Below are 57,671 nucleotides of genomic sequence, written 5' to 3' on the forward strand. Positions count from 1 at the left end.
CGCGTTTCCGCCCGCCGCACTGGTGGGGCAAGCCGTGCTGTGGGGCTGGCTGACTTACCGCGTGATGGCATATGACGCCATGGCCGATTACGCCAGCGTGGAAGAGCGCCACGCCATCATGCGCACGCAGCGCTGGCCGCTGCTGGCCATCGGCATGGTTTCCGGCGCAGCCGGCGCCGTGCCGGGCATGCTGTGGATGGGCGGCGTGATGTCGGTGGTGTTCTTCCCCTTCCTGGCGGCGTTTGCCATCTGGCTATATGTACTGATCTTTATCTTCACGGGTCTGTGGTTCCAGTATTACTGCCTGGAAGCACTATCGCGTTTGCGGGGCGTACGCGGCATGACCGACGTGGCGCCGGCGGACGCCTGACCTGCATTAATTCTGACCTTTAATCGAATCGAACGAGGAAGTTCCATGGCTATCGGATTGATCATCATCGGCGACGAAATCCTGTCGGGCAAGCGCACGGACCAGCATTTCCCGAAAGTAGTGAGCATGCTCAAAGCACGCGGCTTGCAGCTGAGCTGGGCGGAATACGTGGGCGACGAGCCTGCCCGCCTGGTCGCCTTGCTCAAGCGCAGCTTTGCCAGCGGCGACATCGTTTTCAGCTTTGGCGGCATCGGCGCCACGCCGGACGATCATACGCGCCAGGCGGCGGCCGATGCGCTTGGTTTGCCACTGGTGCTGCATCCGCAGGGCAAGCTCAATATCGAGCAGCGCATCACGGAAATGGGCGCAGAGGCGGGCGTGCCGGCGGACTTGAACACGCCGGAAAACCTGCATCGCCTGAAAATGGCGGAATTTGTCGAAGGCGCCGCGCTGATTCCGAATCCGTACAACAAGATTGCCGGCTTTGCCGTGCGCGAACATTATTTCGTGCCGGGCTTTCCCGTCATGTCGTGGCCCATGATCGAATGGGTGCTCGACACGCATTACAGCCACTTGTTCAACCAGGTGCCGCACGCAGAACATGCCTTGCTCGTGTATGAAACGGCAGAATCGTTGCTGACGCCGCTGATGGTGCGCCTGGAAGCGGCGTATCCCTTGATCAAGGTGTTCAGCCTGCCCAGTGTGGGCGATGCGCAGACGCGCCGGCATATCGAACTGGGCGTCAAGGGCGAACCGGCGCAAGCGGCGGCCGCCTTCGCGGACATGTGCGCCGCGCTCGATGCCCTGCATGCGGAATACGCCACCCTCTGACAGCTTGCCAGCCCGGCGCCGGCGGTTTTTCGCCGGTGTCCGGCCTGCCTTGCATCTATGTACGCTAGCGTACGTTCCCAGGCGTTGTTTTTTTGCGAAAATCTTCAATGAAGCAAGGTTTTTGTGCGCGCTCGTCGGTCGTTTTCATGCCGATGTGGTGGAATGGTGAACAGGAAGCTGGCGTGTCTAAAGCGGGGTTGCCTGCCTGTGCAGCAGTGTGTTTTTTTGATTCACCGGTATGGACATCATGTTAAGCAAGTTTTGTTGTGACCGGCTCTGGCTGGCCCTCGTCTTATCCTGTGCGGAGCGGTATCGCTACCGTATTTTCCGCGCCGTCCAAACCCAACCTTACCCTAGCATCCCATGAACGACACAGGCGTTAATCTGGCCGCGCAAGAGCGGCCCCCTTCTGATCCAGCCGCCGAGGCGCCGCCCCCGGCGAGTCCGCCGAAGAAGCGCCGTTCGCGCATCTGGCCGATCTTCGCCATCATTGTGCTGGCGCTGATCGCCGGCGTGGCGTGGTTCGTCATGCGCGAAGTGCGCACCTCGGCCCTGCAGGCCGAGTTTTTCACGCGCCTGGACCGCCAGCTGGCGTTCAAGGTCGAGCCTGGCCCCGCACCGGCAGGCGCCATCCGCTATCCGCAGCACGGGCCCTACGACGAGCGGCTCGGCTATGCCAGCCTGCCAGATTTTATTACCAAGCTGAACGCGCGCGACTATGCCGTCACGGCGCAGGCGCGCATGTCGCCGAAGATGGTGCAACTGGTCGACCGGGGCATCTTTGCCACCTATCACGAGAAAAACCGCGCGGGACTGAGCATTCTCGATTGCCGCGCCGCGCCCCTGTTCGCTGCCAGCTATCCCGAGCGCATGTTCGACGGCTTTGCCGAAGCGCCACCCGCGCTGGTACAAAGCCTGCTGTTCATCGAAAACCGTGAATTGCTCGACCCGGGCACGCCCGCGCGCAATCCCGCCGTGGAATGGGACCGCCTGAGCAAGGCCATCCTCGACAAGGCGCTGAACCTGTTCGGCGGCCACCGCGGCGGCGGCGGCAGCACCCTGGCCACGCAGATCGAGAAATACCGCCATTCGGAAGACGGGCTTACCAGTTCCATGCAGGACAAGCTGCTGCAGATGATCTCGGCCAGCCTGCGTTCGTACCAGGATGGCGAGAACACCATGGCAGCGCGGCGCAAGATCGTCGTCAATTACCTCAATACCGTGCCGTTGTCGGCAAAAAGCGGCTTTGGCGAAGTCAACGGCATCGGCGACGGCATGTGGGTCTGGTATGGCCGTCCGTTTGCCGAAGTGAAGACTTTGCTCAAGGGTAATATGGACCAGCCGGGCAGTGCGCTGGCCTACAAGCAGGCGCTGAGCCTGTTGATCGCGCAGCGCCGTCCCTCGCATTACCTGGTGGCCGGCGGCGCTGACCTGGAAGAATTGACCAACAGCCATCTGCGTCTGCTGGCGCAGGCGGGCGTGATTTCGCCGCAGCTGCGCAATGCGGCCATCGCCGAGAAGCTGCGCCCGTCGACGGCCTCGGGCGTACAATCGGAAGCGTCGACCTCGTTCGTCACGCGCAAGGCCTCGAATGCCGTGCGCAACCACCTGGCCAGCATGCTCGGCGATCCGCGCCTGTACAACCTCGACCGCCTGGACCTGAAAGTGGTCAGCACGCTCGATGCGCAGGCGCAAAACGCCGTCACCAAGGTCTTGCGCGAGTTGCGTGACCCGGAGGTGGCGAAAGCGGCCGGCCTGACGGGCAAGGGCATGCTGGGCAATGGCGACCCTGCCAACGTGGTCTACAGTTTTACTTTGCTGCAAAAAGGCGAGCAAGCCAACTTGCTGCGCGTGCAAACGGATAACTACGATCAGCCGCTCGATATCAACGAAGGCGCCAAGCTGGACCTGGGTTCCACGGCCAAGCTGCGCACCCTGGTCACCTACCTGGACATCATCGACCAGTTGCACCAGCGCTACAGCGGCATGGGCGCGGCCGAGCTGGGCAAGATCACCGTCGATCCCAAGGACTTGCTGTCGCAGTGGGCGATTGCCTACTTGAAACCATTGCCTGCCGGCGAGGCGCGCAACTTGCCGGCCATGCTGGCCGCCGCCATGGAGCGCAAGTATTCGGGCAACCCCGCTGAAGGTTTCTTCACGGGCGGCGGCTTGCACCATTTCGGCAACTTTTCCAGGCTTGACGACAGCCGCATCATGACGGTGCAGCAGGCGCTGCGCCAGTCGACCAACTTGGTATTCGTGCGCCTGATGCGCGACGTGGCCCGTTACTACATGTTTTCGCGCCCCGATTCCTCGGCCTCGCTGCTGGCCGACGCGGACGATCCGCGCCGGGCCCAATACCTGAGCCGTTTTGCCGACAAGGAAGGGCGCGAATTCCTGCACCGCTTCTATCAGAAGTATCGCGGCAAGAGCGTCGACGAGCAGGAAAAGATCTTGCTGGCCAGCATACGCCCGACCCCAGTGCGCCTGGCCAATATCTTCCGCACCGTCAATCCCAAGGGCACGGTGGCGGAATTCGGCGATTTCCTTAACGCCAACCTGCCGTCGCAAAATGAAGTGCCGTCCGAGCGCGTCGCCAGGATGTACCAGCAGTATGCGATGGAAAACTGGTCGCTGGCCGACCGCGGTTATCTGGCCAATGTGCATCCGCTGGAACTGTGGATGGTGGCGTATCTGCGCCAGCACGAAGGTTCCACCCTGTCGCAGATGGTGGCGGCCAGCGAAAAGGAACGCCAGGAAGTCTACAAATGGCTGTTCAATACGCACCGCAAGCATGCGCAGGATCGGCGCATCGCCAATTTGCTGGAGGTGGAAGGCTTTTTGGAAATCCACCGCCAGTGGAAGAAGATGGGCTATCCGTTTGATTCGCTGGTGCCGTCCTACGCGACCACCCTGGGCGCCTCGGCCGACCGTCCTGCCGCGCTGGCCGAGTTGATGGGCATCATCATCAACGATGGCGTGCGCAAGCCCAGCGTGCGTATCGATTCCATGCATTTCGCCGCCAATACGCCGTACGACACCATGGTCAAGCGGGGCAGCAAGGTGGAGGCGGAGCAAGTGCTGTCGCCGGACGTGGCCAAGGCCGTCGCCAAGGCCATCCGCGAAGTGGTGTCTGACGGTACTGCCAAGCGGGCCAAGACGGCGTTTGTCGGCGCCGACGGCGTGCCGATTCCCATGGGCGGCAAGACGGGCACGGGCGACCAGCGCTTCGACGTGTATGGCGCCGGCGGCCGCCTGATCGAGTCGCGCTATGTGAACCGTTCGGCCACGTTCGTCTTCAATATCGGCGAGCGCTTCTACGGCAGCATGACGGCGTATGTGCGCGGGCCGGAATCGAAAAACTACGATTTCACCAGCGCCTTGCCCGTGCAATTGCTGGTGTCGCTGGCGCCAAGCCTGATGCCGCTGATCGAGCCGCCCGCGCCGGCCGAGGGCGTGGCCAAGCAGTGCACGAATTAAGGTATTGTTGCAGCTGAAAGCCGGCCTTCACGGGCCGGTTTTTTTTTGAGGGAGTGCAATTGGACAAAACGCAGCAGATTTTTCAGCAATATCACCGCTTTGACGATGGCGCGCTCGTGTCCATCGAGCAGCAGTATCAGCCCGGGGGCGTGCAAGCCGTGCGCATCGTCTTGTATGCAAGAAATCATGCGCTGGATGGCAATGTCTGGCGCCAGGTCGCCATCACGGTGGGCGCGGTGCGCGAAGTGCTGCTCAGGACGCCGGGCAACTTCATCAACCGCATCTGCTGCGGCGTGAAGTTGCTGCGTTTCGGCGACGACTGGTGCGTCGATGTCGACGGCACCTACACGCACGACGATCCCGCGACACTGGACGAAGTGCGCCGCGATGGCGATTGCTACGTCATCGGCGGCACGGTCGAGGCAATCGAACTCGATTAGCCGGCAAACACGGCCGTTTTATCTTCCAGGCGCGCGTGATACGCGGCAATGGCGGGAGTCTCGGGACGCTGCATGGGCGCCATCAGCCAGCGCTTGACGGACAGGCCCAGCACGATATCGGCCAGGGTGAACGCTGCGCCGCAGACGTAGGCGCCCGTGTGCTGCAGCTGCTGCTCCAGGATATCCATCATCTTGTTCCAGCCGGCAATGCCGGCCGCCAGTTGCGCCGCATCCTGGTGTGCCGGGCTGTGGCGCACCAGTGACATGAAGGCGTAGCGCCAGCTGTTGTTGAGGTCGCCCATTTGCCAATCCATCCATTTTTCCACCTCCGCGCGGGCGCGGGGATAGCCTGGCAGCAAGTCTTCACGGCCGGCCTGGGCGCACAGGTAGCGGCAGATCGTGTTCGATTCCCATAGCACCAGCTCGCCGTCAACCAGCACGGGCACCATGGCGTTCGGGTTCAAGGCCAGGAAGGCGGGGTCGTCGGTACTGCGAAAGCCGCTGCCCCAGTCTTCGCGTTCATACGGCAGGTCGAGTTCCTCGCACGTCCACAAGACTTTGCGGACATTGATCGAGGCGGCTTTTCCAAGAATTTTCAGCATGCGGGGCTCCGGGGGCAGGTGATCGATCTGCCACTGTAGCCGAAATGACTATGCCGCGCATGAGAGATGCCTTGCATAGTTGCACTTTTCTTGGCATCGTAGCCACCCATGAAACCTATGCGCCATCACATGTCCAAAATCCTCGCGTTCAGCCGCTTTTCCGTGCGCGATTTTCTCGCCACCGCCGGCCCCACCCTGTTGCTGGTCGGCGCGTTTTGCGCGCTCGCTTACTGGCTGGTCGATCCGGCGCCGCCGCGCCAGGTGAGCCTGTCGACGGGGCAGGACAATAGCGCTTATGAAGAGTTCGGCAAGAAATATGCGGCCACCCTGGCCAAGCACGGCATCAAGGTGACCTTGCAGCCATCGCTGGGCTCGCAGGAAAACCTGCAGCGCTTGAATAGCGGCAAGACCGATATCGCTTTCGTGCAAAGCGGTTCGACGGAACACGCCGATGCCGAGCGGCGGGGCTTGATTTCCCTCGGCAGCCTGTTTACGGAACCCGTCTGGCTGTTCCTGCGCGAAGACAAGGCAGTGACGGAACTGACGCAGCTGAGGGGCATGAAAATCAACCTGGGACCGGAAGGCACGGGCGTGCCCAGCCTGTTCCGGCAGTTGCTGTCCGTGAATGGCGTGGAAGCGAATGAACTGACCGTCAGCGACTTGCAGAACACGCCCGCCACGGTGGAGCTGCTGGAAGGGCGCATCGATGGCCTTGTGTTCAGCTCGGCGCCGGAAGCGCCGCTGATCCAGATGCTGCTGCAAACGCCGGGCATCAAACTGTTTAATTTTTCGCAAGCGGAGGCGTACACGCGGCGCCTGCCTTTCCTCACGCATGTCGTCTTGCCACGCGGTATCGTCGACCTGGGGCGCAATATCCCCGCACAGGATTACCACCTGATCGCGCCGACCGCCACTTTAGTCGCGCGCGAAGACTTGCATCCAGCCCTGGTGGACCTGTTCGTGCAGGCGGCGGCACGCATCCACGGCGGCACGGGCTGGTTCCAGCAGCAGGGGCAATTTCCGTCCGCGCGCTATACGGAAATTCCTGTGGCACCCGAAGCGCTGAAGTTCTACAAGGATGGCGCGCCCGTGCTGCAGCGCTATATGAGTTTCTGGCTGGCCAATTTCTTTGACCGCATGTGGGTACTGGTGGTGGCCTTGGGCGCCCTGATCCTGCCCCTGTCGCGCGTGGTGCCGCCCCTGTACGTGTGGCGCATCCGTTCGCGCGTGTACCGTTGGTACGGCCAGCTGCGCACGGTGGAGCAGGCGCTGGAAGACGTGCCACAAGAGCAGCGCGCGCAAGTGTATGCGGCGCAATTGCAACGGCTGGACCAGATCGAGGAAATGGTCAACCAGATATCGATTCCCCTGTCGTTTGCCGATGGCCTGTATGGCTTGCGCAGCCACATCAATTTCGTGCGCAAGCGCATCCTCACCCTGATGGGTGAACATCCGACGTTCGAAGCGGGCGAGCCGGCCTGAAGCGTCAGTCCACGGCTGGCACGGCATCTGGCTGACGCGTCGCCGTCATGGACAGCTGTTCAGTTGTTCCTGGCTTCAGGCGCCCAGCCACGGCAAGCCCGCCTTGCACCAGCCGCCGATCTGCTTGCGGTGGCCGTCGGCATCCTTGTCGCCTTCGAAGCCTTCGAGGATATCGAAGCAGTGCCTATAACCGTGCTCGGTCGCCAGTTTGGCCGCATGGCGCGACCGCACGCCGGAGCGGCACAGCATTAGCAGCACCTCGTCCTTGCCGGCTTGGGCCGCCAGTTGCTGCATAAAATCGGGATTCGGCGCGCCGCCCGGATACGTGGCCCACTGCACCGCGCCATGCTGGGTATCGGCGATGTCAACCCGGCCCACCCAGTCGCGCTCGGCATTCGTGCGGACATCGATGAGCTTGACGGCGGCATCGCCCTGCAGCAGCGCATACGCTTCCTGCGGCGTGACGGCGCCAGCATACGGCGTACCTTCATTGGCCCGGCTGCGGGCGGTGGTCAGGATGTCGGCGGCGGTAGTCATGGCGTCCTCGATGAAAGTGGAATGGTGTGAATGATTATAGTGCGCCGCCCGCGCCCCGCAAACGGGAAGTCGCAGTGTACGGCGCATGCACCACGGGAAGGCATTTTTCAGAAACGGGCGGAAATTGCACGATAATGGTGCGTTAGTCGTTTTTTGCACTTACATAGTGCATTCTTAATGTGGTGCAAACGCACTTGAAAAGCACGTGCGGGAAAACTTTCACTGGGATGGCCGGGTTTTGATCTAGGTCCTCACATCCGTCCAGAAGCTGGCATGGAATCTGCTATGATCCTTATGAGTTTTGGTGGCACGCAATGTTTGCTTCGCTTCATCAGCCCAGACGCATTAAGGTCGGCTCACCCCACATTCATTTAGGAGATACGCATGGCAATGACAGCCGCAGAAGTCTTGAAGATGGTAGAAGAAAACGAAGTCAAATTCGTTGATTTCCGCTTTGCCGATACCCGTGGTAAAGAGCAGCACGTGACGGTTCCCGTGTCGCACTTCGACATGGACAAATTCGAGTCGGGCCACGCCTTTGACGGTTCTTCGATCGCTGGCTGGAAAGGCATTGAAGCATCCGACATGATCTTGCTGCCAGATCCAAACACGGCCAATATCGACCCGTTCATGGAAGAAACGACCCTGTTCATGCAGTGCGACGTGATCGAACCGTCGGACGGCAAGGGCTACGACCGCGACCCGCGCTCGATCGCGAAACGCGCCGAAGCCTACCTGAAATCGTCGGGCATGGGCGACACCGCCTACTTCGGCCCTGAGCCGGAATTCTTCATCTTCGACAGCGTGCGCTGGAAGATCGACATGTCGGGCTGCTTCGTCAAGATCGGTTCGGACGAAGGTTCGTGGTCGACCGGCAAGGACATCGAAGGCGGCAACAGCGGCCACCGTCCTACCGTCAAGGGCGGCTACTTCCCCGTGCCACCAGTCGACAGCTTCCAGGACATGCGTTCGGAAATGTGTCTGATCCTGGAGTCCTTGGGCATCCCGGTTGAGGTACATCATCACGAAGTGGCCGGCGCCGGCCAGAATGAAATCGGCACCAAGTTCTCGACCCTGGTCGAGCGCGCCGACTGGACGCAAAACCTGAAATACGTGGTGTGGAACGTGGCGCACAGCTATGGCAAGACCGCTACCTTCATGCCGAAACCTATCGTTGGCGACAACGGTTCGGGCATGCACGTGCATCAATCCGTATGGAAAGATGGCAAAAACCTGTTCGCTGGCGACGGCTATGCCGGCCTGTCCGATTTCGCCCTGTACTACATCGGCGGCATCATCAAGCACGCCAAGGCACTGAACGCGATCACCAACCCGGGCACCAACTCGTACAAGCGTCTGGTGCCAGGCTACGAAGCCCCGGTGAAATTGGCGTACTCGGCGAAAAACCGTTCCGCCTCGATCCGTATCCCGCACGTGGCCAATCCAAAAGGCCGCCGCGTGGAAGCGCGCTTCCCGGATCCACTGGCGAACCCGTACCTGTGCTTCGCCGCACTGCTGATGGCCGGCCTGGACGGCGTTGCCAACAAGATCCACCCGGGTGAAGCCGCCTCGAAAGATCTGTACCATCTGCCGCCGGAAGAAGACGCACTGATCCCTACCGTGTGCGCTTCGCTGGAAGAAGCACTCGACGCGCTGGACAAGGACCGCGAGTTCCTGACCCGTGGCGGCGTGTTCAGCGATTCCATGATCGATGCTTACCTGGAACTGAAAATGCAGGACGTGCAGCGCATGCGCATGACCACGCATCCTGCCGAGTTCGACATGTACTACTCGCTGTAATGGCGCCATGCCGGCAATTTGCCGGTAGTGAATAAAAAACGCGGGTGAGGCGATCGGTCTTGCCCGCGTTTTTTTATGCAGTACGCCAAGGCGGTGAGAGTATGGTGTTGTATAGTCGGCCCAGGAACGATGCGGCATGCGCCGACAGGAGTGGAGATTGAGCAAGCATTACAGAATGGCGCTGATGGCAGGATTGCTGGGCGCGGCGGCACAGGCGCACGGACAGTTGTATGTCTGCGCCGATGCACAAGGACACAAGACGTACACGGACAAGCGGGTTGGCGCGCATTGCCAGCAGCTCGATTTGCCCGGCGCCATGACGGAGCCGCCACGCAAGACGGTGCCGCTGGCCGGCGCACCGGCCCGGCCCGCCACGCAGGCGGCGGCCACGGCGGTGCCTGCCGTCGGCGCGTTTCCCAGGGTCGATGGCGCCGAGCAGCGCGCGCGCGACCTGGACCGGCGCCAGATATTGCAGGATGAATTGCGCAGCGAAGAGCAGAAACTGGCTGCGCAGCGCCTGGAGTTTAACGCCGGCCAGCCCGAGCGCCAGGGCAATGAGCGTAACGATGCGAAATACCAGGAACGGGTGGCGCAAATGAAGGACAACATTGGCCGGACACAGCAGAACGTCGAGGCACTGAAACGCGAAATCGCCAATATCCGATGACGAGACCATGACAATAGATACCCACTCCAGCCGTCCGGCCCACCTGGCCGGCCTTGATTTGCTGGCGTCGGCCGTGATCCTGCTCGATGGCGACGGCCGCATCAGCTATGCCAACGCGGCGGCGGAAAACCTGCTGGAAAGCTCGCTGAAAGCCCTGTCGCGGCAAAAACTGACGGCGCTATTCTTGAATCCCGACGAACTGGCCGGCATTTGCGCGCAGGCGCTCGAACATAAATTTTCCGACTTGCGCCAGGACCTGAGCCTGGAACGCCTGGGGCGCGAGCCGCTGCGCGTGCACAGCATCGTCAGCGCGCTCGACGCGCCGCGCGACGGCGTGCTGATCGAGCTGCGCGAAAACGTGCAGCAGTTAAAACTCGACCGCGAGGAGCGCATCCTCGACCAGAGCCAGGTCAACAAGGAGTTGATCCGCAACCTGGCGCATGAAATCAAGAACCCGCTGGGCGGTATCCGCGGCGCGGCCCAGCTGCTGGAGCTGGAATTGCCGGCCCTGCACCTGAGCGAGCTGCGCGAATACACGCAAGTCATCATCAAGGAAGCGGACCGCCTGCAAACCCTGGTCGACCGCCTGCTGGCACCGCACCGCCGCCCGCATATCGTGGGTGACGTGAATATCCACGAAGTGTGCGAACGCGTGCGCAGCCTGATCCTGGCCGAGTTTCCCAGCGGCCTGACTATTTCGCGCGATTACGACGCCTCGATCCCCGAGTTTCGCGGCGACAAGGAGCAGTTGATACAAACCGTGCTCAACATTGCGCATAACGCGGCGCAAGCCCTGGCCGAACGCATCGAAGCGGGCGATGCGGAGCTGATTTTCAAGACGCGCGTGGCGCGCCAGGTGACCCTGGCCAAGGTCCGTTACGGCCTGGCATTAGACTTGCATATCATCGACAATGGACCGGGCATCGCACCCCAGATCCGCGACCGGATTTTCTACCCGCTGGTGTCGGGCAGGGAAGGCGGCAGCGGGCTGGGACTGACCTTGGCGCAAACCTTCGTGCAACAGCACCTGGGCGTGATCGAGTGCGAAAGCCGGCCTGGATACACCGATTTCAGGATCGTTCTACCCTTGCCATAAGCGAGGAGGTATCCCACCCATGAAATCCATTGCGGGACACACACACTAATGAAGCCAATCTGGATAGTTGACGACGACGAATCAATCCGCTGGGTGCTGGAAAAAGCCCTGGCGCGGGAAAATCTCGCCACCAAGAGTTTTGCCAATGCGCGCGACGCCATCGCCGCACTGGAATTTGACACGCCGCAAGTGCTCGTGTCCGACATCCGCATGCCGGGCGCGTCCGGCCTGGAGCTGTTGCAGACGGTCAAGTCGCGCTTTCCCGGCTTGCCGGTCATCATCATCACGGCGTTTTCCGACCTCGATTCGGCCGTCGCATCCTTCCAGGGCGGGGCCTTCGAATACCTGGCCAAGCCCTTCGACATCGACAAGGCTGTCGAGCTGATCCGCCGCGCGCTGGAAGAGAGCCTGCGCGAGACCAGTGTCGAGTCCGGCCCGTCGGAAACGCCGGAAATCCTCGGCCAGGCACCGGCCATGCAGGAAGTGTTCCGCGCCATCGGCCGCCTGTCGCAGTCGAATGTGACGGTGCTCATCACGGGCGAATCCGGTTCCGGCAAGGAATTGGTGGCGCGCGCACTGCACAAGCACAGTCCGCGCGCGGCGCAGCCTTTCATTGCCCTGAACACGGCGGCGATACCCAAGGATTTGCTGGAATCGGAACTGTTCGGCCATGAACGCGGTGCATTTACCGGCGCCCAGACGACGCGCCGGGGCCGCTTCGAGCAAGCCGAGAACGGCACCCTGTTCCTCGATGAAATCGGCGACATGCCGTTCGACCTGCAGACGCGCTTGCTGCGCGTGCTGTCCGACGGCCATTTCTATCGCGTCGGCGGCCACCAGCCCATGAAGGCGAATGTGCGCGTCATTACGGCCACGCACCAAAACCTCGAGCAGCGCGTGCGTGACGGCCTGTTCCGCGAAGACTTGTATCACCGCCTGAACGTGATCCGCCTGCGCCTGCCCAGTTTGCGGGAGCGGCGCGAGGATATCCCCATTCTGGTGCGCCACTTCCTGGTGCAAAGCGCGCGTCAGCTGGGCGTGGAAGCCAAGCGCATGAGCGAACCGACGATGCAATTCCTCAGCAGCCTCGACTTGCCCGGCAATGTGCGCCAGCTGGAAAACCTGTGCAACTGGATTACGGTCATGGCGCCGGGCCAGACGGTGGAAATCAAGGACTTGCCGCTGGAATTGACGCAGGGGCAGGGCGATGGCGCGGCGGGCGAGGCGGCGCCGGCGGCCGTTGCCCAGCCGCACGGCGGCCAGGTCTTCGAAGGTCCCGCGCCCGCCAACGGCGCGCCGCCAGGCTGGATCGGCTTGCTGGAATTGCAGGCGGCCGGCATGCTGGGCGCAGGACAGCAGGAAGTCATGGCCGTGCTGGGGCGGCAATTCGAGTCGGCCCTGATCAAGACGGCGCTCAAGCATACGCACGGACGCAAGAACGATGCCGCCGTGCGCCTGGGCATCGGCCGCAACACCATCACCCGCAAGATATCCGAACTGGGCATCGACGGCGCCAAGGACGATTGACGCATGGCCGGACGGGGACTCCCCCGTCCGCTTTTCCCCGCAGCTTGCATCACACGTCACAACACCCACAGCAGGCGATAAGGTAAGCTGGCGCCTGCCGGACTGTTTCGTCCGGTGTTAACTTGAACTGTGGAATAGCATGCTCATAAATTGCGTGGCCTACCAGGATGGCAAAAAACTGGCCGACTTGCCGATTGACGATATCAGCGATTACGTCGAGCGGCCCGACTGCTTTGTCTGGGTCGCCCTGCTCGACGCCACGCCGGACGAGCTGAAACAGATGCAGCACGAGTTTTGCCTGCATGAACTGGCGGTGGAAGACGCGCAGCGGGGGCATCAGCGGCCGAAGATCGAGGAATATGGCGATTCCCTGTTTGCCGTCGTGAAAACCGTGGAAATGGTCGAGAATGAACTGGTGCTGGGCGAAGTCGATATTTTCGTTGGCGCCAATTACGTACTCTCGTCGCGCAGCAACAGTTCGCAAGGTTTCCTCGGCGTGCGCGCGCGCGCCGAGCGCGAACCGCATTTGCTGCGCCAGGGCTCGGCCTTCGTGCTGTATGCGCTGATGGATGCCGTCGTCGACCGTTACTTTCCCGTGCTCGATGCGCTCGAATCGGAACTGGAACTGATCGAGGACCGCATCTTCGACCGTGGCACCGAGCGCGACAATATCGAACGGCTGTACCAGTTGAAGCGCAAGGTCATGGTCTTGCGCCACGTGGTGGCGCCCCTGATGGAAGCGGTGGGCAAGCTGCACGGCGGGCGGGTGCCGCCGCTGTGCCACGATACGCAAGAGTATTTCCGCGACGTGCACGACCACCTGGCGCGCATCAATGGCACGCTCGACACCATCCGCGACACCATCAGCACGGCGATCCAGGTGAATCTGTCGATGGTGGCCATCGATGAGAGCGAAGTGAACAAGCAGTTGGCGGCCTGGGCGGCCATCTTTGCCGTGTTCACGGCGTTTGCCGGCATCTGGGGCATGAACTTCAAGTTCATGCCGGAGCTGGACTGGCATTATGGCTATCCGGCCGCCGTGGCGGTGATGAGCTGTGTCTGCGGCTATATGTATTACTTGTTCAAGCGTTCCGGCTGGCTATAAAAAATTCCCCTTATCTGTATTATTAAGCAATAGTCAGGGGTACAATCGCGGCAGGTCTGCTCGCGCGGGCCATGGCTGAGGGTTGCCACGCCGGCAGGTTTGCTGGTGCTTCCAGTGTTGCGCAGGAGCATTCATGAGTATTCCGTTGTTTGATGTGAATTCGCAAGAACCCCTGTTCGATGCCGAGCAGCGGCGCACCCTGGCCGAGGCGGCCCTGCGCTCGATTACCGCCTCGACGGCACGCGCCCGTGGCGACGACTTTCTGCGCATCCTCGTCAAGGAGCTGGCCGAAGCGCTGGACGTGCACTATGTGATCGCCGGTCGCCTGGTGCGCCTGGACGATGGCAGCGAAGGCATCCGCACGCTCGCCCTGTGGGGCGGCAATGGCTACCAGCCGAATGTCGAATACAGCCTGCAGCATACGCCGTGCCAGGATGTGACGTGCCAGAGCATGTGTTTTCATGGCAGCGATATCCAGCGTCGCTTTCCATTCGATACCCTCCTCGTCGACATGCAGGCGGAAAGCTATGTCGGCATGCCGCTGATCGACACCGACGGCAAGACCCTGGGCATCCTGTCGGCCATCGACACGCGGCCCATCGATGAAAACAAGCGCTTGCTGGCGCTGCTGTTGCTGTCGATCTTCTCGTCCCGCGGCGCGGCCGAGCTGCAGCACCAGGAACGCACCCAGCAACTGGAAGAAATCGTGCGCCAGCGCACAGAATCGCTGCTGGCGGCGCAGGCCAACCTGATCGAGCAGGAACAGATGGCGGCCCTCGGCTCGCTGGTGGCGGGCGTGTCGCATGAGGTCAATACGCCCATCGGCGTGGCCCTGACGGCGGCCTCGAGCATGGGCAGTTATGCCGACCAGCTGGTGCAGCTGCTCGGTGGCGCCAAGGTCAGCCGTGTCGAACTGGTCGACATTGCCGAATCCCTGAAAGGCGCGGCCGCCCTGATCGAGCGCAACCTGGCGCGCGCGGCCGACCTGATCGGCAACTTCAAGCAACTGGCGGTGGACCAGGTCAGCGAATACGTGGCCGACCTGGCGCTGCATGACTATGTGCACGGTCTGGTGTCGGCGCACAGCCCGGAACTGCGCAAGGCGGCACTGGCCGTGGAGCTCGACATCGCGCCCGATTGCCATGTACGCCTGGCGGCCGGCAAGCTGTCGCAAATCCTCTCGAACTTATTGATGAACAGCGCCCGCCACGGTTATCCGCAGGGCGGGCCGGGGCGCATCACAATACGCGCGCGCATCGAGGCGAACGACACTGACGCGGCCTTGCGCTGGCTGCTGCTGGAGTTTTCCGACGATGGCATCGGCCTGGCGCCCGCCGTGCGCGAGCATATGTTTGAACCGTTTTTCACCACCAAGCGGGGCCAGGGCGGCTCCGGCCTGGGCATGCACATCGTCTACACCATCGTGCAGCAACTGGGCGGCCAGGTGTGCGCCATCGATAGCAGTCCCGGCTGTCATATACAGATCAGGCTGCCACTGGCCGCCTGATCTGCCATACGCGCGTCAGGCGGCGGCCATCGACAGCGCCACCGCTTCGGCCACCTTGATGCCGTCGACGGCCGCCGACAGGATGCCTCCCGCATAGCCGGCGCCTTCGCCGGCGGGGAACAGGCCGCGCGTATTCAGGCTTTGCAGGTCGTCGTCGCGGCGCTTGATGCGGATCGGCGACGAGGTGCGCGTTTCCACTCCCGTCAGCACGGCGTCGGCCTTGTAATAACCCTTGATCTGCTTGTTGAACGCCGGAAACGCTTCACGCAGGGCCGTGATCGCGTATTCGGGCAGCGATGGCGCCAGGTCCGTCAGGTGCACGGCCGGCTTGTAGGACGGTACCACACTGCCAAATTCCGTCGAGGCGCGGCCGGCCACGAAGTCGCCGACCAATTGTCCTGGGGCATCGTAGTTGCCGCCGCCCAGGGCAAAGGCGCGCTCTTCCAGTTCGCGCTGCAGGGCGATGCCGGCCAGCGGGTCACCCGGGTAGTCGGCTGGCGTGATGCCGACGACGATGGCGCTGTTGGCGTTGCGTTCGTTGCGCGAATACTGGCTCATGCCGTTCGTCACCAGGCGGCCCGGTTCCGAGGCGGCTGCCACCACCGTGCCGCCCGGACACATGCAGAAGCTGTAGACGGAGCGGCCATTGCTGGCGTGGTGCACCAGCTTGTAGTCGGCTGCTCCCAGGATCGGGTGGCCGGCGCTGGGGCCGAAGCGGCAGCTGTCGATCAGCGATTGCGGGTGTTCCACGCGGAAACCGATCGAAAACGGTTTCGCTTCGATGTACACGCCGCGGCGATGCAGCATTTCGAAAGTGTCGCGCGCGCTGTGGCCGATGGCCAGCACCACGTGGTTGCTGGCGATGGCTTCGCCATTGTCCAGCACCACCCCGCGCACCTGGCCGCCGTCGGCGCCCGGCACGATGTCGAGATCGACCACTTTACTGCTGAAGCGGTATTCGCCGCCCAGCTGTTCGATATTCGCGCGCATTTCTTCCACCATCTTGACCAGGCGGAAAGTGCCGATGTGTGGCTTGCTCACATACATGATTTCTTCGGGCGCGCCGGCCTTGACGAATTCCGTCAATACCTTGCGGCCGTAGTGTTTGGGGTCCTTGATCTGGCTGTACAGCTTGCCATCCGAGAAGGTGCCGGCGCCGCCTTCGCCGAACTGCACATTCGATTCCGGGTTCAGTTCGCGCTTGCGCCAGAAACCGAAGGTGTCGACCGTGCGTTCGCGCACCTGCTTGCCGCGTTCCAGGATGAGAGGGCGCAAACCCATCTGTGCCAGGATCAGCGCCACGAACAGGCCGCAGGGACCCGTGCCGATGACGATGGGGCGCGGTTCATTCGTATGGCCGGCCAGCTGTTCGCCGCCGGCGACGAATTTGTAATCGGTATCGGGCGCGGGCATCAGGTGCACATCGTGCTGCAGGCGCGCCAGTACGGCCGCTTCATTCTTGACGTCCACATGCAGCGAGTAAATCAACACCACGGCGCTGCGCTTGCGCGCGTCATAGCTGCGCTTGAAGACCGTAAAGCCGAGCAGATCGGCTGCATCGATGCCCAGGCGGGCCAGGATGGCAGCCGGCAGGGACGCTTCGTCGTGTTCGAGGGGGAGTTTTACTTCGTTGAGTCGCAGCATGATGTGTATTTTTAGAAATTACCGGGCTCCGTATCTAGCGGAGAATGTGTGGTGACGCGTGAGCGCATCCGGGCGCTATTTTACCTGCATGTCCGGCTACGGGCCATCTGCGAGGTCAGCGGCACGCTGGCGCGGCAGGAAGGAGGGAGGTTGCGGAAAAGAAAAAATCCGGCGACCACTGCATGGCCGCCGGATTCGTCTTGCTGACTAACTAACTGTTATATCTTGCTTGGCGCTTAAAACGTGTAACGGCCGCCCAGCGTGAAGTAACGTCCCACTGCGCCCGCTTGGTGCAGCGATGGGTTGTAGTTGATACGGCCATAGGTTTGCACGTCCAGTGGTGCCATCTTGTCGAACAGGTTGGTGATCGATGCGGTGAGTTCCCATTGCTTCGTGACACTCCACTTGGCAAACAGATCCGTGGTCGTAAACGACGCGATACGGCAGTTTTTGTATGGTACGTCGTTGGCATCGGTGTCCAGGCAGTCACCGTTGACATCGTTCTTGTTGCTGATGCTGCTGACATAGTTCATGTTGGCAGTGACGTTAACCGGACCTTGATCCCAACCCAGAGTCAGGCGGACTTTGGTTTTTGGCGTACCGCCGTTACCGGACAGGTTGACGTCACCGTGGGTGCCGGCAAACTCCAGTACCGTGCCATCGGCGTTGGTACGGGTGAATTCCTTCATGTACGTCACCGTTACGCCCGAGTTGAAGCGGCCGTATTCGCCAGCGTTGTACTTGCCACGCAGATCCAGGTCGATACCCGAGGTCTTGGTCTTGCCAGCGTTCAGGTAAGGAGCTTTGACCATCAGAATAGGGCCAACCAAGCCTGGGAAGTTGCTTGTAGGTTCGCCACGAACGATTTCCGCATCTGGGTAACCAGCTGGGTTGGCGACCACTGCACCAGGATCGGAGCCGTTGATTTCGCCATCACGGACGATTTTCCACCAGTCGATCGACAGGCTGATGTTTTTGATCGGCTCAAGCACCACGCCCAGGCTGTAGCTCTTCGACGTTTCCGGCTTGATGTTCTTGTTGCCGATGGTGATCGCACCAACTTGTTGCGACGAGCAATCGATTGGTAATTTCGTCACGGCGCAACGCACTGGATCGCTGGCGATGCTGGTGAACGCCGCTACGGCGCTGTTGCCGTTCTCCGCCGCGCTAGGAGCGCGGAAACCTTCAGCATACGTACCGCGGAAGGCCACGGCCGACGCTGGCGTGAACTTGAAGCCGACTTTTGGCGTGGTCGAGCGGCCATAGTCCGAGTAATCATCGCTGCGCAGCGCGAATTGCAGTTCCAATTCTTTCATGACTGGCGCGGCGAGTTCGGCGTACAGCGCCTTAACGTTGCGCGAACCCTGCGAAGCGGAATAGCCCAGGCCAACGATATCGTTGATGTCGGTATATGGTGTCGACTGGCTGTTCGTTTCTTCCTTGCGGTATTCGGCGCCCAGAGCGATACCCATCATGCCGCCTGGCAATTGAAACAGTTCGCGCGTCGCTTTGAAGTCCAGCGAGGTGTTCTTCGTCGTGCCTGAGTTATTCAGCGTAGGCGACACCAGCGCCAGTACTTCAGGGGAATTGATAACGCCCTTGCCGATGCGGAAGGTGCCGTTGTTCAGCGCCGTGCGCAGGGCGCTGGAACGGTAGTAGCCCGTTTGCGTCCGGTCGGTTTTGCTTTCTGCGTACATCAGGCCAGTATCGTAATCCCAGTTGGCGTATGTACCCTTGACGCCGGCCAGAACACGGGTGACGGTCGTTTCGAGGTTCGACGTGCGTGGACGCGAAGCATCGACCCAGCGTGGACGGGCGGCGACGCCCAGGATGTTATCCGGGTGGTTTGCCGGCATCAGTAGCTGATCCGGGCCGGTGCTGGTGTTGTTGACGCGGGCATTGACCAAGTCAAAGCCCGCACCAGTCAGGCCGGACGGGGTAGAGTAGGTATCGGCCTTCGACTTGAAGATGCCCACTTCCGTGTAGCCTTGGGCATCGGCGCCCAATGCCAGGGTGCCGCGCATGAACAAGTTGACGTTTTCGGTCTTTGGCTGGATGGTCGCGAACTGGACTGGATCCCACAAGCAGCCGCCGCGGGAGTTGTCGTTCGAGCTGCCACCCTTCGGATCGAGGTTGACCGGATCGCACGAGCCTGGCAAGTTGGTTACGTTGCCAAGTGTTGGCGAAATTGGACGCAGGGTGCCCAGGAAGGAACTGCCACCGCCGTTGCCGGCGGTCGTCTGGCCAGCGCGCTGGTCGCGGCCACCCCATGGACGGGCATCAGCCTGGCCGATCCATTTGTCGCGGTTGCTTTGCTTGATTTCGCCCGATTTTTTCGCATCGATGGTGGCGAAGACGTTGAATTTGTCGGTGTCCATGTCGCCGAAGCCGATGGCGCCCGAGATGCTGGTGACGGTGCCGTCGCCGTGGCCGCTCTGGCCGACATTGGCGGAGATGGTCTTGCCGACATAGTTCTGGCGCAAGATGATGTTGACCACGCCAGCGATCGCGTCGGAACCGTAAATGGCGGAAGCGCCGTCTTTCAGGATGTCGATACGGTCCACTGCGTCGAGCGGGATCGAGTTCAAGTCGACGAAGCTGCGCTGGCCGTCATCGCCGAAGCCGTAAGGCGCCGTGCGGCGGCCATTAATCAGCACCAAGGTCGAACTGACGCTCAAACCGCGCAGCGAAACGCCGGAGGCGCTACCTGCGAAACCGTTGGTGAAGGAGCCGCTGATACTGCCGTTGTTGTCGGCGGAGATGCTGCGCACGACGTCGGCGATCGACGCTTTACCGGTTTGTTCGATATCTTTGCGGCTCAGGGTTTGAATGACCGAAATGGTTTCGGCTTCCGCGCGTTTGATGCTCGAACCTGTCACTTCGACCTTTTGAATGCTTCCGCCAGTGGTCTGTGCGTTGGCCATTTGCATGCCAAACGCAAGGCTGCCGATAAACATCAAACGGATAGACCGCGATAATCCTGTTTCCACCATCATTGCAAAACTCCTCACATTATGAATATGCGGCTTGACATTGCCATGTATCGGCAAAGCCGGCCATATATATATCTATTATTTTATCAATCGTCTCATGGACGGTGTCTTTGAAATCTTGAGTATTCAAGATTTCAAGACGTTAATGAAACCATCGCAACGACTTGGCTGTCAATTTTTATAGTGGAAATGCATATGAAAAAACAACACAAGGCACAGCTTGGCAGTTTGTCCTTGCCGTGCTGGTGGCCCCCTGACTGCAGCCCAGGGCTCATGCCTTGGCGCTTTTGGGGCTGGTGCATGCGGATGAAATGGTGGGAAAAGCGTTGTTTTTTTGTACTATACCGTAGAACGATAGACGTAAGCGCCATCATGGTGCAATATTAGGTTTCCGCATCAAAGGGGTGCGGTTATGTGCCATCTTAGTGCTTAATTGCCGAATGTTTAGGCGGTGTACTTATTTCGAAATTCAGAATAATAATAGCGGAGCCGTAATTTTAAAAATGCGCGGTTTATTTTTGTTTTTATTTTCGCAATTTCGATGATGGGCCATACGTAAGGCGCCGTAATACTTTGCATTGCGGCGCGGTCGGTATTGTCGGTGCAGCATTGAAGCGCACGGCAAGTGGCCGGAAGGCGAATAACAGATTTGGTGCTTGCAACTGGCGTTGCGCCGTGTCCATGGCAGGGCGCTCGGTTGGACTTGCAGGCGATGAAGGCGGCCCCTAGTCCTTGGCCACCTGTTAGCAGATCAGATGGTAATCAAAGATAGCATAAGCGCAGTGCGCCTACATCCCACCCCACAATATCGCCAGCGTCGCCAGCGCCGTCAATCCCGCCGTTTCCGTGCGCAGGATGCGCGGCCCCATGGACAGGCCGATGGCGCCGGCGGCCAGGGCGGCTTTTTCTTCCGCTTCCGAAAACCCGCCTTCCGGTCCCACCATCACCGTAATCGCTTGCGGCGGCTGGTGGCGCGCCCAGTCTGCCAGCGACTGCTGCGCGCGCGGCGTCAGGATGATGCGCTTATGCAAATCTTGCTGGCTGCTCCAGCTATTGAAGTCTTGCAAAGGCGCCAGTTGTGCCAGGCGGTTGCGGCCGCATTGTTCTGAAGCGGAAACAATAATCCCTTGCCAATGCGCGAGTTTTTTCTCTGCCCGCTCGGCGGACAGGCGCACGACGCAACGTTGCGCCGACAGCGGCACGATGCCCGCGGCGCCCAGTTCGATGGCCTTTTCGATGATCCAGTCCATCTTCGACGCTTCCGGCAGCGCTTGCGCCAGGGTCACGGCATACGGCAGCTCCGCTTCACGCGCCACGTGGGCTTGCACTTCGGCCGTCACGCTGCGCTTGGCGACCGTTACCAGGCTCGCTTGCACTTCGCCACCTTCGCCATTGAACAGGGTGATGAAGTCGCCCGGCGCCAGGCGCACGACCTGGATATGGTGGGCGACAGCCTCCGGCAGAGCGATGGTGGTGCCGGCAACGAGCGGCTGGGGACAGAAAAAACGCGGCATGCAAATCCTCAACGGGGGTAAGTGGGGTGGAAAGACGTCAAAGTATAGCCATTTGGCGGGCCAGTACGCCGCAATTCTAATTTGCAGCCCCTCAGTCTGGTAAAATAGTTGACTACATAAAGCAGCCGGCCTGGGTTCTTTCTTGTCCGCGCTGCTGCAAACGAATCCCAAACTCGCGACTGACCCACACCATCATGACAACTACGCTCCCGACTACCAAAATGGCCAATGCGATCCGCGCACTGGCAATGGACGCTGTACAAAAGGCCAACTCCGGCCATCCAGGCATGCCGATGGGCATGGCCGAGATCGCAGTTGCCCTGTGGAGTGGTCACTATCGCCACAATCCAGCGAATCCAAAATGGCAGAACCGCGACCGTTTCCTGTTGTCGAACGGCCACGGCTCGATGCTGCACTACGCACTGCTGCACCTGACGGGCTACGAGCTGTCGATGGATGACATCAAGGCCTTCCGCCAGATGCATTCGAAAACCCCGGGCCACCCGGAAGTCGATGTCACGCCAGGCGTGGAAACGACCACCGGCCCGCTGGGCCAGGGTATCGCCAACGCCGTCGGCATGGCGCTGTCGGAGCAATTGCTGGCCGCTGAATTCAACAAGCCTGGCCACGACATCGTCAACCACTACACCTATGCCTTCGTCGGCGACGGTTGCTTGATGGAAGGTATTTCGCACGAAGTGTGCGCGCTGGCTGGTACCCTCGGCTTGAACAAGCTGATCGCCCTGTACGATGACAACGGCATTTCCATCGACGGCAAAGTCGAAGGCTGGTTCACGGACGACACCCCGGCGCGCTTTGAAGCGTACGGCTGGAACGTCATCCGCGCCGTCGACGGCCATGATGTTGCCGCCGTGTCCGCCGCCATCGCCGCCGCCAAGACCGCATCGAAGCCAACCTTGATCTGCTGCAAGACCATCATCGGCAAGGGTTCGCCGAACCTGCAAGGCGGAGACAAGGTCCACGGCGCCGCGCTGGGCGACAAGGAAATCGCCGCCGTGCGCGAATACATCGGCTGGGATGCCGCTCCATTCGAGATGCCGGCCGACGTGTACGCAGCCTGGGATGCCAAGCAACAAGGCGCCCTGCTGGAAGCGGACTGGAACGAGCGTTTTGGCGCCTACAGCCGCGAATTCCCGCAGCAAGCAGCCGAACTGACTCGCCGCATGCAGGGCGAATTGCCAGCCGCGTTTGAAACGGCGCTGTCGGCCGCCATCGCTTCCTGCGTCGAGAAGAAAGAAAACATCGCCACCCGCAAGGCCAGCCAGAACGCCATCCAGGCACTGGCTTCGTCCTTGCCGGAATTCCTCGGCGGTTCGGCCGACCTGACCGGTTCTAACCTGACCAACTGGAAAGAGTGTGTGGCCGTGCGTTCGGGCCAGCCTGGCAACCATATCAATTACGGCGTGCGCGAATTCGGCATGAGCGCCATCATGAACGGCATCACTTTGCACGGCGGTTACATCCCGTTCGGCGCCACGTTCCTGACGTTCTCCGATTACAGCCGCAATGCGCTGCGCATGGCCGCCCTGATGAAACTGCGTTCGATCTTCGTGTTCACCCACGATTCGATCGGCCTGGGCGAAGACGGCCCGACGCACCAATCGGTCGAGCACGTCTCGTCGATGCGCTTGATCCCGAACCTGGACAACTGGCGTCCATGCGACACCGTCGAGTCGGCTGCTGCCTGGGGCGCCGCCGTGCGCCGCAAGGATGGCCCGTCGACCCTGATCTTCTCGCGCCAGAACCTGCCGTACCAGGAGCGTAGCGCTGAACAGATCGAAAACATCTATCGCGGCGGCTATGTGCTGAACGACGTGGCGGATGCGAAGGCGATCCTGATCGCTACCGGTTCCGAAGTGGAACTGGCTGTCGCCGCCGCCAGCGCGCTGGCTGCCGAAGGCATCGCCGTGCGCGTGGTGTCGATGCCGTCGACCGACGTGTATGACCGCCAGGACGCCGCCTACAAGGCCAGCGTGCTGACCAAGGGCGTGCCGCGCGTGGCCATCGAGGCTGGCGTGACCAGCTTCTGGTACAAATACGTGGGCCTGGAAGGCGCCGTGGTCGGTATCGACACGTTTGGCGAATCGGCGCCTGCCGGCGTGCTGTTCAAGCACTTCGGCTTCACGGTCGACAACGTCGTGGCCAAGGTGAAAGCCGTTATCGCTGGCTGAATTGATTTTTAACGTTCCGGGCGAGGTTCTCGCCGGGAGCGTGCATGTACCTTCTTTTTTAATCAGGAGCAGAGTATGACGATCAAAGTTGCAATCAATGGCTACGGCCGCATCGGCCGTAATGTGTTGCGCGCTTTCTATGAAGGCGGCAAGAAACAGGATATCCAGATCGTTGCCATCAACGACCTGGGCGATGCCAAATCGAACGCCCACCTGACGCGCTACGACACCGCGCACGGCAAGTTCCCGGGCACGGTCACTGTCGAAGGCGACAACATGATCGTCAATGGCGATCCGATCCGCGTATTCGCACAGCGCAACCCGGCTGAAATCCCATGGGGCGAGCTGGGCGTGGACGTCGTGCTTGAGTGCACCGGCTTCTTCACGACAAAAGAGAAAGCTTCGGCGCACTTGAAGGGCGGCGCGAAAAAAGTCATCATCTCCGCACCAGGCGGCAAGGACGTCGACGCGACCGTTGTTTTCGGCGTCAACCACTCGGTATTGAAATCGACCGACACCGTCATCTCGAACGCTTCGTGCACCACCAACTGCCTGGCACCGCTGGTCAAGCCACTCAACGACGCTATCGGCATCGAAACGGGCCTGATGACCACCGTGCACGCCTACACCAACGACCAGGTGCTGTCCGACGTGATGCATGAAGACCTGCGTCGTGCCCGTTCGGCCACCATGAGCATGATCCCGACCAAGACGGGTGCTGCCGCCGCCGTGGGTCTGGTGCTGCCTGAGCTCAATGGCAAGCTGGACGGTTTCGCCATCCGCGTGCCGACCATCAACGTATCGCTGGTCGACCTGTCCTTCATCGCCAAGCGCGACACCACCGTGGAAGAAGTCAACGCCCTGATGAAGGCCGCTTCGGAAGGCGCCCTGGAAGGCATCCTGACGTACCAGACCGAACCGCTGGTATCGATCGACTTCAACCACAACCCGGCTTCGTCGAACTTCGATTCGACCCTGACCAAGGTATCGGGCCGTTTGGTGAAAGTCTCGTCGTGGTACGACAATGAGTGGGGTTTCTCGAACCGCATGCTCGACACCACCGTTGCGCTGATGTCGGCCAAGTAATTCATCAAAACGCTGCAGTGAACGCACCCTGAGCGGTGCCGGGCCGCCCTGTCTGACAGGGCGGTTTTTTTTTGCGCGTACATCTTGCGCGCGCATCGATGGTGTTTTTCAGTCCAGGTGGCGTGTTATACATGACTACCTTTAGTTACATTTTTTTTGCCGTGTATGCTGAATAAAATTCCTCGCTCCATTCTGCCGCAGCATCCTGCTGCCGTGCCCCATTCCGCTTGCCTCGCAGACCGCTATTGTCATTCTCAGTTGTAATAAAAACCAATTGTCCTCAGCCTTACATGATTCTGACAAGAACGTAAATGCCAAACTGGAAACTATTTACCCTGTTAAATTTAATTCTAATTTATCGATATTTTCCAAGCTTAATATCGGTAAATTTAATATTTAATATTTAATATTTCGTCAAGTCGTTTTATAGCAACATAAACTAACATTTGTAACAAAATGAAAAAACTTGCATGCATAATAAAGTTTCATGCAGACAACGCATGACCGCGTTTGGGACACGTATTGCCTGCCTGGAATATGTAACGCCGCTGGCTGCCTGAATCTGAGTTGCAATAACAAAACTGACTATATAAAAAAGCACAAAGGGAAGAGTAATGTTCATCAGAGAAAAATCTAGTGTGGTCTTGGTTCGCTTGGCGCTGGGCGTAATTGCCGGTACCAGTTTGTTGACTCAAGTAGCTCATGCGCAGGACGCCAGCATGGGACCTCAGGCGGCGGCGCCGGCGAAGGCTGCAGTCGAGGCCGATGGCAGCCCGGTGCAAAAAGTGTATGTGACCGGCTCGAACGTGCGCCGCATTACGCTGGAATCGGCTTCGCCAGTGCAGATCATCACGCGTGATGAACTCACGCGTGGTGGCGCGACGTCGCTCAATGAAGTGCTGCGCACGATTTCGTCGAACGTCGGCGGTATCGACGAAAACCGCACCAACGGTTTCAGCGCTGGCGCCGCCGGCCTGAACCTGCGCGGTTTCGGCAGCCAGGCAACCCTGACCCTGATCAACGGCCGCCGCCTGGCGCCTTACGCGCAGCCTGAATTCCAGACGACGTTTGTCGACTTGAACTCGATTCCCGTGGGCGCGGTGGAGCGTATTGAAATCCTGAAAGACGGCGCATCGGCCATTTACGGTTCGGAAGCCATGGCCGGCGTGGTCAACATCATCCTGCGCGACAGCTTCGAGGGCCTGGAAGTGGGCGGCTCGCTGGGCCAGTCCAGCCGCAGCGATGGCGAACAGAAGCGTGCCACCATCAGCTTTGGTGCCGGCAGCCTGGTCAAGGACCATTTCAATGCCTACGCTACCCTGGACGTGCGCCAGCGCGATCCGATGTACCTGCGCAAGCGCGATGGCTACCTGAGCACGCAGGATCTGCGCGCATATGGCTACAAGGACCGCCGCTCGCTGTACACCTACCCAGGCAATATCTACTGGACCGACAAGGCTACCAACAAGCTGGTCTCGCGCACACTGGACAACAACTGCCCGGCAGACCGCCTGGTCCCCGCCTCGCCCGTGCTGGCCGTTGGCGCCGTCGGCAATGCTTGCGTATTCGATGACTTCCAGGACAGCTCCATCAATTCCGCTGGCAAGACCGACCGTTTCGGCATCACCAGCCGCCTGACTTGGCAGCCGACCGCTAGTACCACCGTGTTCAGCGAGCTGATGTTCAACCGCAACAAAGCCACCGTCACCGGTCTGCTGCACTGGGTTGCCGGCCAGACTGGCCAAGTGACGCCAGCCTTGCCGATCACGCATCCTCAATATCCGAAAGATCTGATCGGTCCTGACGGCAAAACGCTGGCAGGTGGTAACGGCACCGTGCGCGTGCGCGCTTCGCTGCGCGACTTCCCTGGTCAGGGCCAGGACAACACTACCGACTTCGGTCGCTACCTGGTCGGTGTCAAAGGTGACTTCAAGAACTGGGATTGGGAAACTGCCCTGTTGCGTACGGATAGCCAAGTGACTTCGCGCAATACCAGCGCGATCATGCTGACGCCTTTCGTCAATGCCTACAAGAACGGTACTTTCATCTTTGGCGGCGGTGCAGCCAACCAGGCCTTGTATGACTCGATCACGGCCAGTTCGAAAAACACGTTCAAGTCCAGCCTGACGCAAATTGATGGCAAGATTTCTGGTGAACTGTTCAACTTGCCTGCTGGCGCCGTCGGCCTGGCGGTCGGTACCGAGTTCCGTCGCGAGAGCCTGAGCACGTCGCCCGATCCGCTCGCCGTGGAAGGCGAGTTCTATCACCAGGCGCAATTGCCGCCAGGCTTTTCGAATGACCGCAACATTTCCTCGATCTACGCGGAATCGACGATTCCCCTGCTGAAATCGCTGGAAGCTCAGGTGGCAGTGCGTCACGATCACTACTCCGATTACGGCAATTCGACTACGCCGAAAGTGGGCTTGAAGTGGAGCGTGACGCCAGCGTTCATGGTGCGCGGCACCTATGCTGAAGGCTTCCGTGCACCGACCCTGGTGGAAAACTCCACCGACGTGCGCAATGCCTTTGTCTCGATTCGCGATCCATACCGTTGCAACGCCCAATACACGCTGGGCTGCTCCACTTCCAGCCCGTATCAAAGCGGCGCGAATCCGGAGCTGAAACCGGAAACGGCGAAGAGCTACACCCTGGGCCTGGCCTGGGAACCAAGCTCGTCGTTTCTGGCGACGATCGATCTGTGGCAGATCAAGCGCGTCAACGAAATCAGCACCTATGATCTGGACAAGGTACTGTCCGATCCTGGCCGCTACGCTGGCGACCCGGCCGTTGCCATCACGCGTGATCCGCTGACCGCCGCCGACAAGCTCGCCGGTGCTACCGCCGGTGAAATCACCAACATCAAGATGTTGCTGACCAACGTCGCAGTGACCCAGATCCGTGGCGTGGACTTGAAGTTGACGGGCCGTATCAACATGGGCGAGTACGGCAGCTTGCAGCCAACCCTGAACGTTAGCCACATGCAGTCGTTCAAGAACGCGCCGTCGCCAACCGACGGCCTGATCGAGTACGCTGGCACCCGCGGCACGCCGTCGGTGCAAGCTACCCTGGGCCTGGCGTGGAAGAAAGCGGCCTACGCCTTGTCAGCAGATACGGTCTTCATCAGCAAGATGGCATCGGTTGCTGACCGTACGCAAGATTGCGTACTGGAAACCGAAGGCTTCCCGGAGCTGTGCAAAGGGATTCCATCGTTCACGGTGGTGAACCTGGGCGGCAGCTACAGCGGCTTCAAGAACACCAAGCTGAGCTTTGCTATCCAGAACGCCTTCGACCGCAAACCGCCTTTCCATCCGAACGGCACGGCGAACTACTTCTCGTCGCTGCATAGCGCGATGGGCCGTTATTTCCAAATCACGGCTGATTACAGCTTCAAGTAATCGCGCGTGATGAAAAAGGCGCCGTGGCCGTGAGGTGACGGCGCCTTTTTTTATCCTGGTGGGCAAGCGGCGCATATTTGCCTTAAGGAAATTAATGTCATTGTTTTTATCGAGGAGACTGTCTTGAACCGACGCATCATTCCTGTCGTGCTTAGCACCTTGTTACTCAGCAGCGGCTTGTACAGCGCCAGCGTGCGCGCCGACGAATCCATTCCCATCGCCGAATTCTTCAAGAAGGCGGAATTCAGCGGCCGCCCCATCCTGTCGCCCGATGGGCAAAGCATGGCGGTGTTGACGCCGCGCAATGGCCGCTTTGTGCTAGCGGTCATCAATCTCGATACGCGGGCCTCGACCGTGGTGGCTTCCGATCCGGACTGGAACGTGGCCAATCCCATCTGGGTCAACAACAAGCGCCTGGTGTTCAGCATCAGTAAGGGCAGCGAAGAAGTGTTGGAAAAACAGACTGGTGGTGGTTTGTTTGCCGTCAATAGCGACGGCAGCGGTTTCCGTAAACTGGTCATCAGTGTGAAGGAATCGATGAGCACGGGCATGCCGTACAAGCCCGTGTCCGTGCTGCAGCGCGTTGGTGGCGATAGTAACGACTTGATCGTCGTCAACAATGAACGGGGCCGCGATGCCGACCTGGGCGCCAGCGATGTGTTCCGCCTGGATACGACAAACGGCCGCATGGCCTTGTTGACCTTTAATAATCCGGGCGCCGTCAGTGGCTGGGTGTTGGACCATAATAATGTGATCCGCGTGGCATCGGCCATGACGGTGGAAGACGGCAGCAAGCGCATCGTGCAGACCGTATACCTTCGCGATGACGAGAAGGCGCCGTGGAAAGCGATTTACAAAGCGTATCTGGATGAAGGCAAGGAAATGAATCCGCTGGGATTTGATTTCGATAACAAGACCCTGTTCGTGGCGGGACGTTTCAATGGCCGCGACAAGGCCAGCGTGCATATCTGGAACAGCGCCAACAACACGGCGGGCGAGCTGATCGCCGAGCATGCGGAAGTCGACATCGCGGGCGGCCTGGTCTTTGACGAAGCGCGCAAGAAGGTGGTGGGCGTGGCCGTCAATGGCATGAAGCCGGAAATGTATTACTTTGACGAAGATTATGCGCGCCTGCAGGCTTCGCTTGACGCCAGCCTGCCTGGCGAGCACGTGGAATTCCAGTGGCGCGGCAACCGCGCCGTCGTGGTCTCCACTGGCGTCAACAACGTGGGCAAGCTGTATTACTTCGATACCTTGAAGAAGACGCTGGAGCCGTTGTACAGCGTCAAGCCCTCACTGGACGGCAAGAAGCTTTCCGAGCAGACGGTCATTCACTACAAGGCGCGCGATGGCCTGACCATCCCGGCCTACCTGACCTTGCCGGAAGGCCGCACGCCCAAGGCCCTGCCGTTGGTGGCGTATATCCACGGTGGCCCGCATGCGCGCGACAGCTTTGGCTACGATCCGATCACGCAGATGCTCGCTTCGCGCGGCTTTGCCGTGATGCAGCCGCAATTCCGCATGTCGACCGGCTTGGGCTGGAAACACCATACGGCGGGCTGGAAGCAATGGGGCCTGGCCATGCAGGACGACATAACGGACGGCATCGAGGAACTGGTCAAGCAGGGCGTCGTCGACCGCAACCGCGTCTGCATCATCGGCGCCAGCTACGGCGGCTATGCCACTATGTACGGCCTGGTGAAAAATCCGGACCTGTACAAATGCGGCATCAACTGGGTGGGCGTGACGGATGTGAAAATGTTGTTCACCGTCAACTGGTCGGATGTCTCCGGCCCGGTGATGGACAACATCGGCACGAAAATGCACGGCGATCCGAAGACCGACGACGCGTATTTCCGTAAGGTATCTGCGATCGATCATGCGGACAAGATCAAGGCGCCGGTGCTGATGGCCTATGGCAGCGAAGACCGCCGCGTGCCCCTGATCCATGGCGAGAAAATGCGCGACCAGTTGCTCAAGCAGGGCAATACGGTCGAATGGATGGTGATGACGGGCGAAGGCCATGGCTGGTCCAAGGAAAGCAACAACATCAAGTGGGGTGAAGCCGTGTACAGCTTCATTAACCGCTACATCGGTCCTGCCGCTGGCAACAAGACTGCACAGCAGTAATTCAGCGCAGCATGTAAGGTGATGCCGTTCAGACCTGGTCTGGACGGCATTTTTGCTTCCACAAGCGGCGCCGGTAGAAGCGCCACAGCAGGCGCAAGTCGCGCAGCACGGGCACGCCGGACAGCAGGGTCAATACGCCGGCGAGGATGATGGTGGCGGCGGGAAAGCCGATGTGCTTGAAGGCCAGTGCGCCGCTGACGCCGCCGATGAAGAAGCAGCTGATCAGCAGGCTGTGCGTTCTCAGCTTGCCGCGGTTGACCTTAACTACCCGGTCCGGCAATTCCCTGCGGTTGTAATAGGCCATCTTGCCCAGCTCGATGCCGATATCGGTGGACAAGCCCGTCACGTGCGTGGTGCGGATGACGGCACCCGAAATCTTGGTGATGATGGCGTTTTGCAAACCCATGACAAAGCATAACAGCAAGATGGTGACGGGGCCCAGCAAGTCGGGCATGGCGGCCAGGTAGCTGCCCGCCAGGCCGAACAGCAGCAGCAATGCCGCTTCCAGCATCAGGCTGGCGGCAAACTGGCTGTGCAACCGCCGCCGCTTGCCCCAGTTCACCATGATGGCCGTCACGGCCGCGCCGCTGACGAAGGCCAGCCAGGCGCCCAGCGCGGCCAAGGCCAGCGTGATATTGCCCAATGCCAGGTCATCGGCCATACCTGAAACGATGCCCGTCATGTGCGAGGTATAGCCGCCGATGGCGAGAAAGCCGCCCGCATTCACGGCGCCTGCCACCAGCGCCAGCACGCATCCCAGCTGCAGGTTGGCTTGCGTATCGCGCGCCGATCCGCTCAGGCGGGACAGATAATGGAGCGGCATGCGGCTGCGGTTTCCTCTTGCCGTGGCTTATTTATAGATGCCGGAACCGACAATCATATTGTCGACCCGTTCGATGTAGCCGGATTTTTGCTCGACCACCTTGGTCAGCGGATTGGGCCACTTGAAGTCTACCCAGCCGCGCCCGGCCGGCGTGCTCGCCGTGGCGATCAGCGACTTGACGATGGGCTTGCCTTCATTGTCCTTCAGGTCGATCAGGTTCTTGCCGACCATCTTGGGATTGTTGCCGTGCGCCAGGGTGACGCCATTCATGTCGTACACATAAATGTACAGGTCGCGGTCATGGAAGCTGGTGTTGGCGGGATCGGCAATGGCGGCAAAGGCCTTTTCCTTGCCATCGGCCTTGATCATGGCCACGGCGCGCTTGGTCATGGCGATGGCTTCGTCCGCGCTGCCCTTGGGGGCGGCCCATGCCGCTGCCGGCATGGCGCAAATGATGCAACTGGCAACGAGGGCATGGATGCCCGTTTTTACGCTAGTCTTCATACGCTGTCTCCTGGGATGATAGGCAAACCCGGCGCGGCCTGTTGGCAGGCACTACTCGGAAGTGGAATTGCCTGTACGTATCATACGCCGCCGCCGGCCTTATGCAATCGTTGCGGGAAAGATCGTGTGCCACAGACACATCACATTGTCCGCATGCACGCGCACCCGTTCCGGTTCCACCCGGGCCAGGTCTTGCCCCTGCAGGCGCATCTGGTGCTGGAGCTTGCGCAGTGTGCGGTAGGCGTCGGCGACCAGGGCGGCCAGTTGGGCGTCGATCAGCCCCAGTTCGCCGCACAGGCGCAGCAGGGCGATATTGCCCGAGTTGGCCGTCAGCTGCGGAAATTGCGCCGCATGCTGCAGCACCAGGTATTGCACCATGAATTCGATGTCGATCATGCCGCCCGGGTCCTGTTTCAAATCAAAGCTGCCGGGGCGGGGCGGATGCGCATCGAGCATTTTCTTGCGCATGGCCACCACTTCGCCCTTGAGCGGACCGTTTTCCGGCCTTTCCTTGCGCAAGATGGTGTCTCGGATGCGTTCGAAGTGCTTGCCGATGCTGACGTCGCCGGCGCAGAAGCGCGCGCGCGTGAGCGCCTGGTGTTCCCACACCCAGGCGGCGCTGCCCTGGTAGCGCTCGAAGGCTTGCACGCTGGAGACCAGCATGCCCGAGGCGCCATCGGGGCGCAGGGCGATATCGATGTCGAACAGGATGCCGGCCGAAGTGTGCGAGGTCATCCAGGTAATGAAACGCTGCGCCAGTTTCGCGTACAGGCCGGGTGCTTCCTGGTCGTCGTCGTCGAACAGGAAGATGACGTCCAGGTCCGAGACATAACCCAGTTCCTTGCCGCCCAGTTTGCCATATGCGATGACGGCGAACTTCGGCACTTCGCGGTGGCGTGTGGGCAAGGTTTGCCAGACGGCTGGCACGGTGGCGGCGACGATGATGTCGGCCAGCTGCGACAGGTAGTCGGCCAGCTTTTCCACGCTCAGGTCGCCCGCCAGGTCTTGCGCCAGGCATTGGAACAGCTGCGCGTGGTGTGTTTCGCGCAGGATATCCATCTGCCGCTCCGTGTCGCCGGGCGCGTCGTCGAGCTGGCGTTGCAGGTCCAGCGCCAGTGCGGCAGGGTCCGGCACCGTGTTGCGGATGCGTTCATCGAGCAGTTCATCGAGCAGTATCGGGTGCTGGGTGAGGAAGGTGGCGGCCCAGCCGCTGGCGCACACCATGCGCACGACGCGCTCGAGCGTGTGCGGGTATTCCGTCAGCAGCGACAGATAGGCCGAGCGGCGCGCGATGGCTTCCAAAAAGTCGAGCAGCCGGCCCAGAGTGGCCAGCTGGCTGGCGTTACCGTTGGAAACGGAGCAATCGGTGATCAGGGGCAGGGCGGAATTGACAAGGGCCACCAGGCGCGTGCGGCTTGCCTCGGGCAAGGATTGCAAACGCGGCGCCTGCCACGTGGCCAGCAAACGGCGTGCGCAGGCGACGGGTTCATGGAAACCCAGGGCGGCGAAGCGCGCCTCGATGGCTTCTTGCTGGTCGGAGGCGGCGCAATCGTTCGAGGTTTGCGGGTCGATGCCCGAGTCGGCCGGCGGCGTGCCGCTGCTCTTGTCGCTGAACATTTCGTCGAATTGACCGGCGACAAACACGCGGTGCGCTTCCAGCTGGGCCAGCAGGGCGGGCGTGTCGGGCAAGCCCATCATTTGTGCCACGCTCAGACGGTCGGCGTCATTCGCGGGCAGGGTATGCGTTTGCGCATCGTCCAGGTATTGCAGCCGGTGTTCAAGGTTGCGCAGGAACGTGTAGGAAGCGAGCAGCTGTTCCACGATAGCCGGCTCCAGCAAGCCCTTGTCTGCCACCGTGCGCAAGGTGTCGCGCGTAGAGCGCTCGCGCAGCTCGGCATCGCGCCCGCCGCGTATCAATTGAAATACTTGCGCCAGGAATTCGATTTCACGGATGCCGCCACGGCCCAGCTTGACGTTGTTGCTGCGGTCCGGATGCAAACGCTCCTGGCGGTTGACCTCGGCGCGGATCTGGCCGTGCATGGTGCGGATGGCATCGATGACGCCGAAATCGAGGTAGCGGCGGAAGACGAAGGGACGCACGATGGCGTCGAGCGAGGCGATATCTGCCGGCTTGCCCGTCACGGCGCGCGCTTTGACCCAGGCATAGCGCTCCCATTCGCGCCCTTGCACGATCAGGTATTGCTCTACCATGCTCAGGCTGGCCGCCAGCGGGCCTGAATTGCCGTTCGGGCGTAGCGCCATGTCGACGCGGAAAGTAAAACCGTCTTGCGTGATCTCGGCCAGGGCGGCGATCAGTTTTTTGCCCATGCGAATGAAAAACTCGTGGTTGGACAGGCTGCGCTGGCCCGGCAGGGTTGCTTGCGTGTCGCCATCTTCCGGGTAAACAAAGATCAGGTCGATATCCGACGAGACGTTCAGCTCGCCGCCGCCCTGTTTGCCCATCGCCAACACCATCAACGCCTGTTCCTCGCCCGATTCCTCGCCGACCGGCATGCCGTGCAGGGCCACCATCTCGGCCATGATGGCGTCCACATGCGTGCGGATGGCGAAATCGGCAAAGCCCGTCATGGCTGTCACGACTTCGTTCAAGTCCGCCTGGCCGTCAAGATCGCGTGCGATCAGGCCGCAGACGAGCAGGTTGCGCAGGCGGCGCATGGCCCGCTCGGGCGGCAGCGGCGGCCTGGCGGCGTTCGATTGGTCGGCCAGCGCGGCGGCAAAATCGAGCCCGTCCAGCGGCGCGCGCACCAGTTGCGCCAGTTGCGCGGCGCGCTCGGGGGCGGCGTCCAGCCAGCGCTGGTAGAAACGGGAGGCGGAGATCAAAGGCTGTGTGCTCATGGTGTCGGTAAGTGTCTCGTGGATGCTGCTTGCATGTTCTTGTTTAACTTGGCTGCGAACGGCGGGGGATGCGGTAAAATTGTGCCGCTGGCGCATATGCCGCCAGCAGTGCGTGCTCTTCCGGACGATGGTAAGGGAGGCTATGCTCAGAAGCAAGCGCAAGGATGCAGGTGCGCCCCACGAATGCAGACGATTTTTGCCATTATTTGACGCCGGGCCAGTTTATTAGCTTATTGATGCAAAAACCGCCAGAAGCAAGCGTGACAGAACATGTGCCATTGGCCCTGCGCTGGCAGCGGCTGCGTGCCGCCTATCGCATGGCCAACCTGGCCACCCATCATGTGTTGGGTCTTGCCATCAAACTGGTGCTGCTGGCGTATTTCGCCTTCGCCGTGCTGTTTTTATTCCTGCGCTACGCCATCTTGCCGAATATCGATTATTACAAAGGCGATATCGAGCGGGCGGCCAGCCGCGCGCTGGGCAACCCTGTCAGTATCGCGCGTATTTATGCCTCGTGGCATGGCGTGCGCCCGAATCTCTTCCTCGGCGACGTGAGCCTGCGCGACCAGGCGGGCCGCCAGGCGCTGAGTCTGCCGAGCGTCTCGGCCACCGTGTCATGGTGGAGCGTGCTCGGTTCCGTGCGTTTCACGACCCTGGAAATCACGCGGCCCGACCTGGACGTGCGGCGCAGCAAGGATGGCAAGCTGTATGTGGCGGGCGTCTTGATCGACAGCACGCAAGGCAGCGATGGCAAGGGCGCCGACTGGCTGCTGTCGCAGCATGACATCATCATTCGCGATGGCAAGGTGCGCTGGACGGACGAAGCACGCGGCACACCCGAGCTGGCTTTGTCCCAGGTCAATTTGCTGCTGCGCAACCGCTGGCGCAGCCACCAACTGGGCTTGCAGGCCACGCCGCCGGCCAGCCTGGCCGCGCCCATCGATGTGCGCGCTCACTTCACGCATCCGCCCTTCAGCACGCGCATCTCGGATGTGTCGATGTGGAAGGGCGAGCTGTACGCCGACCTGAAAAATGCCGACCTGGCCGCCTGGCGCCGCTACCTCGATTATCCGTTCGAGCTGAGCCAGGGCAAGGGTGCCCTGCGCGCCTGGCTGAGCCTGGATCACGCCCGCCTCGCCGGTTTCACTGCCGACGTGGGTCTGGCCGATGTGCAGGCGCAACTGGGGCGGCATATCGCCCCGCTCGACCTGCTGTCGGTCAGCGGGCGCATTTCGGCCAAGGAAGAGCTGTCGGCGCAGGTGCCGGACGGCAAGCCAACCTTTGGCGCGAATGGGCATCAGGTGGAGCTGACGAATTTCGCAGTGGAAACGCGCGATGGCCTCAGCCTGCCGCCCACGACCCTATCCGAACGCTTTGTTGCCGCCACCAGGCGCAAGCCGGCGCGCACGGAAATCACGGCCAAGTCGCTCGATTTGCAAACCCTGGCGGCGCTGGCCGACAAGCTGCCGCTGGGCGAGCAGCAGCGCCAGCGCCTCGACGCCCTGGCGCCGCGCGGGCGCTTGCAGGATTTTTCAGCGCAATGGGAAGGCGAGATGGCCACGCCCGCCAGTTACCGTTTGCGCGGCAAGCTCATCGACCTGGGCCTGAATGCGCAGCCGGCGCGCCTGGCAGTGGCGAAGACGGCGAGCGCCCCCGCGCAGGCGGCGGCGCCGGCCATTCCCGGCTTCGAGCACCTGAGCGGCAGCATCGACGCCAACGACAAGGGCGGCAGCATCCATATCGATGCGCAAGACCTGGTGCTGCAATTGCCCACGTACTTGAGCGAACCGGTCATGCCGTTCGAACAATTCGCCATGCAGGCGCGCTGGACGTTTGAAGCCGAGAATATGCTGCAAGTCGAACTGGACAAGCTTGATTTCAATCAGCAAGGCTTGCGCGTCGCCTTGCAAGGCACGCACCGCATGCCGCTCGACGGCAAGAACCTGGGCCAGGTCGATTTGACGGGCACGATAGACAATTTCCAGATTAACAGTATCGGCCGCTATTTGCCGCTGCAAACGCCCGAGCACCTGCGCCACTGGCTGACGGGCGCGCTCGAAGGCGGCGTGGCGCGCGATGTCAGCCTGCGCCTGCGCGGCGAGCTCGAACACTTCCCCTTCAAGGCCGACACGCCAGCCCAGCGGAATGCCGCCCAGCGCAACCGCGGCGACTTCCGCGTGGCCGGCAAGATCGAGAATGGCACCCTGAACTATGCGCCCGGCGAATTTGCGGAAAGCGGCCCGCTGGCCGGCAAGGCGCCCCTGTGGCCGCAGGCGGACAAGATCAATGGCAGTTTCGTGTTTGAACGGGCGCGCATGGAAATTCGCGGCGATACGGCCACCACGGGCGGCGTGGCCTTGACGAATGTCAAAGCCGTGATCCCCGACCTGACCGTGTTCGATACCTTGCTCGACATCGAAGGCAACGCAGCGGGCCCGATGCAGGAATTCCTCAAATACGTGACGGCCAGCCCCGTGCTGGGCTGGATCGAGCATTTCACGGATGAAACGACAGCGACGGGCAACGCCAAGCTGGCATTGAAGCTGCACCTGCCGATCGAGCGCATGCTGGACTCGACCGTGCAGGGCAGCTTGCAGCTGGCGGGCAATGATGTGGTGCTGTTCCACGACATGCCGCCCGTGCTGGGCACGCAGGGCAAGATCGAGTTCAACGAGAAGGGCGTCAACCTGAATGGTTTGAATGGCAACCTGCTGGGCGGGCCACTGGCCATCTCGGGCGGCACGCAGCCGGACAGTTCCATCCAGGTGAAACTCGCCGGCAGCATGAGCATCGATGGCTTGCGCAAGACCTATCCCTCGCCTGTGCTGCAGCGCCTGGCGCAACATTTGAATGGCGGCGCGCGCTATAGCGGCCTGATCACGGCGCGCGACCACCAGGTGGTGGTCAATGTCGAGTCGCCGCTGACGGGCCTGGGCCTGGATTTCCCGGCCCCTCTGAAAAAGCCTGCCAGCGACAGCCTGCCCGTGAAGTTCACTTTGACGGGCAATGCGGCGAACGGGGCCGGCCTGCGCACTGACGATATCCGCATCGCGCTGGGGTCGGGCATCGCTGCGCGCTACCAGCGCCAGAAGCAGGGCAAGGATGCCTGGCGCCTGGTGCGCGGCGGCATCGGCGTGAACGTGCCGGCGCCGGAACCGGACAGCGGCATGATGCTCAACGTGAATATGAAAACGCTGGACGTAGACAGCTGGATCGGCGTCGGCAGCGAGATTGCCGGCAGCACGGCGCCAGCCGAAGCGGGCGGCAACGCCGACGATGCGCCCGATATCGCACAATACGTGGTACCGGACCTGATGGCGGCCCGTGCCAGCGAACTGATGCTGGGTGAGCGCAAGCTGGAAAACGTGGTAGTGGGCGCCACGCATCAAAAGGATGTGTGGCAAGCCAGTATAGACGCGAAACAGGTGTCCGGTTATGTGACCTGGCTGGAAACGCCGTCCGGATTGGGCAAGATGACGGCGCGCCTGTCGTCGCTGATCATTCCGGAGTCGGCCGCCAACGACGTGAAAAATTTGCTGGAAGGCAAAAGCGGCGCCCAATCCATCCCCTCGCTCGATATCATCGCCGAGCAATTTGAACTGTTTAACAAGAAGATAGGCCGGCTGGAGTTGCAAGCCTATAACACCATGGCAGCAGGCGGGCGTGAATGGCGCGTGGGCAAGTTGCAACTGTCGAACGCCGATGGCGCGCTGAGCGGCAATGGCAAATGGGTTATCAAGGATGGGCAAAGCACGACCAGCCTGCGCTTCGGCCTCGATATCGTCGATGCGGGCAAACTGCTCGACCGCTTCGGCTTTGCCGACACGGTGCGTCGCGGCAAGGGCCGCCTGAGCGGCGACATCGCCTGGAATGGCTTGCCGTATTCGCTGGACATTCCCACCCTGTCGGGCCAGATCGAAATGAATGTGGAGTCGGGCCAGTTCCTCAAGCAGGATCCGGGCGCGGCCAAGCTGTTGGGCGTGCTCAGTCTGCAAGCCTTGCCCCGTTTGCTGAAACTCGATTTCCACGACGTATTTTCCGAAGGCCTGGCCTTCGACGGCATCACGGCCAACGCCAGCATCAAGCGCGGCGTGGTGACGACCGACAACCTCAAGATGCATGGCGTGGCGGCCACCGTGCTGATGGATGGCACGGCCGATATCGCCAATGAAACGACGAATCTGCATGTGGTGGTGATCCCCGAGTTTAACCTGGGCACGGGGCCGCTCGTATATGCGCTGGCCGTCAACCCTGTCATTGGCCTGGGAAGTTTTCTGGCGCAATTGTTCCTGCGCGCTCCCGTGATGAAGGCGCTGACTTACCACATGCGTATCGCCGGCCCGTGGAAATCGCCCGTCGTGACCAAGCTCGATGGTGGTAAATTGGAGCCTGTCGCCGTGCCTGCCGCCTCAGCCGGGGAGGCGGTGGCGAAATAGTCGGGGTGTTCGAATGGATGAAAGGTGGCAATGATGCATACAGTGGCAGCAGTACAAATGATTTCTTCGCCATTCGTGGAAGACAACCTGGCCACGGCGCGGCGCCTGGTGGCGCAGGCCGCGGCCGCTGGCGCGCAGCTGGTGGTGTTGCCCGAATACTGGGCCATCATGGGCAAGCAGGAAACGGACAAGCTGGCCCATGCGGAACAGCCCGGCAGCGGACCTATCCAGGATGGCATGGCGCAGATGGCGCGCCAGCATGGCATCTGGCTGATCGGCGGCACCTTGCCCCTGATCTCTGGCGAGGAGGGCAAGGTCCTCAATACGACGCTGGTGTACGACCCGCAAGGCGCGCCGGCCGGCCGCTACGACAAGATCCACCTGTTCGGTTTTACGCGCGGCGCCGAGTCGTACAACGAATCGCGTACCATCGTGCCCGGTGTGCAGGTGCGCGCCATCGAGACGCCGTTCGGTCGGGTCGGCCTGTCCATCTGCTACGACCTGCGCTTTCCCGAACTGTACCGCGCCATGGGCGATTGCGCGCTGATCGTCGTGCCTGCCGCGTTTACCCATACGACGGGCAGCGCCCACTGGGAAGTGCTGCTGCGCGCGCGCGCCATCGAAAACCAGTGCTATGTGCTGGCTTCGGCGCAGGGTGGCCTGCATCCGAACGGCCGGCGCACCTGGGGCCACAGCATGCTGATCGACCCGTGGGGCGAAGTGAAAGCCGTGCTGCCCGAAGGCGAGGGCGTGGTGAGCGGCGAGATCGACCTGGCGTTCCTGGCCGGCGTGCGCGAATCCTTGCCAGCGTTAGCCCACCGCACCATGTAAATGTAAACAATAGATAGCCATGATCCCATTTGAACCCAATTTGTCCAGCCTGGCTGTGGCGCGCGATATCCTGTTGACTCCCTTCGGCCTGGACGAAGACAAGCTGCTCAAAGCCCTGGGCACGATGTTTACGCACAAGGTCGACTATGCCGACCTGTACTTCCAGTCGACCAGGAGCGAAGGCTGGAGCCTGGAAGAGGGCATCGTCAAGACCGGCAGTTTTTCCATCGACCAGGGCGTGGGCGTGCGCGCCGTGTCTGGCGACAAGACGGCTTTTGCATATTCCGACGATATTTCCGAGCGGGCCCTGCTGGAAGCAGCGGCGGCTACGCGCACGATTGCGCGCGCGGGAAGCGGCAAGATCAAGATTGCGGGGCAGACGCTGGCGCAGGGCGGGCGCTCGCTGTACCTGCCCAATGACCCGCTCGCTTCGCTCGATGCGACGGCCAAGGTGCAGTTGCTCGAACGCGTGGAAAAGATGGCGCGCGCGAAAGATCCTCGCGTGGTGCAGGTAATGGCGGGCCTGGCCGGTGAATATGACGTGGTGCTGGTGCTGCGCAGCGATGGCGTGCTGGCGGCCGACATCCGGCCCCTGGTGCGTGTCTCGCTCACCGTGATCGCCGAGCAGAACGGCCGCCGCGAAACGGGCTCGGCCGGTGGCGGCGGGCGTTTCAGCTATGACTATTTCAGCGATGCCGTGCTGGAGCAATACGCGGCCGACGCCGTCAATTCGGCGCTGGTCAACCTGGAGGCGCGCCCCGCGCCGGCCGGCCCCATGACCATCGTGCTGGGGCCGGGTTGGCCCGGCATCCTGTTGCACGAAGCGATCGGCCATGGCCTGGAAGGCGATTTCAACCGCAAGGGTTCGTCCGCGTTTTCCGGGTGCATTGGCGAGCGCGTGGCAGCCAAGGGCGTCACCGTGGTCGACGACGGCACCCTGGCCGGCCGGCGCGGCTCCCTGAATATCGACGACGAAGGCAATCCCACGCAGTGCACGACCCTGATCGAAGATGGCATCCTGAAGGGCTACATTCAGGACACCATGAATGCGCGCCTGATGAAAATGCCCGTGACAGGCAATGCGCGCCGCGAATCGTTCGCCCACCTGCCCATGCCGCGCATGACGAACACCTATATGCTGGGCGGCGACAAGGACCCGGGCGAGATCCTCGCTTCCGTCAAAAACGGTTTGTATGCCGTCAACTTTGGCGGCGGCCAGGTCGATATCACGAACGGCAAGTTTGTCTTCTCGGCCAGCGAAGCGTACATGATCGAAAACGGCAAGCTCAGCTACCCGGTCAAAGGGGCGACCCTGATCGGCAACGGCCCGGACGTACTCAACCGTGTTTCCATGATCGGCAACGACATGCGCCTGGACTCGGGCGTGGGCGTATGCGGCAAGGAGGGGCAAAGCGTGCCCGTGGGCGTGGGGCAGCCGACCTTGCGCCTCGATGGCATCACGGTGGGCGGCACGGCCTGAACCAGGGGGCAAGCGCAAACACCTGCGACTCATATTGTGTGCTTCGATTCCGCACGGAGAAAGCGTCCCGTCCCGCCCGCGTAGTCGAGAGGGGTACGGTGCCTCGCCTGCCACCGTTAAAAGGGCCGCCCTGGCGTGTGCGTCACGGCGGCGACCGCGTTGACAGGCAGCCGATGCGTATCGCTACAGCGCAACTTTTTATGCTTTTTTGCGTATTTTTCAGTGTAAAACGGCGGCGACATGCGGCTTTGCCGACAAATATGCTTGCCAACCCTTGCAATTTAGGTTTATAGTCGTTCATCACTTAGGGATGACTCGCATGTTCGCTCGCCACTTTTTTACCGCTTATTTTTACTTTAGCAATTCCAACCCAAAGGCGGTGGAGTAGCGGTCGGTTCACGTAGCAGCAAAACGAGATCCCAGCAAATTCTAAAAAACCGCCACTGATGGCGGTTTTTTTTTACCCAGATGTTTTACCCATCCTTAAATTTTGGAGAAAATGATGCCCCGCACCGATGATTTGCGCATTCGCGAAATGAAGGAACTGACTCCGCCGTCCCACCTGATCCGCGAATTCGCCTGCTCGGAGCAAGCCGAACAGACCGCCGCCAGCGCCCGTATCGCCTTGCACCGCATCTTGCACGGTCAGGACGACCGCCTGATGGTCGTCATCGGGCCTTGCTCCATCCACGACACCAAGGCGGCGATAGAATATGCGCGCCTGCTGGTCAAGGAGCGCGCGCGTTTCGCCGGTGAACTGGAAATCGTCATGCGCGTGTACTTCGAGAAACCGCGCACCACGGTGGGCTGGAAGGGGCTGATCAACGATCCGTACATGGACAACAGCTTCCGCATCAACGACGGCTTGCGCATGGCGCGCGAACTGTTGCGCGATATCAATGAATTGGGCTTGCCGGCCGGCACCGAGTTCCTCGACGTCATCAGCCCGCAATACATCGCCGACTTGATCAGCTGGGGCGCCATCGGCGCGCGCACCACGGAATCGCAGGTGCACCGCGAGCTGGCTTCGGGACTGTCGTGCCCCGTCGGCTTCAAGAATGGCACGGATGGCAATGTGAAAATCGCCGTGGAAGCCATCAAGGCCGCTTCGCAGCCGCACCATTTCCTCTCCGTCACGAAAGGCGGCCACTCGGCCATCGTCTCGACCAACGGCAACGAAGATTGCCACATCATCCTGCGCGGTGGGAAGACGCCCAACTATGACGCGGCCAGCGTGGACGAAGCGTGCAAGGCCATCGCCGCGCAAGGCCTGGCGGCGCGCCTGATGATCGATGCTTCGCATGCGAACAGCTCGAAAAAACCGGAAAACCAGATTCCCGTGTGCGCCGATATCGCCAGCCAGGTGGCAGGCGGCGATGGCCGCATCGTCGGCGTGATGGTGGAATCGCACCTGGTCGCTGGCCGCCAGGATTTGATCCCGGGCAAGGAATTGATCTATGGCCAATCCGTTACCGATGGCTGCATCGACTGGAGCGCCAGCGTTGCTGTGCTGGAAAACCTGGCAGCGGCCGTCAAGCAGCGCCGCCTGCGGGGCGACGCTGAGTAAAGTGGTGTGTAGCATGCAAAAAAGCCCGGAAAGCTAAGCTTTCCGGGCTTTTTCAGTTTTCAGCTGCAATCAGATGCAATCAGCTTAGAACTTGTAGGAACCGCTCAGATAGAACTGGCGGCCCAGGGCGCTCGAGTACGATGGGTTGTAGCCCACTTGATGCGAACCCGTGTTGCGCAGGGTGAACGGCGGACTGCGATCGAACAGGTTCAGGATGCCGCCCGTGATTTCCACATTCTTCAGTGGACGGTAAGCCGTCTGGAAGTCGAAGGTGGTATAGCTCGGTACTTCCAGCTGGATGCCATAGCATTCGCCAGGGCTGCCGGCCACGATCACGGCGCAATCGTCAACCGTCTGTTCCTTGTCGGTGTAGCCATTGCGATAGCTGGCGCTCAGCGTATGCGTGAACTTGGCCGTCTCATACGTGCTGGTGGCGCGGATGATGTTGCGGAAGCTGACCTTGTCGTTCGAACCGTAACGATTCAGGCTGGTTTCCCATTGATCATCGGTGCCCGGCGTCGTGTAGCGCGAACGCAGCAGGTAGGTACCCATCAGGCGAGTGGTCAGGCGGCCGTCCAGCAACTTCATCTTGTGGGTGAAGTCGTAGTCGATACCGCGGTTTTCCACCTTGCCGATGTTGATAGGCAGCAGTTTGATTGCCAGTACGTCGAGGCCGGTCGAGCTGATGTGCTTGGTGGTGAACAGGTTGGCATACTTGGCTGGATTGTTGAAGATCAAGCTTTCAGACACCGACGTTACCTGGTCGCGGATTTCCACGTTCCACAGGTCGAAGGACATCGACAGGCTATTGATCGGCTCGAATACGGTGCCGATGCTCCACTGTTTCGACGTTTCCGGCTTCAGGTCCGGATTGCCGCCCTGGAAGGCTTCAAACTGCTGGCGTCCCACGCCGCTGCAGTAGCCGGCCAGAGGGTGGCCGCCCATGCCGTTCGCTGCCGTCAATGGGCATTGGTAGTTACCGCCCGTGACGCCCCAGTCTTCCAGTGGACCGGCGATTTCCTGCATGCTGGCGGCACGGAAACCGGTGCCGGCTGCGGCGCGGAACATCAGGTTCTTGGTCGCGGAATACTTGCCGCTGACTTTCCAGGTGGTGGCGTTTTCCTTCTTGCCTACCGTCTTGCCTGTCAGCTTGTCATCGATGGCGCCGATCTGGTCATAACGCAGCGAGCCCGTCATTTCCAGTTTCTTCGAGATCGGCAGCATCAGCTCGGCGTATGCGCCTGCATTGTCGCGTGCGTATTCGCTGTCGACTTGTGCATTGTCAAACAGGATTTGCGCCTGCTTGGCGACGTCTGCCTGTTGCACTTTGTACGAGGTGTTGCGGAAGTCGGCGCCCACGCCCAGCATGGCGGTGCCGCCCGGCAGCGAGAACACGGGACGCGATGCGCGGCCATCGACGCCCTTCATTTCCACTGTTTGCGTGTTGTAGGTGCCGCTGAAGCCGGTACCCATCAGTGCCTGGCGCATGGCGTCCGGCATGGAACCTACAGGGTAGGCGAACGGGTCGATATTACCGGCGTCGATCTGGGCGTTGAACTTGTCGGCCAGAGGGAAGCCGCTCACGTAGTCCTGCGTTTGCTTGTTTTTCGAGTAGGTTACGGCTGTATTGATATCCCAGCCGAATGCACTGCCTTCCACGCCACCGACGAGGTGGGTCGCTTTGGTGCCGTAGTCGTACACCCGGTTGCCCATTTCGGACAGGCGGTATTTGGCGACGCCGCTCACGGCATTGGCCAGTTGCGATGGGCTCAACTGCGAGGCCAGGTACTTGCTGAACAGTGGCGAATTCGGGGAAATGGAGAAATCGGCCGGGTATGGCGCGATACTGGCCTTGATGCTCGCTTCGGTGTATGCGAAGTCATAGAAACCCTGCCATCCAGTCTTGCCCAGCTTGACGGTACCCGAACTGAACAGCGAGTCGCGCTTCGATTCCGGATTGATTTCAATGGTTGACGGCGAGTCGAAATAGCAGTTACCGTCGCCGTAGAAGTCCATATTGCTAGGCGCGCACTTGCCGCCATGGGCCAGTGCATACGGATTGGCGAGGTTGACGCTGTCGACAAACGGTTTGTTGGTTTCTGGGTTGATCACCACATTGCCGTTCGCATCGGTACGGTTGTAGTTGACGCTGGCATTGGCCGGTGCCGAACGCGACGATCCGTTGATGAATTGCAGCGCCTTGCCCGTCTTCGGATCGTTGAAATTGATGATGCCGCTTTTCGCGAAGCTGCGCTGCGATGCTTTCAGCGATTTTTGTTCGTCATGGCTGGCCGACACGAAAATGCTGTAGCCGTCTTCGTCGATGTCGCCGAAGCCCTTGCTGATCGAAATCGAGTTGCTGGCGCCACCTTTTTCTTCAGGACGCGAATACTTGGCATTGATTTCCAGCGGCGATGCGCCTTTTTTCAGGATGAAGTTGACCACGCCGGCGATGGCGTCGGCGCCATACAGGGCCGAGGCGCCATCTGTCAGCACTTCCACGCGCTCAATCGCCGACAGGGGTATCGAGTTCAGGTCGATGGTTGTGCCGGAATTGGATGGCGCAATACGGCGACCGTTCAGCAGCACCAGCGTGTAGGCTGCGCCGATATCGTGGATCGACGCCGTGGTGACGCCGCCGCCGCCGCCGCCCACCGAATCGGCGGCTACGGAGAAGCCCTGCATCGCAGGAATTTGCTGGATGAAATCGGTGACCGTGGTGACGCCGGTTTTCTTGATGTCTTTCTGGTTAAACGACTGCACGGGCAGCGACGCTTCGGAAGCGATGCGCTTGATGCTCGAACCCGTGACTTCCACGCGTTGCATGGTGCCATCTGTTGTTTCTTGCGCATAGGCGGCGTGCATGCTCAGGGCCATGCCGCCTGCAAACATCAGGCGCAGCGACCGCGACATTACATTTTCTATCATCATCTGAAATTCCTTGTTATTGTGATAAAGGCGGCAATTATTTTGAAATAACTTGTTGCTCACCAACAATTTATTTGCCTTTTTGAAAATCCACCAATGAAAATTCTGTAAATTTTCTGGGCCCCCATCAAAACATTCACCATTCAGATTGTCAATTTCGTGCGGACTTTTTGGACGAAATGCAACATTTTCCTGTTTTTTTTATAATCCTTCAGTAATAAAGTATCGTGAGCCCTTGTCAGCCTTGCTCAGATGCGTAAAAATAAAACGGCGCACATCATCGCTGATGGCGCCGTCTTTGGCATGGCTGGCATACGCTGGCCAGCGCTGTCCGGAGTGTCTTTTCTTCCTTCCTTTCCCTTAAAACGTATAGCTGCCGCGCAGGTAGTAAGCACGCCCGAGCGGGTCCGTGTAGCGCGGGTCGTAACCTTTCTGGAACAAGGTGCCCTGGTTCGAGAACGGTGGTTCCCTGTCGAACAGGTTTTTCACGCCGGCCGTCAGCAGCAAGCCTTTCCATGCATAGCTGCCCGACACGTTCAGCAGGCTGTAGGAGGGCACATCGTGGCGGAACTGCGGATCTACCTGGTTCTGATCCGTGTAGCCGGACTTGAACGATTGCGACACGGTGGCGCCCCAGTTGCCCATGCGCCAGTTCAGGGCTGCCGTATGTTTCCAGCGGAACACAGGATTGTTGTCCGCATAGCGGCCCACATTGGCAATGAATTCGCCAGCGCGTTCGTTCTGGTAGTCATACTTGTGGGTCCACGTGCCATCGACCGACACGCTGAAATCGCCGTAGGCGCCCCGGCCCAGGCGTGCATTCAGGCTGACGTCGATACCGTCGGTTTTCACTTCACCGAGGTTGTCGTTCAAGTCCAGGATGGCGTAGGGCGAACCATCGGGATTGCGCAGGAACAGGGCCTTGTATTTTTCGTAGTTGCCGTAGATCGATTGTTCGGGCAAGGATGAAATCTTGTCCTTCAGATGGATGTTCCAGTAATCGATGGCGACGGTGACTTCCTTGACTGGTTCGAGCACGAAGCCGAAGGCGAAGGTGGTGGATTTTTCCGGTTTCAGCTTTTCATTGCCGCCTTGCAGCTTGAATTGCTGCAAGTCGCAATCGCGCAGGGGATTGGCGCCCGGCTGCGGCACCCCACCGGGGCAGAGGATGGGATCGTCGTAGGAATCGTTGGTATCGTTCTTCGACGGCGGCGCATTCTTTTCAAACAAGGTGGGAGCGCGGAAGCCCGTGCTGGCCGAGCCGCGCAGTACCAGCGCGTTGCTGGCCTGGTAGCGCAGGGCCAGTTTCGGATTGGTGGTGCTGCCCACGTCGCTGTAATGGTCGAAGCGGGCGGCCAGTTGTACTTCCAGGTCCTTGATCAACGGCAAGTTGACTTCGCCGAAGACCGCCTGGATGGTGCGCGAGCCGCTCTTCGACAGCGAACCGGACAAGCCGGAACTGGTGGCCTGGCTGGCGATATCGCGGTTGACATTGAAGTCGGCTTTTTCACGCCGCAGTTCACCGCCGAGAGCGATCGCCAGCGGGCCGCCGGCCAGTTGCATCAGTTCGCGGCTGCCCTTGATGTCGAAGCCAGTGGTGGTGACCTTGGCACTTTGTACCTCGCCGCGCAGGGCGGTGCTGTCCAGGTAAGCCTTGCCGGCCGTGTCCTGCGTGCCAAAGGGATTCAGGATACCGTTCAGCACGCCGGCCGCAAACGAGGCATCCTGCACATAGCCGCCTGTAAATTTCTCGGACGACTTGCTGATGGCGTGGCTCAGGCCCGTCTTGTAGTCCCAGCCAGCCAGCTCGCCTTCGACTGCCAGCACCAGGCGATCCGCCTTGCCGTTCGAATCGATCTGCCGCTGTCCCGCTTCCACGGGGCGCCAGTTGACGCTCAGCGGCTGCCCGGACAAGCCCGGCTGTGCCGGCACGCCGCCCGCATTGCCCGGATAGTATTTGCTGGTATTGGGCAGTATCAAGCCTATTTGCGGCGGCGGCGCCGTGCGTGCTTTTACCTTGTTTTCCGCATGCAGATATTCCACCGTGGCCAGGTGGTCGCCGCCCAGCTTGAAGGCGCCCTTGCCGAAGAAGGCCACCTGTTCCTGCGCCGGCAGGTCGTCGATCTGCCGCGTGTAGTCCTGGCGGCAGGTGCCATTGGTCGCCGCCACGGACAGGGGCGGCTTGCAGCCCGTGGCCGCATACGGATTGCCGGCCAGGCCCTTGCCGCGATTGGCCGCCGCATCGAAGTAGTTGCCGGGGAAGGTCGTGCCGCTGGTGAGCGACAGGCCGCGCTCGGGAATGATGCCGGTTTTGGAAAAATCGCGGTCCTGTGACGTGAGCACATTCTGCTTGTGGTAGTCGACCACGCCGAAAATATTGTAGCCGTCGGTATCGAGCTTGCCGAAGCCCGTCGACAGGTTGATGCGGTGCTCGCCGCCGCCCTTGTGTTCGGGCTCGACTACCTCGGCGGTGATGTTCGTGGCATTCACCGAGCGCTTTGTGATGAAGTTGATGACGCCCCCGATGGCGTCCGTGCCGTAGATAGCCGAGGCGCCGTCGCGCAGCACTTCGACGCGCTCCAGGGCGGCGATGGGAATGATGTTCAGGTCGACGCTGGCGCCGTCATACGGATGGTTGGCGATGCGCCGGCCGTTGAGCAGCACAAGGGTCTTGTCGCCGCCGAGGCCGCGCAAGTCGGCGCTGGCCTGGCCGCCCGTGGGCAAGCCGCTGGTGTTGCCGCCGACGGCATTGCCGCTGCCCATGCTGGAGGAATTCGAGGGTATCTTGCTGAGGACTTCCTGGGCCGTGGTCAGGCCCTGCTTGGCAAAGTCTTCGGCCTTGAAGATGGAGAGAGGGTTGGCTGTTTCCGAGACGAGCCGCTTGATGGAAGATCCGGTGACTTCGACGCGCTGCATGGCGGGCGTGCCGGCTGCGTCGGTTTCCTGCGCCGTTGCCGCATGGCCATACGCGCCGAGCAAGGCTGCGCACAGCAGGCGCAAGGTAGGGGAGGAACTGCGGATTTGCGTCATCTGATACTCCTGGGGCATGGTCATGGGCCAAGTGGCCTGCAAGGGAGTTTTACAGGTGCGCAGCAGGTAAGGTTTGCGCTGGCGCAATAGATATGTGGATGAGTGAGCTGTCGCGACAGTCGCAGATGGAAAAAAGGCGGTGATTGCTCACCGCCTTGCGTTCGAATATGGCTGTCAGCTTAGAAGAACTTGTAGCTGGCGCCCAGTTTGAAGTAGCGGCCGATGGCGCCGCTGGCATCCATCGGGTTGTAGCTCATGCCGCCGTAGGTCAGCGGGTCGAGCGGCGCGATCTTGTCGGTCACGTTGTTAATCGAGGCAAATAGTTGCAGCTGTTTGTTGACGTTCCAACGGCTTGACAGGTCAAGCGTGGTGAACGAGGCGATCTTGCAACCGTTCGGCGCCGGCGTACCATTGGCCAGCTTGGAGGCGCAAGGCTTGCCTTCAAACAGGATGTTCTTCATGTCTGAACGGTAGTTCAGCACGCCACTGACGTTCCAGTTGCCCATGTCCCACGAGCCGGTGAGATTGATCTTGTCCTTTGGCGTGCCTGCGCAGTTGGAGGTATCGCAATTGCCATGCGTGCCGGCGAACTGGTAGTGCACAGTGGATGACTCGGCCCGCACCCACGAGGCGATGTGTGTCCAGGTCAGGCCAAACGTGGCGCGGCCGTAGTCGCCCAGGCGCACGCGCTGCTTGACGTCCAGGTCGATACCCTTGATTTCCGTAAAGCTGGAGTTGCGGTACGGCGCCTTGGTGATCAGCAAGGTGCCCGTGTTCGGCGTGACGACGCCGTTGATGGTCAGGTTGTTGTCGGCGCGGATGGCGGTCGGCAGGGCAGCCGCTTCATTGTACGGCAGCGGATTGATCTCGTTTTCACGCTTGATCTTCCAGCCGTCCAGCGACAGGCTGGTATCGTTGAATGGATCCCACACCAGGCCCAGGGTGTAGCCCTTGGACTTTTCCGGCTTCAGGCTAGGGTCACCGATTTTGACGGCGGCCACTTGCAGCTCGCAGTCGCTGGCGTTGGCGCCCGGCAAACGGGTCCCGCCCGGGCAGCGCACGGGGTCGCTGACCGTCGAGGTGCCCGTCGATTGCGAATTGGCATTGCTTTCCGCAGGTCCCGGTGCGCGGAAGCCTTCCGAATACGTACCGCGTACGGCGAAGGTTTTCAGCGGCGTCCACTTGGCGCCAAGTTTCGGCGTGGTCGACGAGAAACGGTCGTATTTGTCGTAACGCAAGGCGCCCGACAGTTCCACCGTCTTGATGACGGGCGCCAGCACTTCGAGGAATACGGCCGAGACTTTGCTGTCGCCCTTGGCCGCGACATAACTGGAGTTGATGGAACCGTTTTCCGTGCCCGACAGCGATGGATTGTCGAGCTTGTCGCGGCGGTGTTCCGCACCCACGGCCAGGCCCAGGGCACCGCCCGGCAATTGCATCAGCTCGCGCGACGCTTTGAAGTCGATGATGTCGAGCTTGGTCGTGGAGTCAGAGGTGGCGTTCGTTACCATGGCGGCGTACAGCGAGGCCGGATTCTTGCCCGCCTGCGCGCCGATATAGTAGGGGAAATACTGGCTGTTCGGATTACCCAGGGCATCCTTGACGACGGCCATGTTGAGCATGTTGCTGTAATCGAGGTGCAGCTTCGATTCCGAATGCGTATAGCCGGCATCGTAGTCCCAGCCCATGGCATTGCCCTTGACGCCGAGCACGATGCGGTTGAATTCATTGTTGGCTTGGCGCGTGCTGGCGCCCACGTCGAAGGCCTGGTAGCGCACGCGCACCGGCACGCCATACGGATTTTGCGGGTGGTTGGCGGCCAGCATGATGGTGGTGCCGGCACCGGAGCCATAGTTGATGACACCAGTCGGGCTGCCGGCGCTGGGCGGGAAGGCGATGGTCGGCGTGATCGACGGCGGTATCAGGGTGAATGCCGTATCACGCTTCGAATAGCCGGCTTCGGCGTACACCTGGGTATCTGCATTGACTTGCCAGGTGCCACGCGTGTACAGGTTGATCGATTCGATCTTCGGCTGCATGGAGCGGAACTGGTCGTGGTGCCACAGGCAGCCGCCCTTCGGATCTTGTGGCGAGGAAACGGACAAGTTGGCGCAGCCGGGCAGGGCTACGTAATTGTTGGTGACTGGATCGCGGATCAGGCCCACGGGCGATGCATTCGCGTCGTTGTTGCCATTGATGTAGCCGCCGGCGAACTGGGTGTTGATCGCGTAGCCGTATGGACGCAGGTCGGCCTTGCCGATCCATTTGCGTCCCGCACGCTCATTGTTCATCAGCATGTCTGATTTGGTGTATTCGGCATTGACGACGACGTTGAATTTATCCGTGTCCAGGTTGCCCTTGCCGAAGGTCAGCGAGGCGCGGTGCTGCTTGGCGTCGCTGTCGCCGGAGATGCCGGTGTCGCCTTTCAGGGTCAGGCCTTCGAAATCCTTGCGCAGGATGATGTTGACTACGCCAGCAATGGCATCTGCGCCATACGTGGAAGAAGCACCATCCTTGAGGATTTCGATGCGTTCGACGATCTGCATCGGCACGGTGGAGAGGTCGGTGAAGCTTTTCTGCCCGTCGTCGGCACGCGCGAATGGCGCCATGCGGCGGCCATTGAGCAAGACCAGGGTCGAGGTGGCGCCCAGGCCGCGGAGCGATATGGCAGTGGAACCGGCGGCAAAGCCGTTGCCGAAGCCCGTCGGCAGGGAGCCGGCGCCATCAGCGGTCAGGGTTTGCAGGTATTCGGCGACGGTAGCCTTGCCGGACTTCATCAAATCGTCGCGGGTGATCACTTGCACCGGCGACGCTGTTTCTGCCGAGGCCCGTTTGATACTCGAACCTGTAATCTCCACACGTTGGACATTGGCATCTTGTGCCATTGCCGGCGCAGCCATCATGCCAAGGCTGACCGCTGCTACGCTACCCGAAAAAATCAGGCGTACGGAGCGGGACATCACTGTTTCCATCATCATTCTCAAAACTCCGAAAGTAAGTTCGGCTGGCCGGTTTGCGACACAACCTCGCTAGGCTAAAAAAGATTGCTGCGTCGGCAATCACTGTGGGTAAAACGGCATACTGTGCGTTGCCGTGACTGATAAGACCATTTGCCGAGAAACCTTGTCAACGCGCAAATGTGACATTTCGTGATGGAAACAACAGTGTTTTTTGTAATTTCAGGATGTTTCAGTATTGGCAATTATCTTAATGTTGCACTGCGCTATGCGTTTTACACGTGCTGCTAAAAAGTGCGTTCATTCACGGACCTACGGGTTTCTACCAATGCACTTTTGCACGGCATCGTCCAGCCGATGTTGCGGTGCGGAATATTCCTCCCCTGGCGCGGGTGGTTGTTGCCGCGTACGCCAGAAGTCCTGCAGCTTTTCGCCGGGCGAGCAAAATATGCGTTATCGTTACGCGTTTTCCAGCTCGTCAAACCATCGGCGAGGCTGGCGGTTAACAAGGCATAGATCTTGCGAGGATGGACTGGTTTTGGCGGTGGAATCCTGTATCCCAGGGGGAAACCAGTACAAGCGCACCAATACGGTGCGACAGATAATCGAGATGAAGGGTATTACATGAAGTCACCATGGATGCGGCGCATGGCGCTGCTCGCCTGCCTGGCCGCCCTGCCGCTGGCAACCGTTGCCGCGGATGCCGCCCCTGCGGCCGCGCCGGTCAAAACTCTGCGCTATATCTTGCCGGCCGCCGAGACCGGTTTTGATCCGGCCACATCGCGCGACCTGTATTCGAATCACATCACGCAGGCCGTCTTCGACACCCTGTACACCTATGATTACCTGGCGCGCCCCGTGAAGGTGGTGCCCGGCGCGGCGGCGGCCATGCCGGAAGTGTCGGCCGACGGCAAGACGTATACCATCCGCCTGAAGAAGGGCATCCTGTTCACGCCCGACGCCGCGTTTGGCGGCAAGCGCCGCGAGCTGACCATGGCCGATTATGTGTATTCGTGGAAGCGATTGTTCGATCCGCGCCTGGCCTCGCCACACACCTGGCTGTTAGAGGGCAAGGTGGTCGGCCTCGATGACTTGGCAAAGGACGCGGCCAAGTCGAACAAGTTTGACTACAGCAAGAAAGTGGCCGGCCTGGAAATCCTCGACCCGTACACCTTGCGCATCACGCTGACCAAGACCGATTTCAACTTTCCCATGATCCTTGCCTACGTGCCGACGGCGGCCGTGGCGCGCGAAGTGGTGGACAAGTACGGCGACGTGAAGGGCGAAGTGGGTTCGAATCCCGTCGGCACCGGCTACTACACCTTGGGTGAATGGACGCGCGGCAACCGCATCGTTCTCAACCGCAACCCGCAGCATTTGCCGGAAACGTGGAATTTCATGGCCGGCGACGATCCCGATGACCAGCGCATCGTGCGCCAGATGCAGGGCAAGCGCATTCCCGCCATCGACCGCATCGAAATCACGGTGATGATCGAAGACCAGTCGCGCTGGCTGTCCTTCCAGAGCGGTGGCACGGACGTGTTCTGGCTCGACGGCCCGCTGGCGCCGAAGGCATTGTTGAACGGCAAGCTGCGCCCCGAGCTGGCGGAAAAGGGCGTGCAACTGTCGCGCCTGCTGGACCCGGAAATCAGCTATTACTACTGGAACATGGAAGATCCCACCCTGGGCGGCTTCAGCAAGGAAAAGATCGCCCTGCGCCGCGCGATTGCCATGGCACACAATATCGATGAAGAAATCCGCATCATCTGGAATGGCCAGGCCAAGCGCCTCGACTATCCGATACCGCCGGGTGTCGTCGGCTACGATCCTCACTACAAGAGCCTGCTGCAATACGATCCCGTGCTGGCCAATAAACTGCTGGATAAATTCGGCTACAAGAAGGGCGCCGATGGCTGGCGTACCCTGCCCGACGGCAAGCCGCTCTTGATACGCTACGCCTCGCGCAACGAAGCCAATGGCGTGCTGCAGGCGGAAATGTGGCGCAAGACGTATAACTCGCTGGGCATCCGCATGGAAAACGATCGCATGATCTTTTCCGATATTTTGAAGACGGAAAAGCAGTGCAAGATGCAGACGCGCACGGCGCCATGGCTGGCCGACTATCCGGACGGCGACAATTTCATGCAACTGTTCTATGGCCCGAACACGCACCAGAACAACAATGGCTGCTACCAGGACCCGGAATACGATAAATGGTACGTGGCCAGCCAGGCCATGCCGGCCAGCCCCGAACGCGATGAGCTGTTCCACAAGATGGCGCGCCGCCTGGAAGTCAATGCGGGTGCCTTGATCGGCTATGCGCGCTACCGCAACATGCTGGCGCAAAAGTCGGTGCTGGGCTACAAGAAGCACCCGATCTTGTTCCAGGAATGGGCTTACATGGATATCGATAGCGATGGTACGCCTGTGGCCAAGCCAGCCTCGGCTGCTACCAAATAAGCGTAGCTTATAAAAACAAGGAATCATTATGTTCGCTTATATCCTGCGCCGCTTGTGGCAGATGCTGCCTACCATGCTGGGCGTCGTCCTGCTGGTCTTCATCCTGTTCAACTGGGTGGGCGGCGATCCCGCCTACATTTTGGCCGGCAAGATGTCGAGTGCGGAAAGCATCGCCAACATCCGCCGTCAGCTCGGTGTCGACCAGCCGTATTACGTGCAGCTGTGGATTTTCATCAAGCAGATCGTCACCTTCGACTTCGGCCAGAGCTGGGCCACGGGGGAGTCCGTGTCGCACATCATCACCTCGCGCCTGGGACCGTCGATGATGGTGCTGATCCCGCTGACGGTGCTGGAAACGTTCTTTGGCGTGGCGCTGGCGCTGGCCATCGCCTTCGTGCGCGGTTCGTTGACGGACCGCGCCGTCATGATCGCCTGCACGGTGGGCATGTCGATTTCCATCCTCGTCTACATCATCGTCTTCCAGTACGGCTTTGCCTACAAGCTCGGCCTGTTCCCCGTGCAAGGGTGGGGCGACAGCTTCTGGGAAAACCTGCTGCGTTATTCAACCTTGCCAATTTTGATCGGGCTGGCCGTGTCCATCGCCCCGACCCTGCGTTTGTTCCGTACCTTCGTGCTGGACGAGGCCAACCAGGATTACGTGCGCACGGCGCGGGCCAAGGGCTTGAAGGAAGGCCGCATCATGTGGGTGCACGTGCTGCGCAATGCCGGCATTCCCATCATTACTTATGTGATGTCGAACTTGCCGGCCCTGCTGATCGGTGCCTTCCTGCTGGAACGCTTCTTCGGCATCCCCGGCATCGGGCGTGAAGTGATTCTGGCGGTCGAGCGCAGCGACTTTCCGGTGATCAAGGCGATCACTGTGTATGTCGCCGCCGCCACCATGCTCTTCAACCTGCTCACCGACCTGCTGTACCAGGCGGTCGATCCTCGCGTACAACTGAAGTAGAAAGAGACGATGTCGAAACCTCATACATCGCCCGGCCTGTGGGCCCTGGCGTGGCGCCGTTTGCGCGGCGACAAGATTGCAATGGTATCGCTGGCCGTGGTCGGCGCGTTTTTCCTGCTGGTGCTGGCGTCCGCCAGCGGCCTGCTAGCCTCGAACTGGGAAGATGAAGTGGCCGTCAGCTATGCGCCGCCCACGTTTGTGGGGGCCGACAAGGACGCCGCCGGTGATGGCGCCATTCCCTTGCCGGACGAGCGCGGCGCACCGACGCCCGTCAATGTGCTCGACCCGCTGGCCGACGATATCGCCGAACTGCGCGCCCAGATGGGTAGCAATCCATCGGCTGGCGTGGAAATGTACGGCGTCACGGACCCGCTGGCCGACGACTTGACGGCCTTGCGCGCCGGCATGGGCAAGACGAAGAAGTTGATCGCGCACAAGGCGGCAACCTTGCCGTTCGGCGCCGACAAATGGGGCCACGACATTCTGCAGAAAACCATCAAGGGCGGTGAAACGTCGATCGTGGTGGGCCTGGTGGCAGCCCTGCTGGCCGTCGTGCTGGGCACCTTGTTTGGCGCAGTGTCCGGCTACTTCGGCGGCATCGTCGATGACTTCTTCAACTGGTTTTACAGCATTTTCACGTCGATTCCTTCCATCCTGATGATTTTGACGGTGGCGGCCGTGCTGCAGCAAAAGGGCGTGCTGACCATCGTACTGATCCTGGGCTTGACGGGCTGGACGGGGCCATATCGCTTGATTCGCGCCGAATACATCAAGCACAAGGCGCGCGAATACGTGATGGCGGCCGACGCCATCGGCGCATCGCACTGGCGCAAGATGTTTTCGCACATCTTCCCGAACGTGAGTCACGTTGCCTTGGTGCAAATGTCCATCCTCGTGGTGGGCTTCATCAAGGCCGAAGTGATTTTGAGTTTCCTCGGCTTTGGCGTGCCGGTGGGGACTGTCTCGTGGGGCAGCATGCTCAACGAGGCGCAAAATGAACTGATCCTGGGCAAATGGTGGCAGCTGACCGCCGCCGCCACGGCGATGGCCGTGCTGGTGACGGCGTTCTCGCTGTTTACCGATGCCTTGCGCGATGCGCTCGACCCCAAAGTGAAATAGGAGTTGCTCATGGACCAGAATAACCTGTTGGAAGTGCGCGACTTGCGCGTCACTTTCCGCCTGGACAAGAAGACCACGTTCGAAGCCGTCAAGGGCATTTCATTCAACGTGCCGCGCAACAGTACCGTCGCCCTGGTGGGCGAATCGGGCAGCGGCAAGTCCGTCAGTTCGTTGGCCGTGATGGGATTGTTGCCGCCGGATAACACCATCATCGATCCTGCTTCCAGCATCCATTTCGGCGGGCGCGATTTGCTCAAATTGTCGATCGCCGAGCGGCGCACCATGTGCGGCAAGGATATCTCGATGATTTTCCAGGAGCCGATGTCGTCTTTGAACCCCGTGTTTACGGTGGGTTTCCAGATTGCCGAAGTGTTACGCCAGCACATGGGCATGAACCGCAAGCAGGCGCGGGCGCGCACGCTGGCGCTGCTCGAAGAAGTGGGTATTCCCGATCCCGCCACCAAGATCGACGCCTACCCGAGCCAGATGTCGGGCGGCCAGCAGCAGCGCGTGATGATCGCCATGGCGATCGCTTGCGAACCGAAACTCTTGATCGCCGACGAGCCGACGACGGCGCTGGACGTGACGATCCAGAAGCAGATCATGGACTTGATCGCGGCGCTGCAAAAGAAGCATCAAATGTCCGTGCTCTTCATTACCCACGACCTGGGCCTGGTGGGAGAAATCGCCGACCAGGTGATCGTCATGCGCCACGGCGAAGTACGCGAGACGGGCGAGGTGCGGCAAGTGTTCGAGGCGCCGGCCGACGCTTATACCAAGGCCCTGCTGCATTGCCGCCCGTCCTTGGACCAGCGTCCATGGCGCTTGCCCGTCATTGCCGATTTTATGGAAGGCAAGGCCGGTCCCGGCATCGAAATGAAGCAGCGCACGCGCGGTTATACGCCGGGCGACGAGCCGGTGCTGGTGGTGAATAATCTCAGTAAAAGCTTTTACACGCGCGAGGGCCTGTTCGGCAAGCGCGAGTTCCAGGCCGTCAAGGATGTGTCATTCACTTTACCGCGCGGCAAGACGCTGGGCGTGGTGGGCGAGTCCGGTTCCGGCAAGACGACGGTGGGCTTGACCCTGCTGCGCCTGCACCAGGCGACGGGCGGCACGGCCATGTTCCACGGCAAGGATCTGATTGCCATGCCGAACAAGGAGTATCTGCCGTACAAGCGCCGCATCCAGATCATCTTCCAGAATCCCTACGCTTCCCTGAATCCACGCTACACGGTGGGGCAGATCTTGCTCGAACCGATGCGTATCCACAAGATAGGCGCGAACGACCAGGAACGCATCGCCAAGGCCTACTGGC

Annotated in this window: 34 protein-coding genes (1 of these 34 cut by a window edge); 23 read left to right on the forward strand and 11 right to left on the reverse strand. The window is 60.7% G+C overall.

Annotated elements, in window-relative coordinates; all coding sequences use genetic code 11:
* From K0F85_RS28825 to K0F85_RS15820, 4 genes are all read left to right on the forward strand, one after another.
* Window positions 1–370: EI24 domain-containing protein (locus tag K0F85_RS28825; protein WP_257572818.1), on the forward strand; the 370-nt coding region annotated here is incomplete at its 5' end.
* A 45-nt stretch (window positions 371–415) separates the two neighbouring features.
* Entirely contained in the window at window positions 416–1,201 is a 786-nt protein-coding gene (locus K0F85_RS15810) for a molybdopterin-binding protein (protein ID WP_219116937.1), read from the forward strand.
* A gap of 363 nt (window positions 1,202–1,564) precedes the next feature.
* The gene (locus K0F85_RS15815; protein WP_219116938.1) at window positions 1,565–4,681 is read left to right on the forward strand and encodes a transglycosylase domain-containing protein; all 3,117 of its coding nucleotides are present in this window, start codon (window positions 1,565–1,567) and stop codon (window positions 4,679–4,681) included.
* A 59-nt stretch (window positions 4,682–4,740) separates the two neighbouring features.
* Complete coding sequence (locus K0F85_RS15820; RefSeq protein ID WP_219116939.1) at window positions 4,741–5,121, forward strand: hypothetical protein; 381 nt, start codon at window positions 4,741–4,743, stop codon at window positions 5,119–5,121.
* Here K0F85_RS15820 and K0F85_RS15825 read toward each other — a convergent pair.
* A complete protein-coding gene (locus tag K0F85_RS15825) occupies window positions 5,118–5,723 on the reverse strand; it encodes a glutathione S-transferase family protein (RefSeq protein WP_219116940.1) in 606 nt (201 codons plus the stop codon). The two genes, K0F85_RS15820 and K0F85_RS15825, sit on opposite strands and share 4 nt — an antisense overlap.
* 129 nt (window positions 5,724–5,852) lie before the next feature.
* On the opposite strand from K0F85_RS15825, the gene K0F85_RS15830 reads away from it, so the two are divergent.
* Complete coding sequence (locus K0F85_RS15830) at window positions 5,853–7,205, forward strand: TAXI family TRAP transporter solute-binding subunit (RefSeq protein WP_219116941.1); 1,353 nt, start codon at window positions 5,853–5,855, stop codon at window positions 7,203–7,205.
* A 75-nt stretch (window positions 7,206–7,280) separates the two neighbouring features.
* Here the strand turns inward: K0F85_RS15830 and K0F85_RS15835 are convergent, their stop codons facing one another.
* Complete coding sequence (locus K0F85_RS15835; protein WP_219116942.1) at window positions 7,281–7,742, reverse strand: rhodanese-like domain-containing protein; 462 nt, start codon at window positions 7,740–7,742, stop codon at window positions 7,281–7,283.
* A 384-nt stretch (window positions 7,743–8,126) separates the two neighbouring features.
* Here K0F85_RS15835 and glnA point away from each other — a divergent pair, with 384 nt between their 5' ends.
* The 6 genes from glnA (at window position 8,127) to K0F85_RS15865 (ending at window position 15,444) form a co-directional block, all read left to right on the forward strand.
* Window positions 8,127–9,542, forward strand: coding sequence for a type I glutamate--ammonia ligase (gene glnA, locus K0F85_RS15840; protein ID WP_029496182.1), 1,416 nt, complete (start codon window positions 8,127–8,129; stop codon window positions 9,540–9,542).
* A gap of 157 nt (window positions 9,543–9,699) precedes the next feature.
* Complete coding sequence (locus K0F85_RS15845) at window positions 9,700–10,209, forward strand: DUF4124 domain-containing protein (protein WP_306984996.1); 510 nt, start codon at window positions 9,700–9,702, stop codon at window positions 10,207–10,209.
* Between the two features lie 7 nt (window positions 10,210–10,216).
* A complete protein-coding gene (gene glnL, locus K0F85_RS15850; RefSeq protein WP_219116943.1) occupies window positions 10,217–11,305 on the forward strand; it encodes a nitrogen regulation protein NR(II) in 1,089 nt (362 codons plus the stop codon).
* A 48-nt stretch (window positions 11,306–11,353) separates the two neighbouring features.
* Window positions 11,354–12,832 carry a nitrogen regulation protein NR(I) gene (ntrC, locus tag K0F85_RS15855; protein ID WP_219116944.1) on the forward strand — a complete coding sequence of 493 codons (1,479 nt, stop codon included), beginning with the start codon at window positions 11,354–11,356 and terminating at the stop codon, window positions 12,830–12,832.
* Between the two features lie 139 nt (window positions 12,833–12,971).
* Entirely contained in the window at window positions 12,972–13,937 is a 966-nt protein-coding gene (corA, locus tag K0F85_RS15860; protein ID WP_034760218.1) for a magnesium/cobalt transporter CorA, read from the forward strand.
* Between the two features lie 133 nt (window positions 13,938–14,070).
* The gene (locus K0F85_RS15865) at window positions 14,071–15,444 is read left to right on the forward strand and encodes a GAF domain-containing sensor histidine kinase (RefSeq protein ID WP_219116945.1); all 1,374 of its coding nucleotides are present in this window, start codon (window positions 14,071–14,073) and stop codon (window positions 15,442–15,444) included.
* Window positions 15,445–15,459: 15 nt separating this feature from the next.
* Here the strand turns inward: K0F85_RS15865 and K0F85_RS15870 are convergent, their stop codons facing one another.
* The 3 genes from K0F85_RS15870 to K0F85_RS15880 all read right to left on the reverse strand — a co-directional run bounded on the left by K0F85_RS15870 (window position 15,460) and on the right by K0F85_RS15880 (window position 21,595).
* On the reverse strand, window positions 15,460–17,088 hold the full coding sequence (locus K0F85_RS15870) for an NAD(P)/FAD-dependent oxidoreductase (RefSeq protein ID WP_219116946.1): 1,629 nt from the start codon (window positions 17,086–17,088) through the stop codon (window positions 15,460–15,462).
* 236 nt (window positions 17,089–17,324) lie between these two features.
* Window positions 17,325–20,012 (reverse strand): TonB-dependent receptor, encoded by a 2,688-nt coding sequence (locus K0F85_RS15875; RefSeq protein ID WP_257572819.1) that lies wholly within the window; start codon window positions 20,010–20,012, stop codon window positions 17,325–17,327.
* A gap of 857 nt (window positions 20,013–20,869) precedes the next feature.
* Entirely contained in the window at window positions 20,870–21,595 is a 726-nt protein-coding gene (locus K0F85_RS15880; RefSeq protein WP_219116947.1) for a 16S rRNA (uracil(1498)-N(3))-methyltransferase, read from the reverse strand.
* Window positions 21,596–21,789: 194 nt separating this feature from the next.
* On the opposite strand from K0F85_RS15880, the gene tkt reads away from it, so the two are divergent.
* The 4 genes from tkt (at window position 21,790) to K0F85_RS15900 (ending at window position 30,398) form a co-directional block, all read left to right on the forward strand.
* Window positions 21,790–23,787 (forward strand): transketolase, encoded by a 1,998-nt coding sequence (gene tkt / locus K0F85_RS15885; protein WP_219116948.1) that lies wholly within the window; start codon window positions 21,790–21,792, stop codon window positions 23,785–23,787.
* 75 nt (window positions 23,788–23,862) lie between these two features.
* Complete coding sequence (gap, locus tag K0F85_RS15890; protein ID WP_010395244.1) at window positions 23,863–24,873, forward strand: type I glyceraldehyde-3-phosphate dehydrogenase; 1,011 nt, start codon at window positions 23,863–23,865, stop codon at window positions 24,871–24,873.
* 719 nt (window positions 24,874–25,592) lie between these two features.
* Window positions 25,593–28,268: a TonB-dependent receptor gene (locus K0F85_RS15895; protein ID WP_219116949.1), complete on the forward strand. Its 2,676-nt coding sequence runs from the start codon at window positions 25,593–25,595 to the stop codon at window positions 28,266–28,268.
* Window positions 28,269–28,391: 123 nt separating this feature from the next.
* On the forward strand, window positions 28,392–30,398 hold the full coding sequence (locus K0F85_RS15900) for a S9 family peptidase (protein ID WP_219116950.1): 2,007 nt from the start codon (window positions 28,392–28,394) through the stop codon (window positions 30,396–30,398).
* Between the two features lie 28 nt (window positions 30,399–30,426).
* On the opposite strand, the gene K0F85_RS15905 is transcribed toward K0F85_RS15900, so the two are convergent.
* From K0F85_RS15905 to glnE, 3 genes are all read right to left on the reverse strand, one after another.
* On the reverse strand, window positions 30,427–31,221 hold the full coding sequence (locus K0F85_RS15905) for a YoaK family protein (protein ID WP_219116951.1): 795 nt from the start codon (window positions 31,219–31,221) through the stop codon (window positions 30,427–30,429).
* A 27-nt stretch (window positions 31,222–31,248) separates the two neighbouring features.
* Window positions 31,249–31,725 carry a cache domain-containing protein gene (locus K0F85_RS15910; RefSeq protein WP_219116952.1) on the reverse strand — a complete coding sequence of 159 codons (477 nt, stop codon included), beginning with the start codon at window positions 31,723–31,725 and terminating at the stop codon, window positions 31,249–31,251.
* 99 nt (window positions 31,726–31,824) lie between these two features.
* Entirely contained in the window at window positions 31,825–34,581 is a 2,757-nt protein-coding gene (gene glnE, locus K0F85_RS15915) for a bifunctional [glutamate--ammonia ligase]-adenylyl-L-tyrosine phosphorylase/[glutamate--ammonia-ligase] adenylyltransferase (RefSeq protein WP_374198715.1), read from the reverse strand.
* Between the two features lie 260 nt (window positions 34,582–34,841).
* Here glnE and K0F85_RS15920 point away from each other — a divergent pair, with 260 nt between their 5' ends.
* The 4 genes from K0F85_RS15920 (at window position 34,842) to aroG (ending at window position 42,895) form a co-directional block, all read left to right on the forward strand.
* On the forward strand, window positions 34,842–39,017 hold the full coding sequence (locus K0F85_RS15920) for a YhdP family protein (RefSeq protein ID WP_306985013.1): 4,176 nt from the start codon (window positions 34,842–34,844) through the stop codon (window positions 39,015–39,017).
* A 30-nt stretch (window positions 39,018–39,047) separates the two neighbouring features.
* Window positions 39,048–39,848 carry a carbon-nitrogen hydrolase family protein gene (locus tag K0F85_RS15925; protein ID WP_219116955.1) on the forward strand — a complete coding sequence of 267 codons (801 nt, stop codon included), beginning with the start codon at window positions 39,048–39,050 and terminating at the stop codon, window positions 39,846–39,848.
* A 19-nt stretch (window positions 39,849–39,867) separates the two neighbouring features.
* Window positions 39,868–41,328 carry a metalloprotease TldD gene (gene tldD / locus K0F85_RS15930; RefSeq protein ID WP_219116956.1) on the forward strand — a complete coding sequence of 487 codons (1,461 nt, stop codon included), beginning with the start codon at window positions 39,868–39,870 and terminating at the stop codon, window positions 41,326–41,328.
* Between the two features lie 502 nt (window positions 41,329–41,830).
* Window positions 41,831–42,895, forward strand: coding sequence for a 3-deoxy-7-phosphoheptulonate synthase AroG (gene aroG / locus K0F85_RS15935; RefSeq protein WP_306985094.1), 1,065 nt, complete (start codon window positions 41,831–41,833; stop codon window positions 42,893–42,895).
* An 84-nt stretch (window positions 42,896–42,979) separates the two neighbouring features.
* Here aroG and K0F85_RS15940 read toward each other — a convergent pair whose 3' ends face one another.
* The 3 genes from K0F85_RS15940 to K0F85_RS15950 all read right to left on the reverse strand — a co-directional run bounded on the left by K0F85_RS15940 (window position 42,980) and on the right by K0F85_RS15950 (window position 51,831).
* Window positions 42,980–45,808: a TonB-dependent receptor gene (locus K0F85_RS15940; RefSeq protein ID WP_219116958.1), complete on the reverse strand. Its 2,829-nt coding sequence runs from the start codon at window positions 45,806–45,808 to the stop codon at window positions 42,980–42,982.
* A 375-nt stretch (window positions 45,809–46,183) separates the two neighbouring features.
* Complete coding sequence (locus tag K0F85_RS15945) at window positions 46,184–48,853, reverse strand: TonB-dependent receptor (RefSeq protein ID WP_219116959.1); 2,670 nt, start codon at window positions 48,851–48,853, stop codon at window positions 46,184–46,186.
* 179 nt (window positions 48,854–49,032) lie between these two features.
* Window positions 49,033–51,831, reverse strand: a complete 2,799-nt coding sequence (locus K0F85_RS15950) for a TonB-dependent receptor (RefSeq protein WP_306985019.1) — start codon at window positions 51,829–51,831, stop codon at window positions 49,033–49,035.
* Window positions 51,832–52,434: 603 nt separating this feature from the next.
* Here K0F85_RS15950 and K0F85_RS15955 point away from each other — a divergent pair.
* The 4 genes in view from K0F85_RS15955 to K0F85_RS15970 are tightly spaced (at most 28 nt apart) and all read left to right on the forward strand, a layout consistent with a single transcriptional unit that may run on beyond the window.
* Complete coding sequence (locus K0F85_RS15955; RefSeq protein ID WP_257572820.1) at window positions 52,435–54,270, forward strand: ABC transporter substrate-binding protein; 1,836 nt, start codon at window positions 52,435–52,437, stop codon at window positions 54,268–54,270.
* 28 nt (window positions 54,271–54,298) lie between these two features.
* Window positions 54,299–55,237 carry an ABC transporter permease gene (locus K0F85_RS15960; RefSeq protein WP_034782513.1) on the forward strand — a complete coding sequence of 313 codons (939 nt, stop codon included), beginning with the start codon at window positions 54,299–54,301 and terminating at the stop codon, window positions 55,235–55,237.
* 9 nt (window positions 55,238–55,246) lie between these two features.
* The gene (locus tag K0F85_RS15965; protein ID WP_219116961.1) at window positions 55,247–56,356 is read left to right on the forward strand and encodes an ABC transporter permease; all 1,110 of its coding nucleotides are present in this window, start codon (window positions 55,247–55,249) and stop codon (window positions 56,354–56,356) included.
* Between the two features lie 9 nt (window positions 56,357–56,365).
* Window positions 56,366–57,671: the 5' portion of an ABC transporter ATP-binding protein gene (locus K0F85_RS15970; RefSeq protein ID WP_219116962.1), read on the forward strand. Its footprint extends 386 nt past the window's final position; 1,306 of the gene's 1,692 nt are visible here — the first part of the coding sequence; the start codon lies at window positions 56,366–56,368; its stop codon lies off the right edge, out of view.

The sequence above is a fragment of the Janthinobacterium sp. UMAB-56 genome, assembly GCF_900095265.1.
Taxonomy (GTDB): Bacteria; Pseudomonadota; Gammaproteobacteria; order Burkholderiales; family Burkholderiaceae_D; genus Janthinobacterium.

What these genes read in the sequence shown, in the direction of transcription:
- K0F85_RS15865 (WP_219116945.1), top strand. Translation starts at nt 14,071, where the DNA reads ATGAGTATTCCGTTGTTTGATGTGAATTCGCAAGAACCCCTGTTCGAT.
- K0F85_RS15925 (WP_219116955.1), top strand. Translation starts at nt 39,048, where the DNA reads ATGATGCATACAGTGGCAGCAGTACAAATGATTTCTTCGCCATTCGTG.
- K0F85_RS15895 (WP_219116949.1), top strand. Translation starts at nt 25,593, where the DNA reads ATGGGACCTCAGGCGGCGGCGCCGGCGAAGGCTGCAGTCGAGGCCGAT.
- K0F85_RS15945 (WP_219116959.1), bottom strand. Translation starts at nt 48,853, where the DNA reads ATGACGCAAATCCGCAGTTCCTCCCCTACCTTGCGCCTGCTGTGCGCA.
- K0F85_RS15810 (WP_219116937.1), top strand. Translation starts at nt 416, where the DNA reads ATGGCTATCGGATTGATCATCATCGGCGACGAAATCCTGTCGGGCAAG.
- K0F85_RS15880 (WP_219116947.1), bottom strand. Translation starts at nt 21,595, where the DNA reads ATGCCGCGTTTTTTCTGTCCCCAGCCGCTCGTTGCCGGCACCACCATC.
- K0F85_RS15940 (WP_219116958.1), bottom strand. Translation starts at nt 45,808, where the DNA reads ATGTCGCGGTCGCTGCGCCTGATGTTTGCAGGCGGCATGGCCCTGAGC.
- K0F85_RS15905 (WP_219116951.1), bottom strand. Translation starts at nt 31,221, where the DNA reads ATGCCGCTCCATTATCTGTCCCGCCTGAGCGGATCGGCGCGCGATACG.
- gap (WP_010395244.1), top strand. Translation starts at nt 23,863, where the DNA reads ATGACGATCAAAGTTGCAATCAATGGCTACGGCCGCATCGGCCGTAAT.
- K0F85_RS15870 (WP_219116946.1), bottom strand. Translation starts at nt 17,088, where the DNA reads ATGCTGCGACTCAACGAAGTAAAACTCCCCCTCGAACACGACGAAGCG.
- K0F85_RS15825 (WP_219116940.1), bottom strand. Translation starts at nt 5,723, where the DNA reads ATGCTGAAAATTCTTGGAAAAGCCGCCTCGATCAATGTCCGCAAAGTC.
- tkt (WP_219116948.1), top strand. Translation starts at nt 21,790, where the DNA reads ATGACAACTACGCTCCCGACTACCAAAATGGCCAATGCGATCCGCGCA.
- K0F85_RS15815 (WP_219116938.1), top strand. Translation starts at nt 1,565, where the DNA reads ATGAACGACACAGGCGTTAATCTGGCCGCGCAAGAGCGGCCCCCTTCT.
- glnA (WP_029496182.1), top strand. Translation starts at nt 8,127, where the DNA reads ATGGCAATGACAGCCGCAGAAGTCTTGAAGATGGTAGAAGAAAACGAA.
- corA (WP_034760218.1), top strand. Translation starts at nt 12,972, where the DNA reads ATGCTCATAAATTGCGTGGCCTACCAGGATGGCAAAAAACTGGCCGAC.
- glnE (WP_374198715.1), bottom strand. Translation starts at nt 34,581, where the DNA reads ATGAGCACACAGCCTTTGATCTCCGCCTCCCGTTTCTACCAGCGCTGG.
- ntrC (WP_219116944.1), top strand. Translation starts at nt 11,354, where the DNA reads ATGAAGCCAATCTGGATAGTTGACGACGACGAATCAATCCGCTGGGTG.
- K0F85_RS15835 (WP_219116942.1), bottom strand. Translation starts at nt 7,742, where the DNA reads ATGACTACCGCCGCCGACATCCTGACCACCGCCCGCAGCCGGGCCAAT.
- K0F85_RS15965 (WP_219116961.1), top strand. Translation starts at nt 55,247, where the DNA reads ATGTCGAAACCTCATACATCGCCCGGCCTGTGGGCCCTGGCGTGGCGC.
- aroG (WP_306985094.1), top strand. Translation starts at nt 41,831, where the DNA reads ATGCCCCGCACCGATGATTTGCGCATTCGCGAAATGAAGGAACTGACT.
- glnL (WP_219116943.1), top strand. Translation starts at nt 10,217, where the DNA reads ATGACAATAGATACCCACTCCAGCCGTCCGGCCCACCTGGCCGGCCTT.
- K0F85_RS15830 (WP_219116941.1), top strand. Translation starts at nt 5,853, where the DNA reads ATGTCCAAAATCCTCGCGTTCAGCCGCTTTTCCGTGCGCGATTTTCTC.
- K0F85_RS15875 (WP_257572819.1), bottom strand. Translation starts at nt 20,012, where the DNA reads ATGGCCAACGCACAGACCACTGGCGGAAGCATTCAAAAGGTCGAAGTG.
- K0F85_RS15955 (WP_257572820.1), top strand. Translation starts at nt 52,435, where the DNA reads ATGAAGTCACCATGGATGCGGCGCATGGCGCTGCTCGCCTGCCTGGCC.
- K0F85_RS15960 (WP_034782513.1), top strand. Translation starts at nt 54,299, where the DNA reads ATGTTCGCTTATATCCTGCGCCGCTTGTGGCAGATGCTGCCTACCATG.
- K0F85_RS15950 (WP_306985019.1), bottom strand. Translation starts at nt 51,831, where the DNA reads ATGATGATGGAAACAGTGATGTCCCGCTCCGTACGCCTGATTTTTTCG.
- tldD (WP_219116956.1), top strand. Translation starts at nt 39,868, where the DNA reads ATGATCCCATTTGAACCCAATTTGTCCAGCCTGGCTGTGGCGCGCGAT.
- K0F85_RS15910 (WP_219116952.1), bottom strand. Translation starts at nt 31,725, where the DNA reads ATGAAGACTAGCGTAAAAACGGGCATCCATGCCCTCGTTGCCAGTTGC.